This is a genomic window from Paenibacillus sp. GCM10027630 (genome assembly GCF_042676305.1).
Classification (GTDB): Bacteria; Bacillota; Bacilli; order Paenibacillales; family NBRC-103111; genus Paenibacillus_S.
The window spans coordinates 1-57,671 of record NZ_JBHTGY010000040.1 but is presented as its reverse complement, the minus strand read 5'-3'; the positions used below and the strand labels follow the sequence as shown (position 1 = coordinate 57,671).

The 57,671-nt window shown below is 42.4% G+C and carries 51 protein-coding genes, 4 pseudogenes and 1 riboswitch (1 of these 56 running past the window's edge); of the genes and pseudogenes, 49 read left to right on the top strand and 6 right to left on the bottom strand.

The window, feature by feature from the left end; all coding sequences use genetic code 11:
• The 8 genes and pseudogenes from ACFQ0C_RS21730 to ACFQ0C_RS21695 form a co-directional block, all read left to right on the top strand.
• A pseudogene (locus ACFQ0C_RS21730) lies at positions 1–520 on the top strand (NADP-dependent oxidoreductase); it begins 481 nt to the left of the window's first position.
• 285 nt (positions 521–805) lie between these two features.
• The gene (locus ACFQ0C_RS21725) at positions 806–1,300 is read left to right on the top strand and encodes a VOC family protein (protein WP_379369502.1); all 495 of its coding nucleotides are present in this window, start codon (positions 806–808) and stop codon (positions 1,298–1,300) included.
• 184 nt (positions 1,301–1,484) lie between these two features.
• Entirely contained in the window at positions 1,485–1,703 is a 219-nt protein-coding gene (locus ACFQ0C_RS21720) for a hypothetical protein (RefSeq protein ID WP_379369500.1), read from the top strand.
• 366 nt (positions 1,704–2,069) lie between these two features.
• Positions 2,070–3,755, top strand: a complete 1,686-nt coding sequence (locus ACFQ0C_RS21715) for a cache domain-containing sensor histidine kinase (RefSeq protein ID WP_379369498.1) — start codon at positions 2,070–2,072, stop codon at positions 3,753–3,755.
• A complete protein-coding gene (locus ACFQ0C_RS21710; protein WP_379369496.1) occupies positions 3,752–5,299 on the top strand; it encodes a response regulator transcription factor in 1,548 nt (515 codons plus the stop codon). The genes ACFQ0C_RS21715 and ACFQ0C_RS21710 overlap by 4 nt, the downstream gene beginning before the upstream one ends.
• Positions 5,300–5,458: 159 nt before the next feature.
• Positions 5,459–6,805 carry an ABC transporter substrate-binding protein gene (locus tag ACFQ0C_RS21705; RefSeq protein WP_379369493.1) on the top strand — a complete coding sequence of 449 codons (1,347 nt, stop codon included), beginning with the start codon at positions 5,459–5,461 and terminating at the stop codon, positions 6,803–6,805.
• A 98-nt stretch (positions 6,806–6,903) separates the two neighbouring features.
• Entirely contained in the window at positions 6,904–7,770 is an 867-nt protein-coding gene (locus tag ACFQ0C_RS21700) for a helix-turn-helix transcriptional regulator (RefSeq protein WP_379369491.1), read from the top strand.
• A gap of 118 nt (positions 7,771–7,888) precedes the next feature.
• Positions 7,889–8,071 carry a hypothetical protein gene (locus ACFQ0C_RS21695; RefSeq protein WP_379369489.1) on the top strand — a complete coding sequence of 61 codons (183 nt, stop codon included), beginning with the start codon at positions 7,889–7,891 and terminating at the stop codon, positions 8,069–8,071.
• 136 nt (positions 8,072–8,207) lie between these two features.
• Here the strand turns inward: ACFQ0C_RS21695 and ACFQ0C_RS21690 are convergent, their stop codons facing one another.
• Positions 8,208–9,794 carry a DUF5050 domain-containing protein gene (locus ACFQ0C_RS21690; RefSeq protein ID WP_379369487.1) on the bottom strand — a complete coding sequence of 529 codons (1,587 nt, stop codon included), beginning with the start codon at positions 9,792–9,794 and terminating at the stop codon, positions 8,208–8,210.
• Positions 9,795–9,936: 142 nt separating this feature from the next.
• Here ACFQ0C_RS21690 and ACFQ0C_RS21685 point away from each other — a divergent pair, with 142 nt between their 5' ends.
• The 13 genes and pseudogenes from ACFQ0C_RS21685 to ACFQ0C_RS21625 all read left to right on the top strand — a co-directional run bounded on the left by ACFQ0C_RS21685 (position 9,937) and on the right by ACFQ0C_RS21625 (position 23,104).
• Positions 9,937–10,770 (top strand): PPK2 family polyphosphate kinase, encoded by an 834-nt coding sequence (locus ACFQ0C_RS21685; RefSeq protein ID WP_379369485.1) that lies wholly within the window; start codon positions 9,937–9,939, stop codon positions 10,768–10,770.
• A 256-nt stretch (positions 10,771–11,026) separates the two neighbouring features.
• Positions 11,027–11,761, top strand: a complete 735-nt coding sequence (locus ACFQ0C_RS21680) for a Bax inhibitor-1/YccA family protein (protein WP_379369483.1) — start codon at positions 11,027–11,029, stop codon at positions 11,759–11,761.
• Positions 11,762–12,002: 241 nt separating this feature from the next.
• Complete coding sequence (locus tag ACFQ0C_RS21675) at positions 12,003–12,440, top strand: NUDIX hydrolase (protein WP_379369481.1); 438 nt, start codon at positions 12,003–12,005, stop codon at positions 12,438–12,440.
• A gap of 156 nt (positions 12,441–12,596) precedes the next feature.
• On the top strand, positions 12,597–13,757 hold the full coding sequence (locus ACFQ0C_RS21670) for a stalk domain-containing protein (protein WP_379369479.1): 1,161 nt from the start codon (positions 12,597–12,599) through the stop codon (positions 13,755–13,757).
• Positions 13,758–13,765: 8 nt separating this feature from the next.
• Positions 13,766–13,960: pseudogene (locus tag ACFQ0C_RS21665) on the top strand (hydrolase); the annotation flags it as partial.
• A 29-nt stretch (positions 13,961–13,989) separates the two neighbouring features.
• Positions 13,990–14,784, top strand: a complete 795-nt coding sequence (locus tag ACFQ0C_RS21660; protein ID WP_379369477.1) for a Nif3-like dinuclear metal center hexameric protein — start codon at positions 13,990–13,992, stop codon at positions 14,782–14,784.
• Positions 14,785–14,867: 83 nt separating this feature from the next.
• Positions 14,868–15,833, top strand: coding sequence for a phosphotransferase (locus ACFQ0C_RS21655; RefSeq protein ID WP_379369475.1), 966 nt, complete (start codon positions 14,868–14,870; stop codon positions 15,831–15,833).
• Between the two features lie 23 nt (positions 15,834–15,856).
• Positions 15,857–16,258 carry a hypothetical protein gene (locus tag ACFQ0C_RS21650; RefSeq protein ID WP_379369473.1) on the top strand — a complete coding sequence of 134 codons (402 nt, stop codon included), beginning with the start codon at positions 15,857–15,859 and terminating at the stop codon, positions 16,256–16,258.
• Positions 16,259–16,533: 275 nt separating this feature from the next.
• A complete protein-coding gene (locus ACFQ0C_RS21645) occupies positions 16,534–17,310 on the top strand; it encodes an alpha/beta fold hydrolase (RefSeq protein WP_379369471.1) in 777 nt (258 codons plus the stop codon).
• Between the two features lie 252 nt (positions 17,311–17,562).
• Positions 17,563–19,851 carry a 5-methyltetrahydropteroyltriglutamate--homocysteine S-methyltransferase gene (gene metE, locus ACFQ0C_RS21640; RefSeq protein ID WP_379369469.1) on the top strand — a complete coding sequence of 763 codons (2,289 nt, stop codon included), beginning with the start codon at positions 17,563–17,565 and terminating at the stop codon, positions 19,849–19,851.
• 39 nt (positions 19,852–19,890) lie between these two features.
• Positions 19,891–21,138, top strand: a complete 1,248-nt coding sequence (gene glyA, locus ACFQ0C_RS21635) for a serine hydroxymethyltransferase (protein WP_379369467.1) — start codon at positions 19,891–19,893, stop codon at positions 21,136–21,138.
• Between the two features lie 65 nt (positions 21,139–21,203).
• Positions 21,204–21,282, top strand: a riboswitch (ZMP/ZTP riboswitch).
• Positions 21,283–21,471: 189 nt separating this feature from the next.
• Entirely contained in the window at positions 21,472–22,626 is a 1,155-nt protein-coding gene (gene pabB / locus ACFQ0C_RS21630) for an aminodeoxychorismate synthase component I (RefSeq protein WP_379369465.1), read from the top strand.
• The gene (locus tag ACFQ0C_RS21625) at positions 22,616–23,104 is read left to right on the top strand and encodes an NUDIX domain-containing protein (protein ID WP_379369463.1); all 489 of its coding nucleotides are present in this window, start codon (positions 22,616–22,618) and stop codon (positions 23,102–23,104) included. The genes pabB and ACFQ0C_RS21625 overlap by 11 nt, the downstream gene beginning before the upstream one ends.
• A gap of 30 nt (positions 23,105–23,134) precedes the next feature.
• Here ACFQ0C_RS21625 and ACFQ0C_RS21620 read toward each other — a convergent pair whose 3' ends face one another.
• On the bottom strand, positions 23,135–23,314 hold the full coding sequence (locus ACFQ0C_RS21620; protein WP_379369461.1) for a hypothetical protein: 180 nt from the start codon (positions 23,312–23,314) through the stop codon (positions 23,135–23,137).
• A gap of 307 nt (positions 23,315–23,621) precedes the next feature.
• Between ACFQ0C_RS21620 and ACFQ0C_RS21615 the strand changes: the two genes are divergently transcribed.
• The 5 genes from ACFQ0C_RS21615 to ACFQ0C_RS21595 are packed head-to-tail and all read left to right on the top strand — an operon-like array spanning position 23,622 to position 28,590.
• Positions 23,622–25,232 (top strand): ABC transporter substrate-binding protein, encoded by a 1,611-nt coding sequence (locus tag ACFQ0C_RS21615; protein WP_379369459.1) that lies wholly within the window; start codon positions 23,622–23,624, stop codon positions 25,230–25,232.
• Between the two features lies 1 nt (position 25,233).
• Positions 25,234–26,271 (top strand): ABC transporter permease, encoded by a 1,038-nt coding sequence (locus ACFQ0C_RS21610; protein ID WP_379369457.1) that lies wholly within the window; start codon positions 25,234–25,236, stop codon positions 26,269–26,271.
• Positions 26,261–27,139: an ABC transporter permease gene (locus tag ACFQ0C_RS21605; RefSeq protein ID WP_379369455.1), complete on the top strand. Its 879-nt coding sequence runs from the start codon at positions 26,261–26,263 to the stop codon at positions 27,137–27,139. The genes ACFQ0C_RS21610 and ACFQ0C_RS21605 overlap by 11 nt, the downstream gene beginning before the upstream one ends.
• 9 nt (positions 27,140–27,148) lie before the next feature.
• The gene (locus ACFQ0C_RS21600; RefSeq protein WP_379369453.1) at positions 27,149–27,994 is read left to right on the top strand and encodes an ATP-binding cassette domain-containing protein; all 846 of its coding nucleotides are present in this window, start codon (positions 27,149–27,151) and stop codon (positions 27,992–27,994) included.
• Complete coding sequence (locus ACFQ0C_RS21595) at positions 27,991–28,590, top strand: ABC transporter ATP-binding protein (protein ID WP_379369451.1); 600 nt, start codon at positions 27,991–27,993, stop codon at positions 28,588–28,590. The genes ACFQ0C_RS21600 and ACFQ0C_RS21595 overlap by 4 nt, the downstream gene beginning before the upstream one ends.
• 5 nt (positions 28,591–28,595) lie before the next feature.
• Here ACFQ0C_RS21595 and ACFQ0C_RS21590 read toward each other — a convergent pair whose 3' ends face one another.
• From ACFQ0C_RS21590 to ACFQ0C_RS21580, 3 genes and pseudogenes are all read right to left on the bottom strand, one after another.
• A complete protein-coding gene (locus ACFQ0C_RS21590; RefSeq protein WP_379369449.1) occupies positions 28,596–28,853 on the bottom strand; it encodes an EamA family transporter in 258 nt (85 codons plus the stop codon).
• A complete protein-coding gene (locus ACFQ0C_RS21585; RefSeq protein ID WP_379369514.1) occupies positions 28,748–29,371 on the bottom strand; it encodes a DMT family transporter in 624 nt (207 codons plus the stop codon). Before ACFQ0C_RS21585 ends, ACFQ0C_RS21590 begins: the two co-directional genes overlap by 106 nt.
• A 15-nt stretch (positions 29,372–29,386) precedes the next feature.
• Positions 29,387–29,458, bottom strand: a pseudogene (locus tag ACFQ0C_RS21580) (hypothetical protein); the annotation flags it as partial.
• Positions 29,459–29,606: 148 nt separating this feature from the next.
• Here ACFQ0C_RS21580 and ACFQ0C_RS21575 point away from each other — a divergent pair.
• Positions 29,607–30,983, top strand: a complete 1,377-nt coding sequence (locus tag ACFQ0C_RS21575) for an aminotransferase-like domain-containing protein (protein WP_379369447.1) — start codon at positions 29,607–29,609, stop codon at positions 30,981–30,983.
• A 348-nt stretch (positions 30,984–31,331) separates the two neighbouring features.
• Here ACFQ0C_RS21575 and ACFQ0C_RS21570 read toward each other — a convergent pair whose 3' ends face one another.
• Entirely contained in the window at positions 31,332–32,744 is a 1,413-nt protein-coding gene (locus ACFQ0C_RS21570; RefSeq protein ID WP_379369445.1) for an S-layer homology domain-containing protein, read from the bottom strand.
• A 364-nt stretch (positions 32,745–33,108) separates the two neighbouring features.
• Here ACFQ0C_RS21570 and ACFQ0C_RS21565 point away from each other — a divergent pair.
• The 22 genes and pseudogenes from ACFQ0C_RS21565 to ACFQ0C_RS21460 all read left to right on the top strand — a co-directional run.
• Positions 33,109–33,270: pseudogene (locus ACFQ0C_RS21565) on the top strand (transcriptional regulator); the annotation flags it as partial.
• Entirely contained in the window at positions 33,267–33,662 is a 396-nt protein-coding gene (locus ACFQ0C_RS21560) for an SRPBCC family protein (RefSeq protein ID WP_379369443.1), read from the top strand. The pseudogene ACFQ0C_RS21565 and the gene ACFQ0C_RS21560, both read left to right, overlap by 4 nt.
• Positions 33,663–33,834: 172 nt before the next feature.
• Positions 33,835–36,084: an ATP-binding cassette domain-containing protein gene (locus ACFQ0C_RS21555; RefSeq protein ID WP_379369441.1), complete on the top strand. Its 2,250-nt coding sequence runs from the start codon at positions 33,835–33,837 to the stop codon at positions 36,082–36,084.
• Between the two features lie 264 nt (positions 36,085–36,348).
• On the top strand, positions 36,349–36,876 hold the full coding sequence (locus ACFQ0C_RS21550) for a histidine phosphatase family protein (protein WP_379369439.1): 528 nt from the start codon (positions 36,349–36,351) through the stop codon (positions 36,874–36,876).
• 153 nt (positions 36,877–37,029) lie between these two features.
• On the top strand, positions 37,030–37,896 hold the full coding sequence (locus ACFQ0C_RS21545) for a DUF6454 family protein (protein ID WP_379369437.1): 867 nt from the start codon (positions 37,030–37,032) through the stop codon (positions 37,894–37,896).
• Between the two features lie 368 nt (positions 37,897–38,264).
• Complete coding sequence (locus ACFQ0C_RS21540) at positions 38,265–40,385, top strand: sensor histidine kinase (protein ID WP_379369435.1); 2,121 nt, start codon at positions 38,265–38,267, stop codon at positions 40,383–40,385.
• Positions 40,382–41,083 (top strand): response regulator transcription factor, encoded by a 702-nt coding sequence (locus tag ACFQ0C_RS21535; RefSeq protein ID WP_379369433.1) that lies wholly within the window; start codon positions 40,382–40,384, stop codon positions 41,081–41,083. Before ACFQ0C_RS21540 ends, ACFQ0C_RS21535 begins: the two co-directional genes overlap by 4 nt.
• Before the next feature lie 138 nt (positions 41,084–41,221).
• Entirely contained in the window at positions 41,222–41,902 is a 681-nt protein-coding gene (locus ACFQ0C_RS21530; protein WP_379369431.1) for a lysoplasmalogenase, read from the top strand.
• A 2,323-nt stretch (positions 41,903–44,225) separates the two neighbouring features.
• The gene (locus ACFQ0C_RS21525) at positions 44,226–45,950 is read left to right on the top strand and encodes an S-layer homology domain-containing protein (RefSeq protein WP_379369429.1); all 1,725 of its coding nucleotides are present in this window, start codon (positions 44,226–44,228) and stop codon (positions 45,948–45,950) included.
• 393 nt (positions 45,951–46,343) lie between these two features.
• Positions 46,344–47,207, top strand: coding sequence for a class I SAM-dependent methyltransferase (locus ACFQ0C_RS21520; RefSeq protein ID WP_379369427.1), 864 nt, complete (start codon positions 46,344–46,346; stop codon positions 47,205–47,207).
• Between the two features lie 78 nt (positions 47,208–47,285).
• Positions 47,286–47,714 carry a GNAT family N-acetyltransferase gene (locus tag ACFQ0C_RS21515; RefSeq protein ID WP_379369425.1) on the top strand — a complete coding sequence of 143 codons (429 nt, stop codon included), beginning with the start codon at positions 47,286–47,288 and terminating at the stop codon, positions 47,712–47,714.
• Between the two features lie 265 nt (positions 47,715–47,979).
• Positions 47,980–48,819, top strand: coding sequence for a 3-methyl-2-oxobutanoate hydroxymethyltransferase (panB, locus tag ACFQ0C_RS21510; protein ID WP_379369423.1), 840 nt, complete (start codon positions 47,980–47,982; stop codon positions 48,817–48,819).
• Between the two features lie 165 nt (positions 48,820–48,984).
• Entirely contained in the window at positions 48,985–49,353 is a 369-nt protein-coding gene (locus ACFQ0C_RS21505) for a YrdB family protein (protein WP_379369421.1), read from the top strand.
• A gap of 592 nt (positions 49,354–49,945) precedes the next feature.
• Positions 49,946–50,179 (top strand): hypothetical protein, encoded by a 234-nt coding sequence (locus tag ACFQ0C_RS21500; protein ID WP_379369419.1) that lies wholly within the window; start codon positions 49,946–49,948, stop codon positions 50,177–50,179.
• 414 nt (positions 50,180–50,593) lie between these two features.
• Positions 50,594–51,508, top strand: coding sequence for an acetamidase/formamidase family protein (locus ACFQ0C_RS21495; protein WP_379369417.1), 915 nt, complete (start codon positions 50,594–50,596; stop codon positions 51,506–51,508).
• 35 nt (positions 51,509–51,543) lie between these two features.
• A complete protein-coding gene (locus ACFQ0C_RS21490) occupies positions 51,544–51,750 on the top strand; it encodes a hypothetical protein (protein WP_379369415.1) in 207 nt (68 codons plus the stop codon).
• Positions 51,751–51,865: 115 nt separating this feature from the next.
• On the top strand, positions 51,866–52,993 hold the full coding sequence (gene solA / locus ACFQ0C_RS21485) for an N-methyl-L-tryptophan oxidase (protein ID WP_379369413.1): 1,128 nt from the start codon (positions 51,866–51,868) through the stop codon (positions 52,991–52,993).
• Positions 52,994–53,103: 110 nt separating this feature from the next.
• Positions 53,104–53,637 carry a GrpB family protein gene (locus ACFQ0C_RS21480; protein ID WP_379369411.1) on the top strand — a complete coding sequence of 178 codons (534 nt, stop codon included), beginning with the start codon at positions 53,104–53,106 and terminating at the stop codon, positions 53,635–53,637.
• A gap of 193 nt (positions 53,638–53,830) precedes the next feature.
• Positions 53,831–54,514, top strand: coding sequence for a hypothetical protein (locus tag ACFQ0C_RS21475; RefSeq protein ID WP_379369409.1), 684 nt, complete (start codon positions 53,831–53,833; stop codon positions 54,512–54,514).
• 195 nt (positions 54,515–54,709) lie between these two features.
• The gene (locus ACFQ0C_RS21470) at positions 54,710–55,597 is read left to right on the top strand and encodes a fructose bisphosphate aldolase (protein WP_379369407.1); all 888 of its coding nucleotides are present in this window, start codon (positions 54,710–54,712) and stop codon (positions 55,595–55,597) included.
• Between the two features lie 275 nt (positions 55,598–55,872).
• Positions 55,873–56,898 carry a hypothetical protein gene (locus tag ACFQ0C_RS21465; protein ID WP_379369405.1) on the top strand — a complete coding sequence of 342 codons (1,026 nt, stop codon included), beginning with the start codon at positions 55,873–55,875 and terminating at the stop codon, positions 56,896–56,898.
• Between the two features lie 186 nt (positions 56,899–57,084).
• Positions 57,085–57,387, top strand: coding sequence for a GNAT family N-acetyltransferase (locus ACFQ0C_RS21460; protein ID WP_379369403.1), 303 nt, complete (start codon positions 57,085–57,087; stop codon positions 57,385–57,387).
• The last annotated feature ends 284 nt before the right edge of the window (positions 57,388–57,671 follow it).

The window sequence follows — 57,671 nt, the reverse complement described above, 5'->3', positions numbered from 1 at the left end:
CATCCAATTGGCCAAATTGATGGGAGCTTTTGTCACTACAACAGCAAGCGATAAAGGTTATGAATTGGTCAAGGCGCTGGGTGCCGATCTGATCATTAATTATAGAAAAGAGAATTTTGAAGAACTGTTAACAGGGTATGACGCCGTTTATGATACTTTAGGAGGAGCTGTCTTGGAAAAATCATTCCAAATACTGAAGCCAAACGGACAAATAGTATCAATCTCCGGCGTACCAAACGCAGCATTTGGAAAAGAAGCACAATTGGGTTGGATGAAAACGGCAGTTTTGTCCATCGTGAGCCGAAAGATCACAGCTCTTGAGAAGAAGAGCCAAACGAGATATCATTACCTTTTTATGAAACCGAGCGGAGCGCAATTGAAGATTTTTAAAGAATTTATTGAGGGAGGTCACATTAAGCCCGTTATTGATAAGGTGTATAATTTGAAAGATGCCGGGCAAGCGTTTCATTACCTTGAAGACGGAAGCGCCAAAGGAAAGGTCGTCATTAGAATAAAGTAATTTTCAAGGGGAAACATCCTATAGAACAACATTTTTTGATTTTGATTTTTAAGCTTGACGGGACATGAGAGTTAAAAAACAACAGATTGTAAAGGAGCTTGCCTCGCGGCAGCTCCTCTTTTGGTTTACTCAACTACAATGAAAGAACGGATTAACCTTCATGCTCTTGAAAATTTCAACAGAGTACTTCCTAATTATGGTAATATAAGATTACATCTCAAATACAGTTAATTAGCCCTTATTAAATTGATTCCGAAATTTATCACCATAAACGGGGAGGGGAAGATGAAACTACAGGTCGAAGGTGTTTCTGAATTAGTATTAGAGGTTCAATCAATGGAAAGAGCAGTAAGCTTCTGGTCTGAAAAATTGGGATTTCCCATTGTAGATCAGTGGGGTTATAACAATGGACAATTTGACACGAGCGGTACAGGAAGGATTTGGGCTACTTGGTTATACATCGGCGGAAATACCAGACTTGGATTATGGCTTCCAAGAAATTTTTCTGAAGAACAACTGCAAATAAAACAAACCTCTGTTAGTCAGTGGAGGAATGGATTGTATGATGAAGGTGGTATCCATGTTCATTTTGCATTATATATTAAACCAGAATTATTTGAAGATACCATTTCAATACTGAAATCAATGGATATTGATTTTTTAGCCTTTAGAAAAGAAAACCCAGAACCAAGTAATTTATATTTCAAAGATACAGAAGGCAATATTGTTGAACTTTATACAAAGAACATGAAAAAAGTATATACGGAAAACTATAGTTGAAAAGCAGCTAAAAGAGCAGGTGCCACGGCAGTCTGCTTTTTTTTGTTAAACTAAAGGCAGGAATGTTGAATATAGCTATAAATTATCATGCAAATTAAATAAGTATGATGTAAGTTAAAAGACATAATACCTGTTACAGATGCATCGAATCGATTATTAGATCATCTGCAAAGGAGGCGGCAGCATGACTAAATCCAATATGGCACTAAGAATTGCCTGGATAATTCCAAATGTCTTAATGTATATTTTTTTCGTGGGTCTTACTGTATTTGTGTTTGTTAATGCAGAAGGGTTAAATAAAATTAATCGGCTCGGTATATGGCTTATTGCCCTTTTGTTGTTGTTTATTGCCCTATTCGGTTCTTATCGGATTTGGACTTGGATAAAGCAAGGCAAGCTGTAAATAATCGTCTAAGACGAAAGCCACTATTTCACTTTCTCCCCATAAGTAGACCGGTCCATTAGCAAGAAAGGATTTCGGTCTATTTTAGTTGCATGACGTAACGAAAGTGGCGAATAACGTACTTCTCGAGGATGTTGAGGAAGAAGGAATAATAGGACTCAGGAAAAAATATACGAATTTCTATAGCAACATTATCGGAGAAGATTTATTATAGAACAAAATAAAGCAAAATTGGGTGATTGAATGCTAGGTTTTAAGAAACCTAAAATAAACTATAAAAATAAGTTGATTATTACTTTTGTGCTGGCCGCTTTTTTGCCATCCATTTTTATGCATTACATAACTTATTGGAATTCGACAAATGCAATGAAAACAAAAATAAATGAACTAGTCACCTATAATTTGATTCAAACGAATAAAAACCTCGACGCGAGCTTATCCGAATATGATGATACTTTATATCAATTAATTGTTGACAAAGATTTTATCAGACCGATCGAAAAACTGCTGCATGGCACGGATTTCGATAAACTTTTTTACTCAGAAGCACTTCAAAAGTTATTCTCTGGTTATTCCAACTCTAAGGAGGGTATTCGAGGTATAACCTTTTTAGATAATAATGGAGATTCTTTAGTGTCTTATGATAAAATAATAGGTTCACCATGGAATTCAAAGAAGGATGCTGCGCCGTATCTATTGAAGTTGAACAATTTGCAGCAGGGGCCTCTCATTACCGTAACAGAAAGAGTGAAAATTGACGGTGGTAAAGATGATAATGTATTTCATATCGCTAGAAAGGTGTTCGGCATTTCGTCGGGTCAACTGGAAATAATGGGTTACCTCATAATGGATTTGGATGAGTCCATACTTTCCAAGGCATCGAGCATTTCGTTAATGGATAACCAAGCAGACGGAATTACCAGCGTCAACTTTTTAATAGATGCCACTAGAAATATTGTGTCTTTCCCGGAGAAAAAAAAGATCGGGACCAGCTTTCTCAACCTATTGAACACAAAAGTTTCACCTTTAGAAAATCTTCCCCAGCAGGCAGTAGTTATGGGACAGTCATCTATCATTAATTACTACCCGAATGAGCAGACAGGTTGGACTATTGTTAATGTAACAAGTGAAGATAAAATGTTTTCGGAGATATACTCCATGCAGAAAATTAATATTTGGACGGCTATTGCCGTGTTCTCATTTTCGATTCTACTCATTATTTATTTCTCAGGCCTACTCACCCAATCCATACGTAAAATTGTGAATGCGATGCAACTAGCCGAACAAGGTAATCTGAACGTAAAGCTGGAGGATAATGCAGGCGATGAAATTTCAATTATAGCTTCAAGTTACAATAAGATGATGACGACTATTAATGAGTTAATGGAAGAGACGAAGATAGCCGTACAAAAACAAAAGGAGTCGGAAATCCGATCTTTAGAAGCTCAGATCAACCCGCATTTTTTATATAATACATTGGATTCAATCAACTGGATGGCCATCGATAAAGATGAGCATGAAATCAGCCGGATGCTAAAGGGGCTTGCCCTTATTCTACGTTATAGCGTGAGCTACAGTAATCAAATGGTGTTACTGGCTCAAGAGCTCGAGTGGCTGGAGCAATATTTGTTTTTACAAAAAAACCGATTTAACGACGCGTTTCAATACTATATACATATCGATCCGGAACTAAAAGAGGCCAAAATTTATAAACTGCTGCTTCAGCCTTTCGTTGAAAATACGATCATACATGGCTTTGCAGGAATGAAAACCGGTGCCGAGCTGCACATTCGCTTTTTTATTTGGAACGAAAGCTTCTTATGCGTGGAAATAGAAGATAACGGCTGCGGCATGGATGAAACCGTCCTAAAAGGCATGATGGAAAGCGAAACAAAGGGTACAGCTACAAGCTTCGGAATTGGAGTACGGAATGTGATGGAGAGATTGCAATTGTATTACGGAGATCAAGCTCATTGCTCAATTGAAAGCACTTGGGGGCAAGGCACCAAAGTTAGTATCATTGTACCACTGCTCAAGGGGGGAAATGCATGAGAATCGTAGTAGTTGAAGATGAAGAAAGAATCCGTAAAGGCATAGTTCGACTGATCCATAAATTAAGTGACTTGTACCAAGTTGTCGGCGAATGTGAGAATGGCCTGGAAGGTATAGCCTCCATTAAACAAATGAAGCCAGATCTGGTCATTACGGATATTAGAATGCCTTTTATGGGCGGAATTGAAATGCTGGAAGCTCTGAAGGAAGAGGGCATCACTCCGAGAACGGTCATTTTAAGCGGTTATTCCGAGTTTGAATTCGCCCGAAAAGCTTTGCAGATCGGTTTCGTCATGGAGTATTTATTGAAACCGATTACAGCAGATGATCTAAAACAAGTGCTCCTGCATGCGGAGAATGATAGAACAAACGAACAGCAAAATGGAATACCGGTCACGGATAGCAGCGAGGATCATGAGCAAATAATCAAACGCTTCCTCACACAATCCGACATTGAGGTTGAACGTATGTCTGAGCACGTCAAACAATGGATTGGAGAGGAACATGCTTCGAACCGCTTTATTGCATCCGTCTATATCGGCAAATGTTACGAGGAATGTTCTCACAACGTAAAAAGCACGCTTCATCACACGTTAGGGCAGGACAGCAGGATCAATGATTTTACGTTAGTTGAATATCCGGACCTATACGAAATCGACATTGTACTCCATATGAAATCATCAAGTCCTTGTATGGGCAGCCTGTGGGAGCATTTGATTACCAAGCTTCAATCTCTGCCGTTGGACGATTTCGTCATTACCTGGGCGATCCTTCCTCATATCAAAAATTTAAAAATCGAAATGCTCAATATCAGGTCCATGCGTAAGTGGACTCTTGTTGTCGATACTGGTAAAGCTTTGGATAAACAATCGATTAGCAACGTGACAAGAGGAGCTTTTCATTACTCAACCGAGTGGGAGCAGAGAATTAAAGAAGCGGTATCAAACCATGATCAGGCAAGGCTTAGATCTGAAGCGGATCTCTTTGTACAGCATTGCATGAGAGAGGCTGCCGAGCCGCAGCATGTCATTGATGCTTGCATTCAGTTTACAGCTGCGATTCTTTACGTGGCAGGAGTTATCCTTGGGGAAGTCAAAATAGCCAAAGAACAGAAAGATATATATCATCGGCTTTCGCTTGTGCAGACACCATATGAACTGAAGGAAGTATTCCGTGATATCACTGCAAAGATCGCCGAAAGCTTTATAACACTTCCTAAATCGCATAGTCTTGTAATTAATAAATCGGTGAAAATGATACAGGAAAAATATCAAAGCGGGATTTCACTGGAGGAGCTTGCAAACTTATTTTGCATAACGCCAGAATATTTAAGCTCTTTATTTCAAAAGGAGCTGGGCATTTCTTTCACTTCATTTGTCAAAGAAATGAGAGTTCGGAAGGCAAAAGAGCTGCTGATTTCAAATAAGTTAAAAGCGTTTGAAGTTGCAGAACAAGTGGGGTACTCGGATGCAAAATATTTTTCGCGTGTGTTTAAAGAGGCTACAGGACATACGCCAGGAGAATTTCAAAGGCTTTACCGTTAGTAGGAAGGTTTATATCACCTATTGAAAGTTCAATCAGACTATACCTAGAAGACAATTAATATTAAAACTGTCCACTTTTCTTAAAATATTAGAATTATCACATTACGTACTAGAGTTTATGATGAATATGCTTTCAATTACAGGAGGTCAGGTCCAAAATTGAAGAAGGTTATAAGGAAATCATGTTTAATCGGCTCCGTATTATTGGTCTTGGCGGGATGTTTTGACGGGACAAATACGGAATCGATTAGGACTACGGAGGGCACTCCTCCTTCTGAAACTGTAGCCCAAACACCAGATAAGGAATTGTTCATCTTCACGGCGTGGCCTTCGTATTTCGCAAAGGAAGAAATTTTTGAACAGCAGATAGGTCAATTTATTAAAAAAAAGTTCCCGGATATTAAACTAAAGCATGTCGCTTGGGATAGTCCAGGCAAACGATATGAGGACTTAATTGCACTCGGCACCATTCCGGATATCGTTTTCGATGATGTTCGCCGTAATACGTACAGACAGGTACGAAGGTTCAAGATGGAATATGATATGACAGATCTGATCAAAAAGTATAATTTCGATACGAGTAAGTTGAATTCAGCTGATATGCAGCATTCCATTAACTCATCGGACGGTAAACTATACTCGTTGCCCTATAACTCTAACGAATATATCTTGGTATACAATAAAGATATGTTTGATAAGTTAGATGTAGCTTATCCCAAAGACGGGATGACTTGGGATGATGCGTACGAGATTGCCAAAAAGTTAACCCTACAAGAGGGGGACATTCCATACAGAGGCTTCCAAATGAATCCAGCCATTTATTTGCGATTCAATCAGTTGTCGGAGCCAGGGCTTGATCCGAATGAAAATCAGGCTTCGATGGTTTCTGATAGATGGGTTAAAATTGTTGATAATCTTAGACGTTTCTACGAAATTCCAGGCAATCCCTTGGTTAATCCGAATGAATTTGCCAGAGGCCAAGTTGCAATGATCATAGATTCTATGGAAAATGTAACGAAATTTGTGGCAGCGAACAAAAACTTGAACTTCGACTTTGCTTCGGTTCCGATTTTCCCGGAGGCGCCGAAGTCCAAATTTCAGCCTAATAATTACGGCATGTTTATAACAAATCAATCCAACAAAAAGGATTTAGCATTCCAAGTTATCTCTTATCTGCTATCTCCAGAGGTTCAACTTGAGATTGCCAAGCAAGGAGTCATGGTTCCGCGCAGGGATGCTGCAGTTCAACAAGCTTTTGGCCAAACCGTACCGCAATGGCAAGGAAAGCATATTCAATCATTATTTGCTTTGAATAGTGCTAAACCGCCTTCTCGTAAGCCAGGCCTTACCTTTATAAACGAAGATACATTTTTGATGTGGAGGCTAATTTCTACGGATCCTATTGATACCCTAGCAGCATTAAGGAAAACAAATGAATCCATGAATAAAGGCATTGAGGAGACGATAAAAATTCAGCAGGAAGGCGGGATTAGTGACTACGAGTAATTTTAATATCCTGAAAATCTCTAAAATGAAAATAAAGGCCAGCAGGTTATTATAGAGAAACTTACTGGCCAGCTGTACGAGGGTGAGGTGTGTAGAACTTGTTAGAAAAAATAGAGCATATGACTGAGGTTTCCTCCGCTGAAGGGGGACACATCACTATTAGTTTAAACAGTTATGAGAAAGCGTTTACATCCGTGCAGCAAATACTTGAGTTTACTAGTATCAACTTGGTAGGGGAAGGGTCAGGTCATTTACATATTGAGGATCAAGTGATTCCTGTTAAGCATGGGGATATGTTTATCATTCCAAGTGGGATTCCTCACACGTATCTGCCTCTTTCCCGCAGGCAGGACCATACGCTCGTTATATACAAATGTCTATTCAACGTTGAAATTCTTCGTGATTGGAAAGCGCTTTTACCTATTGGCTCTAAAATGTTTGAAATCGTTTACGAACCGGATAAATGCGCTGATCGCTGGCTTCATTTTGAGGATAGGCACAATATTTTTTTTGAGATGATTCAGAAGATGTATTCAGAATATTTGAAGCGTTACACTGGTTATGAAGCTTTGCTTGTCTCGAGTCTCGTTCAGATACTAGTTATGCTTCAACGTGCTGCACTGAATTCAGATAATCCCACGACAATCAACAAGATGGAAGAAATTATCCAATTCATCAAGTGCAACTCTACCCAAAACATTACCGTACAGGACGTCGCCGAAAATTTCTATTTAAGCTCTAGTCATTTCCAACGGTTGTTCAAGAGAACGACAGATTCAACCTTTACCCAATATTTGCAAAATATAAGGGTTCAAAAGAGCTGCGAGCTTCTGATATCTACGGATATACCGATTTATCAGGTTGCCAATCAAGTAGGCTATTTGGATATGAAATTTTTCCATGCTCTATTTCGTAAAAAAATGGGGATTACACCAAGCCAATATCGCAAAAACCAAAGTAGATAATAAATAATACATACCCTTCATTGGAGTCAAATAGCGAAATATCAGCAAGCATTAATTTCCAAGGATCAGGACATACTAACATTGTTTTATCAATATAAAAATTAGGAGGTATTATAGAATGGCTACTAGCAGGGGACATCAAGGCGCACATGGAATTGGACAGACAGAGGAGCAGTTGAACAAACAAGCACAAGCAGCAGCTGAGATTCAAGGCCATAACGAACAGGATCAAGAAATACTTGCTGCAGCTAATCAACAAGAAACTGAGCTGGATGAAATTATCCAATCCAACCAAGAATAAACACAGTAATTCCTTAAGAACCGTAGGTTTGCTGATGTACAAGTAAACCTGCAAGGTACATTCTCGCCCTGATATAATCAGAAAGCAGCTGACCGCGTTGGGTCAAGCTGCTTTTTTGTATCTTTAGAATTTTCGTTCAACGAATGAGTTCGATCGAGGAATCCTTTGAGGTTTGGAGTAAAATCCCATCGTCGGATGTAAGTACGTGTGAGATCGGATCGGCCGCGCTCAGTAGCCGGTGGGCTGAACCGTTCAGCAGTACGATGCCGTAGTCTTCGTTACCACCAAGACGGCAGACGAGCTGATTGTTCAACACTTGTACTTCGGCGACTGGCGTAGTCCATACGCGTGGGTCTTCTCCGTTCGGATCGGCTTGGTATAGCTCGAATTGGTTCGCCTCCTTCTTGGTTGTGTAATAGACGTTGCCATCGATGCTGTCAAACCATGACACAGCATGGTCGGACTGTTTCAATTCGCCCGTCCCGTCTAACGCGGACGAATATAACGCATTATCCTCGTCTTTTACATAATACATCTTGTTATCTATAACTCGGAACCAGCTGACACTTGAGTTGACGATTTTATCGCTTTTATTCGTCTTCAGATTAATTTTGTAAATTTTGTTTGCGTCAGAGTAGCTCATGCGTGAAGCAAGCACGTACACATCGTCTCGGATGACGGAGATATAGGAAGCAGCGTCACGCCCGGCTCCTACCGAGATGCCGCTGGAAGTAACGGCATACATCAGATCCGGGTCGCCTATACTCTTGAGGTTTGTCTCTTCCTGACCCGAAGGTGACAAATACAAGTTGCCACCTTCGAACGCCGATGCGCCCAGTTTGACGATTAATGTTCCGTAAGACGTATTGTGGAAATCGAGATACCCTTTATGTAACAGCTCCGCTTTCCCGTCGTCACCAATTTTCACGAACTCGTCGTGACCCATAATATTTCCCCCGAGGTGATAGGTAAACCACAAAGTGTTGTCACGGATTTGAAAGGATAAATGCTTTTGCAGCCCTTGATAGGTTTCGATGTTATAGGAATAAATCTCTTCCTTGTCGGATGGTTGTTGCATGGGAGCCCGATATACATGGTTCGTTGTGTCCGTAGTCTTGACGAAATAATAATACCCCTTGAATAGGGCGACGTCGTTCTCCCCGGCATATACAGGAAGGCCGACCGTTTGTAGCTGCGGGTTACGGGACGTGATGCTGAGGCCGCCGGTATCGCTCCACCGGTAATCCCATCCGAATTCGTCATGTACGAAGCGCCATGTCAGAGGGAAATAAGTGATATCCCGGAAGCTTAACAACGGATATTCTTCTTTAGTGTTGTCGATCGTCTTGCCGTTGATCGTAACGGCCGAGGCGGGAACCTCCGCCGTGTAGGCGGCCGCATTGCGACTCTCGGACTTGTATGGAATATACGAAGAGGTCACACGGCTTTGCTTAATATTCAAGCCGTCTTCCGGCGACCAATTCGCCTCCAACCCGAGCAGCCTGGTATCATTCCACGTCATCGGAAAATAGGTGATATCGTGATAAACTAACAGCGGGTATTCGCGGTACTGATTTTCCACCGAATGACCGTTCAGATTCACCGCAAAATCCGGGAGCTTAACCCTCACGCTTATATCCGCGGCTAGACTGTGTCCTGAAGGAGCTAAGAAGCTCATGCATAGTGATAAAACGACCGTATACATAACCCATTTTATTCTCATTATTGCGTCATCTCCTTTCCTTGATTTAAACGCGGGTTCATGGTAAAAAGTTACAGGTTGACTTCGCAAGCCAAATCTATTATAGGTTAAATTTCCGGATCGAAGTGATATAATACATTAAAAAGCGTTTGGAGGTTTTCTCATGCTGAAATCCTATCGGTTGAACAAAAAAGAAGAGATCGTGCTTCGCCGCTTTGATCCGAATGACAAAGGCGGCTTCAAGAGCAAGGAAGAGATTCATGAAGAGTTTGAACACATGGAGAAGAAACTTCTCGAGCTACAGGATAAGCTGTTCGCTTCCAAAACGAACGGCGTGCTCATTTTGTTTCAAGGCATGGACTGCAGCGGCAAAGACGGCGTTATCAAGAAAGTATTGTCCAACCTGAATCCACAAGGCTTTCGAGCGGAGAGCTTTAAGAAGCCGACCCCAGAGGAGTCTTCCCACGATTTTTTGTGGCGGACCCACAAGGTTGTCCCGGCCAAAGGTTACATCGCCGCCTTTAATCGGTCTTACTACGAGGATGTATTAATTACCCGGGTGCACGGCATGATTCAGGACGATGAAGCGGCGGTTCGCCTGAATCATATTCGAGATTTCGAGAAGCTGCTTACGGACAGCGGAGTGCTGCTGATCAAAATTTTCCTGCATATTTCCCCCGAATTTCAACTAGAGAAAATCCGCCAACGGCTGGAAAACCCTGAGAAACTCTGGAAATTCGATCCGAGTGATCTAGAGGAGCGGCGCTATTGGGACCAATACACTGCCGCTTACGAAGATGTCTTCCGGCATACAGCAACTAAGCATTGCCCTTGGTATGTCGTCCCGGCCAATGAGCGCTGGTTCCGCGACTATTTGGTGCTCCGGATTATTCTTCGCTCCATGGAGAAGCTGGACCTTTCTTATCCGATGGCGAATATCGAAGTGCAGACGCTTCTGAAACAGCATAACGAGGAAAGCAAAAAAAGCCTGTTGTAACCAACGGACGATAAGTTCAAGAGACGTAAAGTTAATAAGAATTTAAGTTTCATTTAACGTTAGGTTAATCGGAGAGGTATACTATTAACTCATACCCCTTAACATATAAATGAAATGCCCGCCACTCGTTTGCCATCGACGTAGGCGGGCATTTCTGCATATTTCAGAAAATTATTCCACCTGAAATAGCGTTGATAAGATGGAAGTTGTGTTATATTAAAAATTGTAGTGAACAACAAATATGAGGTGATTAAAATTGAGTTATGACCGAAGCGGTAATCCTGTTTTACAAGAAAATACTTTCAAACGGGCATCCGAATTTGGAGCCGACACCATGACGATTGGCGGGACAGTGAATAAAGCCTTTATTTCACTGGCCATATTACTTGGCTCTGCCTTTTATGTTTGGAATCTTCACTTCCAATCTCAAAACGTACAGCCTTTTTTGATCACCGGGATCATAGGGGCATTATTATTAAGCCTGCTCATTTCTTTTATTCCCAGGATTTCGCCCGTTGCGGTTCCTGTCTATGCATTACTGGAAGGGCTTGCTTTAGGCAGCATATCAGCGATCTATGAAGCTAAATATCATGGTATTGCGCTGCAGGCAGTCATGATCACCCTTGGAGTTTTTGTTGGTTTATTGGTGGCTTACAAATTACATATAATTAGGGCAACTGAAACATTTAAGCGGGTTATCATTATCTCTACAATAGGAATAATGGTTGTTTACTTGGTAAGTTGGCTATTAGGTTTTTTTGGAGTCAGAATGCCGTATCTACATGACAATGGGATAATTGGAATTGGAATCTCGTTGTTCATCGTTATCATTGCCGCGCTGAATTTAATTTTGGATTTTGATTTTATAGAACGAGGTTCCCAAAACCGGGCTCCCAAATATATGGAGTGGTACGGGGCGTTTGGCCTGCTTATAACTGTAGTCTGGTTGTATATCGAAGTTCTTAGACTGCTTTCAAAGCTAAGAAAATAAGTCATAAGTCATATTTCAAGGTTTAGTGTATGAGATTTTGAAGCTCCGTACAGGCGTGTTACTGTGCGGAGTTTTTTTTATACGTAAGTATTTGTTTGGTTTCTTGGCCAGAACCGAGGGACCGATATTTTAATCGAAATAATTGTCTCAAAATCGTCACTGAATTCCATTAAATACCATTAAATTCCATGGGATAATTAAGCAGGAAAGCATTTATATATTTCTAAAAGGAGGCGGAAAAATGGCTCATAATCTTGCCGCTGGAATCGTGGTTTTAAAAGATGATGCGGTTCTATTAGTAAAAGATAAATCTGGCTGGAGTTTGCCTAAAGGTTCGACAGAAATCGGTGAAACTTTCTTACAAGCTGCAAAACGAGAATTGTATGAGGAAACAGGGATAAAAATAGCTGCTGAAGCTGTTGCTTTCGTTACGGAGTATTCTTCAGAAAAATATGGGCAGTATCTCCAAGTTTATTATGCAGGCAGCTTGCATTCAGAACAAAACGAAATTGAAGAATCTGACCCAGATATTCTTGAGATGCAGTTTGTGAATATAAGGGATTTGCGCAATTTTATCAAATTTCGCCCGTGGGTTATACCCTTGGAAATGTGGATTCAAAATAGAGAGGTGAAATACCATTCTTTTGATTTGGATGTTGAAGGGTTTTACATTTCATAAATTATCCGTCACCGAGGGATGGGACACGAGAGTGTGCAATCATATTCTAGGCTGCCAGCAAACTTGGCAGCCTATTCAAATAATGGGCGGTACTTTTCAATGTTCCTGCGAAACTTTTACCATGATCTGGAAGTATAAGGATGTGGGGTGAGGGAATTGAACATTAGACGATTTGTAGTGACTCTGCTGGTTGGGCTACTTGTTTCGCTGGTTATGTCAGGAGCGACCTGTTATGCCTGTAGTTGTATGCCGTTAACTTTCGAGCAAAAGATCGAGCATGCCGAGCAGATTTTTACCGGCAAGGTGGTAGGGATCTGGCACAATAAAAAGTTGGATCAAGCTAAAGTGGAATTTGAGGTTTCGAGCGTTTATAAAGGGGATGTTCCTTCGGTAACGCATGTTCTTTCCAGCACTATCAGTACGAAGTGTGGAATTTCTTTTCAGTTTGGCAATTCGTATCTTGTTTTCAAAAATTCGGATGGAACAACTTCATTCTGTTCGGGCACCGGAGCCATAAATGATGAGAAGCCGCTGGACGAACGTCTGAGTGAACCTTTACAGACGTATGATAATGTCTCCTCGTTGGCCGTCAATGACGTCAAACTGCGTTATTATTACGAAGAAATCGGTTCTGTCCGTATTGATCCAAAAGACATGGCGCTGATGCCCATTCAGGATCACTTGTTTAAAGAAATGGGGATACAACGACTGAGTAATCCGGACGATCACGAGCAATTCCGTTTAACGAAAGGGAATAAGGAGGTAACCGTCTTTACGGGAAGCAACATCCTAATGCTGAAAAATGGACCCAAATATATGAATTCGATAAGCATTCGGGACAGTGGTATCGTTTACGTGCCACTTCGTGACCTTATGGAGGAATTGGATTTTAGCGTAGTCTGGAATGAACAGGATCGCTCCATTACACTCAATGATAACAATGCCATTGTCAGCCGGCCGCTTAAAAAAGAAAATTTCAGCAAGCTGGAAGCTTTCCAGAAAAATGTTAGCATGCATGAGCCTGATAACATACGCATTGTTCGTTATTCCAAAGATTCAGGCCCCATCTATATTGACTTGGACTATCGGGATGATAGCGATAGCATCTGGGTACAATTCGATCCCTCACGTGACAATATGACGGTTGAGAAAGCCTATAAGGTCTCCTGCAAATCCATGACATGGGAGGAAGGATCATGGAGTGGAAAGCTGCTTTCTCTAGATGGATGCAGCGACGGCCAGAAGCATTATTTACTCAAAGTCCTCCCTGATTTTAAACCAACTGAAGAAACGTTGAAAGAAATTATTAAAGAATGAGGGGAATTATGGGTTCAAGAATAATGAATTTGATTATTGCTAATAGAATAGCAGAGTGTCTGTCGATTGAAGATAAAACATCATTTTTGATTGGAGGTGTTGCTCCCGATGCCGTTTCACCTAAAGAGGTATCACATTTCTTTAAAGGTGAAGTACAAGACTATTCTAGACATATTGACTATAAAGGATTTCTGGATAAATATAGCTAATAAAGAAATTGGAGGTCCCAAACATGATCATTACTGTGCAGATGGTGCTAAATCGTCTCATCGAACCGGTTGGCCCTTTGGAAACGACCGTCGATACGTTGAAGAGCGGACGCCTGAATGCAGAGGTCCGGAAAGTGGCTGTTGTGTTCATGACAACTTATGCTGCAATCAAGCAAGCGGTTGATTCAGGTGTCGATCTGATCATCACACACGAGCCTACTTACTACAATCACAAGGATGAAGTTGAGTGGCTAGCAGGGGACCCGGTATATGAAAGGAAGCAGATGCTTATCGAGGAGTCAGGTATTTCGATCTTCCGACTGCATGATTATGTCCATAAATACAAGCCGGACGGCATTCTAATAGGCATGCTCAAGAAGCTGGAATGGGAAGCTTACGCAGATCCAGAGAGGATAAGCCTGCTTACGCTCCCCCATGATGAGCAGCATACCGTCCGCACCATAGTCACCCATCTGAAAGACAAGCTCAATATCGATAGCATGCTGGTGGCCGGAGATCCGGAGATGCCTGTGAGGTGTTTCGGATTGATGCCTGGCGCGTCAGGCGGTCGTTCGCATATCAAATACTTTGAGAACAGAAATATCGATCTCCTAATCGTTGGCGAAACGAATGAATGGGAGACGAACGAATATGTGAGAGATGCCATGGATATGGGACTTCAAAAGGCGCTGATTATTACAGGGCATCAGAATAGCGAGGAAGCAGGGATGCTAACAGTCGTGGAGATAGTGCGCGAAGCGTTCCCTGAGCTTCAAGTGGATTTTATCGCGAGCCCTCTCGCGGTAAAGCGCATTTAAGTGTCGACGGTTTCAACCAGGATTCTCCTTCAGATCCGCGAAAATCACAAACCGGTAAATCGATGTGACAAGGGGGAGCGGTATTGACCTTTACAAATGAAATGACGGATGAAGAGCGAATTCTTTGTGCCTTAGAGGATATTTATAATCTTTCAAGGCCAATAAAATGTAAATTTCTGCGTGGAAGTTTTAATGATCATTACTCCATTCATTCAAATGGGAAAAAATTCATTTTAAGGATTTACAGGAACAAAAAAAGTTACATTCAAGATACTACTGATCTTCGTTTTGAGTTGGATTTCCTTGAATTTCTGCATAAAAATGGTCTCCCTGTTGCATCCCCGATTCTAAGTATAAAAAATGAGAATCTAAACACTATACTTTACAGTAATGAGCTTCGATATATTGCTTTATTTCATTATGCGGAAGGGAATCAAATTGGCAATATGAACATTAGGGAGGCAACAATCTTTGGGAATGTAATAGCGAATCTCCACAAGAGAGCTAATCATTTTAAAAGTGAATACACTCGGTATAAAATTAGCCCAACCTATCTTATAAAAGAGCCGCTGAAAAGTTTAGAAAAGTATAGCCAAACCCTAGACTTACCAGAAATATCCTTTTTTAATATACGTGCAAACCTATTGTTTGAACATTTTAATCAACTCCCTTTAGCGAATGAGGCATTTGGATTAATTCACGGAGACCTGAATCCCTCTAACGTTCACTACAGTCAAGAACACGGATTTACAATATTCGATTTCGACCATTGTGCGTATGGATGGAGGATACATGATTTAGCAGTAACAAAAAATTGTTTTGATGACAACACCTACAAAGCAATCTTGGAGGGATACCAATCAATACGGCCTCTTAGCTTGAATGAAAAGATAAACATCGATCTATACTCTGATGTGCTATTACTTAGAAAGAGCAAGGATATATTAGACATGTTAGAAACAAATGAAAGTTCCGAGGAAGACAAGAGAAAGGTTGTTCTTTACACAATACAAACATTGCGAGTTCTAATGGACAGATATTTGAACTAATCGGCTTTAGAAAATATCGCAGTGTGATTTTGTGCTGGATATGTGTAGAGTTATCCGCTACCAAATGTATGGAGGGAGGGGCTGCATTTACAAAAGATATCGCTCAAAAGCTATTTTATAGCCATTATCTGGAATCGCAAGATATAGGTCTTCCTCTTTATAAGGATTATGAAGGTAAGCTTTATGTAAACACAAGGAGTGGAGGCCACGGATGGGCAGAAAAATTTTTAATTGATACCGCCAAGATAAAAAGTCAAGAAAATAATATTGTAGAAATTACGATAGATACTATAGTACTTGACGAGCCCTTTGGTACATTGACAATAAAAATTGAATATGTAAATAGGAAATGGCTGATGGCATCAGGGCTTGATGATTATGAGTCTATAATAAATGGATCTGTAAAAAATGGATCTGTAAAATAAATGGTTTAACCATTCAAACAAATCGACTAGATATGATACGTGCGTGATAGAACATAGTCCGAATATAATAAAGTCCGTGCAAATAGCGGGCTTTTTTAAATTCTAAGGGGAAACGAGAGTTCAAATAACGAGGCTACCGTGGAATCGATACGGACAACTCCTAATATGAAAGGGCAGGACACTTCAATAGAAATCATTTACACAAGAACATATGTTTGTTAATATGGAAACAATAGGGACTCTAATTGTAAGAAAATAGGAGGGTTTTAATACAGATGCCACATTTAGAATGTAATAACATGGAAATGTTCTATGAACAAATGGGTGTTGGTGACCCTGTGATATTTTTACATAGTGGGTTTTCGCGAGGGATATTAGCTTTTGCAAGTCAAATGCTTGACTTCCAAAGTAAGTACACATGTTTTTTTCCAGATTTCCGAGGACATGGTCGAACGAGGAGCAACAGCCTTGAATGGAGTACTCCTCAGCATTCTAAAGACATTTTTGCATTTATGGATCAACTACAGATTCCTACGGCACATGTTATCGGATATGGTATGGGAGGAGGTGTTGCACTACATTGTGCTGTAGCACAACCTCATAGAATTGCATCTTTGACTTCAATTGGTCAGAGTGGCTTTGTAGCCTCTATGGGATCCGAGGAATTTGAACCGGAATGGCTTTTACAAAACGGTCGTTATGACTTTATCAATTTGATGAAAGAAAGGCATCTGGAGGCACATCGTGGAAATTGGCAAGAGTTCTTACGGCAAAAAGTATATGATTGGAGAATGTTCCCCCAACTTAGCAACGAAGAATTACGCAGCATAAACTGCCCAACATTGTTTTTAGCTGGACAATATGACCCGTTTGCACCTGAAGAGGATTTAAAACGGGTTACTGACCTTATTCCTAACTCTAGATATGTAATAGTACCTAGTTGCAGCCATAGACCTCATATGATTAGAGAAAACCCCGTTTTTGTGAATGATACAATCTTACAATTCATTGATGAGGAACGGCTTCAAGTCTCATCCAACCGCCCAAAATAGATGAATAAATCAAGATTAGTCACCTGATCTTTAGACTAGGAGCCCACATAGAAAAAGACCTTCAAGTTACACATTAGTGAAGGAGTTGCCACGAGGCAGCTCTTTTTTTTGCTTACTCAAGTAAAGGGCTGCATACTAATAAAACTTAGATATAGCTATTAACTATATCTAGATATAGTTTAATCCAGTTACACTATATCGGCTGATCTATGATATCTTTCTTTATAACAAATTGTAGAGGAGTTTTTGTAGATGGCAGTAAGTAGTGTATTGGGTTATCCACGTATAGGTGCTGATAGAGAATGGAAGAAAGCGTTAGAAGCGTACTGGTCAGGCAAGCTTGGAGAATCGGAGTTTCAGCTTCAGCTCCAGGAGATCCGTCTTAATCATTTGCGCAAGCAGCAAGAGAAGGGCATCGATCTTATACCAGTCAATGATTTCAGTTATTATGATCATATTCTTGATACAGCTGCGATGTTCGGTATAATACCAGAACGTTTTGCTTTTGAGGGAGGCGTCGTGCCCTTATCTGTCTATTACGGTGTCGCCCGGGGAACGAAGGATGCTGCCGCAAGCGAAATGACCAAGTGGTTTAACACCAATTATCACTATATCGTGCCTGAACTAGCCCTCGTAACACCGTCCATTACCGAGAACAAGCCTCTTACAGCATATCGGGAAGCTAAAGAAAAGCTCGGGATCGAAGGAAAGCCGGTTATCGTCGGACCTTTGACCTTTCTAAAATTATCCAAAGGATACAGTGCATCAGAGACAGATGCTTGGTTGAGTCGACTGCTCCCACTTTATGTACAGATCCTTCAAGAGCTTGCAGAGGAAGGGGTTCAATGGGTACAAATAGATGAGCCAATTCTCGTAACGAAGCTAAGCGATGCTGACATTGAGAGATTAAAAACCATTTATACAACATTTGCGGCATCAGTGCCAACACTGAACATTATGCTGCAAACCTATTTTGAATCCTTAGAGCACTATTCTGACGTGGTTTCACTACCAGTCAAAGGAATCGGACTGGATTTCGTTCATGGCCTCTCAGGTAATTTACAGTTGATTAAAGAACTCGGATTTCCTGCGGACAAGGTTTTAGGTGCCGGAGTGATCGATGGTCGCGGTATCTGGAAGGCGTCCCTTCAGGAGAAACTCGGACTGCTTGAAGAACTCACTGAACTAGTGACGGCCAAAAATCTAATTGTTCAATCATCATGCAGCTTGCTTCATGTTCCGGTAACTACAGAACGGGAGACTAAGCTCACAGCTGAACTAAAAAATGCGCTTGCCTATGCGGATGAAAAGCTTGATGAGCTTGTGCTTATTACGAAAGCAATAGCATCAGGCAGTGAGGGGATCATAGAAGAGCTGGAAAAATGTGATCGTGACTTGCAGGCACTTCAGCAGTCGGAAGAGCGCAATCGCAGCAGTATCCAGCAAGCTGTCGCTTCACTTAGTAATCAGCAGCCGGAACGTTCCCGTCCCTTTGCCGAGCGTTATGCTGCTCAACAATCCAAATGGGAATTGCCGCTTTTTCCTACAACGACCATTGGCAGCTTCCCGCAATCTGCGGAAGTTCGTAAGGCGCGTCAATTGTGGCGCAAGGGCGAGTGGAACAATGAGCAGTATGCTGCGTTCATCCGGGAGCAAATCGATATCTGGATCAAGCTCCAGGAGGAAATCGGATTAGACGTTCTCGTTCATGGGGAATTTGAGCGAACCGATATGGTCGAGTTTTTCGGCGAAAAGCTCGCAGGTTTTGCATTCACACAAAACGGATGGGTGCAATCGTACGGTTCCCGTTGTGTGAAGCCTCCGGTTATATTCGGGGATGTAGCTTTTACAGGGGAAATGACTGTCGAAGAAACCAAGTATGCCCAGTCTCGCACCAATCGTCCTGTTAAAGGCATGCTGACTGGACCGATTACCATTATGAACTGGTCGTTTGTCCGCGATGACATCCCTCGTGAACAAATCGCTTACCAATTGGCCTATGCGCTTAGACAAGAAGTGGAGGCACTTGAGTCGGCAGGCATTGGTATGATTCAGGTGGATGAGCCTGCAGTTCGCGAAGGACTGCCGCTTAAGGAAGAGGAGCAAGCCGGTTATCTGGCATGGGCGGTCAAGGCTTTCCGCATCGCCACCTGTACCGTACAGGAAACAACACAAATTCATACGCATATGTGCTATTGCGAATTTCATGACATGATTGATTCGATCGAAGCGATGGATGCCGATGTCATTTCTATTGAAACATCCCGTAGCCATGGTGAATTGATTCATAGCTTCGAGTTGAATACCTACAAGCTGGGCATCGGCTTAGGCGTATACGATATACACAGTCCACGCGTTCCGAGTGTGGAGGAGATGACGAGCATGATTGAACGCGCCTTGCGTGTGTTGGATCCCAAGCTATTCTGGATTAATCCGGATTGCGGGCTAAAAACACGCGGACTCGAAGAGACTGCTGCTTCTTTACGCAATATGGTGGAAGCGACAAAAATTGCTCGTTCGAAGCATGCTGCTTTAATATAGACCCAAAACTAACCAACCTATTCTAAGGAGAACGTTATTGTGGAGCAATTACGAAAACAAGATCCCAAAATTGTTGAGGCTATGAATCTGGAGATTGGCCGTCAACGCGACAAAATCGAATTGATCGCTTCTGAGAACTTCGTTAGCGAAGCTGTGCTGCAAGCGATGGGAACGGTTCTAACCAATAAATATGCAGAAGGCTACCCAAGTAAACGTTACTATGGTGGTTGCGAATACGTAGATATCGTAGAGGACATCGCGCGTGACCGTGCAAAAGAATTATTTGGTGCTGAGCATGCTAACGTACAGCCCCATTCAGGCGCACAAGCCAACATGGCAGTATATCTTGCAGCGCTGCAGGCTGGTGATACGGTTCTAGGCATGAACCTGGCGCATGGCGGTCACTTGACTCATGGCAGCCCTGTTAATTCTTCTGGAATTTTGTACAACTTTGTTCCTTATGGCGTAAGAGAAAGCGATTCGCATATTGATTATAACGAGGTTCGCAAACTGGCATTCAAGCATAAGCCTCGTATGATCGTGGCTGGTGCCAGTGCATATCCGCGCATCATCGATTTTGAAGCGTTGGCTGCTATCGCCAATGATGTAGGCGCGTTATTCTTTGTAGACATGGCTCATATCGCTGGGCTTGTTGCAGCAGGCTTGCACCCGAATCCAGTGCCACATGCGCATTTTGTAACAACAACTACTCATAAAACGCTTCGCGGTCCTCGCGGCGGTATGATCCTTTGCCGTAAGCCATGGGCAGCTGCGATAGATAAAGCAGTATTTCCTGGTACTCAAGGCGGGCCTTTAATGCATATCATTGCTGCTAAAGCTGTTGCTTTCGGCGAGGCGCTTCAACCGTCCTTTAAAACATATGCTCAAAACGTTGTTAATAATGCAAAAGTCTTGTCTGAAGCACTGCTGGCTGAAGGCGTCGATCTTGTATCAGGAGGCACAGATAACCATCTGATGCTGATTGACCTTCGCAGCCTCCAGATCAGTGGTAAAGATGCTGAACACTTGTTGGATGAAGTAGGGGTAACGGTGAACAAAAATGCAATTCCTTTTGACCCTGCTAAACCGATGATTACAAGTGGAGTTCGAATTGGTACAGCGGCTGCTACTGCCCGTGGAATGGATCAGGAAGCTATGAGAAGCATTGCGAAAATCGTTGCTTTGACATTAAAAAATCCATCAGACGAAGCAGTACATGAAAAAGTAAGAAGCATGGTAAAAGATTTAACAGCACAATTTCCGCTTTATCCGGGCTTAAGCTACTAAATCTGCCAATACTTTTTTCTGGAAGCAAAGCGAGACCTTTAAATAAAATATCCGATTCGGATAAATTTAATATGTGTAACTGGCGTAAACGTGGTGAACCACGAGGGAGCACATAATATATGGCCGTACGCCTGGGCAAAGTATTTGATCTGTGGATCAAATGCTTTTTTTTAATTCTGGGAGGGATGTATACATGGACTATTTCAAAGATTTTTCTTCAGCTGTGAACTGGATTGAGGAAATCGTACCCTTTGGTATTAACCTTGGAGTTTATACAAAACAGACTCCTATAAAGGTTTGTAAGACCAATTGAATAAGAGCGGAGTGTAGCATGTGAAACACGAATCCAACATTATCATTGATTTTAATCAGAAGAGATTGAAATTTGAGAAACCTCTGCAGGTTTGGCAAACTCACAAATTGGAAAACGTTAAGGGGATATTCGAGAAGGTACAGGAAGCTATCGATGGGCAGTTCTATGTGGCTGGTTATGTTTCTTATGAATGCGCGCCCGCTTTCGAGAGAAATCTCAGCATTTGTGAGCCTGCTGCAGAATTTCCTTTAGTGTGGTTCGGTGTCTACGAAAAACCAATAGAAGAAGATATAAATGAGAAGGGGTTGTATTTCGTATCAGATTGGTGTGAAAGCACTAGTCGTGTGGAATATGAAAACAACATTGAAACGATTCATGAGGCGATTGCTCGAGGAGAGACATATCAAGTCAACTATTCGACGCGACTGCATGCTAAACTTACTGGAGATGATTTTGCCTATTACGAAGATTTGCGAGATGTCCAGCAAACTAATTATTCCGCGTATTTAAATGTAGGGCGTTATCGGATCCTGTCTGTTTCACCCGAGCTTTTCTTTCATTGGGATAGGGATGTCATTCGTACAAAGCCTATGAAAGGCACTATTCCCAAATCGGAGAGCAGAAAGGCTTTGTTCGAATCCGAGAAGAACCGGACAGAGAATGTGATGATCGTAGATCTACTTCGAAATGATTTAGGCCGAATTGCTAAGACAGGCACTATAAAGGTTCCGAAGCTGTTTGAAATCGAGGAATATCCTACCCTGTTCCAAATGACCTCAACCGTAGAAGCGAATACAAAAGCTGGGAGCAGCTTATTCGATGTATTTCAGGCTATGTTCCCTTGCGGATCTATAACCGGGGCTCCCAAAATATCTACTATGAAAATCATCTCATCCTTGGAAAAGGAGCCACGACACATCTATTGCGGTGCTATTGGGCTTGCGGTACCAGGTGAAGGCATCACGTTTAACGTAGCAATTCGCACAGTTCTTGTGGATACGCATACGCAGCTGGCGGTCTATGGTGTAGGTGGAGGGGTTATTTGGGACTCAACCGCAGAGGGTGAATATGATGAGATGAGAACGAAATCCAGAGTGTTGACTTATCGTAAGGAGCAGAATGGGAAAGAACATATAAACAACAAAAAACAAGTTGGTGGTAATAATGAATTATGAGTTTCCAGGTGCGTTGCCCGATCAAAATATAATCCTATCAAAGGAACCTCTAGTTGAAGAAGCTAATTGTGTGCTGATATTCGCCTTCTACCGAGGTAAATTGGTACTTGTTCGACATCATTCTCGCGGTTGGGAATTACCTGGAGGGAATAGGGAAGAAGGCGAGTCTATTATACAAACTGTTATCAGGGAGATGTATGAAGAGACTGGAGGAGAACTCGATTCGATTGAAAGAATTGGCCAATATTTAATTTATGAAAAGACCCGTCTTGTATTTGTGAAAAATATATATATATCAAAGGTTCGTATTCTTAGGGAGTTACCGGATGGATTTGAAACCAATGCTGTTATGCTGGTACATACGATTCCGAAGCAGCTTGAGATAATGAATGACCCAACGTTTAGTCCATTTATGAAAGACCATGTATATTTGATTGCCTCTGAATGGATTAAGGATCATCGCTTTACTCATTGCTAAATATTTCGTATGAGAAGTCGAGGTCGTGACTTACTCCAAGCGAAGAATTTTGTTACACAACTCCAACCAACGCTCCCGTACATCAGGCTTCGTATAATCAAGGTAGCAAACGAATGTTTCGAAGTCTTCGGTATTTAAGCTTTGGATAATGGACGCCATGATTTGTTCGTCTTCCAGATGAGACAATAAATGAATCAGCTCATATCTCATTTTCAGCTCCCCTTTTATGTAACTGTGTTTTAAAAAGGTGTCTTTTCCCCTATTTACAAAGGGAAAGACACCTTAATTTTTATTGGTTTAACTCCAATATCTTTGTTTCTAATATTATTTAAAAACCGCGGATTTAATGAATAATAATAAATCTCCCTGGTGAATTAAAAAGTAATTGTTGACAAATTAAATAGTAATAATTACTATTTAAACAGGACCTTTAACGTTTACATGTATCCGAATCATGGACTACATGGTTGGCAGCCTAGTCGCTGCAACGGTACTATTTCATTACAGGAGGAAACAGATGAAAAGAAAATTAGGTTTAACAGCAGTTCTGGCGCTTGCGGTTCTTTCCGCTGGCTGCACAAATGTAACAGCCCCAATAAGGGAGGAGGCAACAAAGGCTGGTTTTTCCGACGAGATCGTGGTGTCAATCAAAGGGGAGCCGGCTAAAGGCTTTGATCCTGCTTTCGACTGGCCGGGAATGGGTGAGGCCTTGTTTCAAAGCAAGTTGGTTATGTTTGATAAAGATATGAACATTGTCAACGACTTGGCTACTAAAAGGACTATAAGTGCTGACGGAAAGAAACTAACGCTCAATCTACGGCAGGATGTCCTATATTCCGATGGTAAGAAGTTTACGGCAGGCGATGTGGTATTTACGTTTGAAAAGGTCAGAGAAACCACCTCATACATAGATCTCTCCAACATAGAGAAGGTAATAGCGGAAGACGACTATACGGTATCCTTCCAATTAAAGAATCCGGATTCTACCTTCGAGTACACATTAACGCGAATTGCAATAATTCCTAAACACGCCTATAACGACAATTATGGACAGCATCCAATAGGCTCTGGGCCCTATAAGTTTGTTGAATGGCAAAAAGGGCAAAAGCTGATTATCGAAGCCAATCCATCTTACTACGGAAAAAAGCCGAATATTAAAAAGGTGACATTTTTGTATTTGGATATGGATGCGAGCTTTGCGGGAGCCAAAAGAGGGGAAATTGACCTGGCACGTGTAAGTATGGATTATATCGGCAAACCCATCCCTGGGTATAGTCAACGAAGTATCGAAACGATGGATATTGTATCAATTAGCATGCCTACTGTAAAAAGAGGTGCCTATGTGATGGATGGAATACCGCTTGGCAATGATGTGACCTCCGATCCAGCGATTAGAAGAGCGATATCCTATGGAATGGATCGGGCGGGTATTGCGGCAATTGCATTAAATGGTGGAGCACGCCCCGTTTATTCCCATAATCCGGGGATGCCATGGGACAATGAGGCGAATAATCTCAAGAATGCCGATGTAGATGCGGCCAAGAAAATTCTTAAGGAGGGCGGATGGGCCGATACAGATCAGGACGGTATTGTCGAGAAAAACGGTAAGAAGGCGGAGTTTACTCTGCTGTATACTCCGGGTGAAGTCGAGAGGCAGGCGGTTGTTTTGGGAGCACAGGAAAGCGCCAAGAAAATCGGCATTAAAATAAATCTGGAAGCCAAAGTTTGGGATGAAATCAGCAATCAAAAGCTACTCTACAAGGAAGCTTATCTCTTCGGCAAAGGAGCGGACAGCCCGTTTGAAATCTATACCAATTTCAGTTCAGATCGAATTACAAAGGGCACAACAAATTCACCAAGCTACAAAAATGAACAGGTCGATGAATATTTGAGAAAAGCAATTCAAACAACCAACCAGAAGGAAGCTATGGAATTATGGAAAAAAGCGCAATGGGATGGTAAATATGGTGTAAATTCATTGGGGGATAGCCCGTTCATTCCTATGGTCGCGTTTCATCATACCTTTTATATCAAAAACGGTGTAGAAATCGGTGATTTCAGGCCTGCTCCGCATCGTGGCGCCTATTGGATAACGGTGGATAACATCAAGGACTGGGTGAAAAAGTAATATGTCAATAGTGCTTAGAAATGAAAGACTTAACCAACACACCAAGGTGTTACATATCATCACATTTTTGTTAAAAAAGATAGTTCGCTTACTCCTGCTTTTTTTTGCTGTTACGGTTATTTGCTTTATCTTAATGAAGTTTTCCCCGATTGATCCGATTGAAGCATATATTGGTGGAGAGCATGCTTCGTTGCCGCAGGAGCAAATAAATAAGTTGCGTGAATATTGGGGACTGAATGACAGCTTTACTGTGAGGTATATCAAATGGATAAAGGGGCTTCTTAGCGGCAACATGGGAACCAGTATCGTTTACAATCAACCGGTTAAGACTGTTATTGTGGAAAAATTTTCTGCATCTCTGCTTCTAATGGGAATCGCATGGGCATTATCCGGTGTTCTTGGTTTTGTGATGGGAATTATTAGTGCTGTGTACAAGGGCAAGCTTGTAGACAAGGTGATTAAACTATATTGCTTGACTTTGGCTTCAGCACCCATCTTCTGGGTAGGGATTTTACTTCTGATAGTTTTCTCCGTTAAGCTGGGATGGTTTCCGATAGGACTGAGTGCTCCGATTCATGTGTATGCCGGTGATATAAGTTGGGGAGACAGGTTATACCATCTCATTTTGCCTGCGCTGACCTTGAGCTTGACAGGGGTTGCGAGCATAGCCATGCATACAAGGCGCAAATTTATCGATGTATTGGATAGCGATTATACGCTCTTTGCTAAAGCAAGAGGAGAAAGCACATGGATGATTGTAAGAAGGCATGGCCTTCGAAATATTCTATTACCGGCTATTACGTTACAATTTGCTTCAATCGCAGAATTGTTCGGGGGTTCTACTTTGGCGGAGGGAATCTTTTCTTATCCGGGGCTTGGCAATGCGGTTGTGCATGCAGGTATTAGAGGGGACCTTCCGCTTCTTGTAGGAATCAGCTTATTTGCAGCCGCATTTGTGTTCATTGGAAACTTTATAGCCAATATCTTATATGCTTTAGTAGATCCACGCATAAGAGAGGGGAATCAACGTGGATATTAATACATCTGTTTACTCTGAAAAAGCTGCAAACAAGCTTTTAAGCAAAAGGCTTTTTAATAGGAGGCAGCAAACCTTACTTTATATCGCTCTCTGCGTAGTATTGCTAAGTACCATTCTCCTAACAGGGAATCTGATAACGGAAGAGACGCTTCGTGTAAGCTTTACTGAAAAAAATCTTCAACCATCACTCAGTCATATTTATGGAACCGATTGGTTTGGACGCGATATGTTCCTGCGAACGGTTAAAGGATTATCGCTTAGCATTATCATCGGAGTAGTAGCTACTGCAGCGAGCGGTATTATCGCTCTTATATTGGGAGTTGCAGCAGCGATAGGCGGTAAGAAGTTGGATACGTTCATCAATTGGCTTATCGATGTAGTCATGGGTTTGCCTCACTTGATCTTTCTTATCTTGATTTCTTTTGTACTGGGAAAGGGACCGCAAGGTATCATTATTGGCATCATTCTAACCCACTGGACATATATTGCACGTGTCATTCGAGCGGAGGTTTTGCAGCTAAAATCCAGTCAATATGTTCTGGCATCAAGAAGCTTTGGAAAAAGTAACTGGTATATCGCTAGACATCATATTTTGCCTCATGTGCTTCCACAATTTTTGGTCGGACTGATTTTAATGTTTCCGCATGCAATACTTCATGAAGCCTCACTTACCTTCTTGGGATTTGGGCTGTCCCCGCATCAGCCGGGAATCGGAGTTATCTTGTCGGAATCACTCAAATATTTGAGTACCGGACAATGGTGGATTGCTTTAATGCCAGGCTTGTCTTTACTTATCATTGTTATTTTGTTTGATCTGCTAGGCGAGAAGGTTGAAGCTCTAATTAATCCCTATAAGGCGCATGAATAGGAGACTGTTATGGAACTAAAGAAGCCAATACTGGAAGTACGGGATTTTGCGGTCAATTTTAAACAATACGGAAAAGGGCTGCACCACAAAGATGTTCAAGTGATATCGAACTTTACGCTTGATTTGTACCCTGGAGAAATATTAGCAATTGTGGGGGCTAGCGGTTCAGGAAAAAGTCTTCTTGCACATGCGATTCTGGGCATTCTTCCGGCAAATGCTTACACTAGCGGGAGTATCAAATACAAAGGTGAAGAACTTACGCCCAAGAAAAAAGAAGCGCTTAGAGGAAGGGAAATATCCCTTATTCCTCAATCTATCAGCTATTTAGACCCACTGATGAAAACGGGACACCAGATCGCTAGCCCGCTGCATACCGCCAAAAACAGTGTGAAAAATATTATGAAAAGATTCCAGTTGGCCGAGTCCGTTGAACATAAGTATCCCTTCCAGCTATCAGGAGGCATGGCTAGAAGGGTTCTCATAGGAACCGCTCTAACCTCTGGAGCACAGTTAATTATTGCAGATGAACCTACACCCGGATTGCACAAATCAATGGTTGAAGAATCGTTGAGTTCATTAAAAGAGTTGGCAAACACTGGTTGTGGAGTACTGATGATCACCCATGATATTGATTTGGCTTTTATTATTGCGGATAAGATTGCTGTATTTAACAAGGGAGTATCGGTAGAGATTGCTGACGCCAGGTTATTTGAAGCTTCTCCTGACAATGTTGTGCACCCTTACAGTAAAGCTTTATGGCATGCCTTGCCACAAAACGGCTTTCATTCCATTAGAGGTAAGGACTATGGTAATTACATCGATGTTGTGCAGCATATGGAGGATAGTGAGCGATGATATTAGAAGCAAAAAATATTTATTATAAATATGATGGCGGCAAAGACTGGGTGCTTGAGAATATTTCGCTTGATATCATTGCAGGTGAGGTAGTAGGTCTTATTGGAAGCAGCGGACGTGGCAAAAGCACCTTGGGGAAAATCATGGCTGGGCAAATCCAAGCAGATAAGGGAGAAGTGCTTATAGATGGATCGCCTGTTTCCAAAGGCAGCTATTCTCCAGTTCAGCTTATTTACCAGCATCCGGAACTTGCGGTAAATCCAAAGTGGAAGCTAGGTAAAACGCTTAGTGAATCGGGTGACTACGACGATGATCTAAGAAAGGAAATGGGGATTCGTAAGGAGTTTCTAAATCGATGGCCTAATGAATTATCAGGCGGAGAGCTTCAAAGGATTTGTGTCATGAGAGTGCTCAAGCCACAAACCCGATTCATTATTGCAGATGAAATCAGTACTATGCTGGACGTTATCACTCAATCGCAAATCTGGGATATTGTACTTGATTATGCTAAAAAAGAGCAGATAGGTATTCTGGCGATTACTCATAACGAACATTTGGCAAAAGCCATTTGCACAAGAACTGTACATTTGATGTAGGAACACTATTTTGCTGCAAATTGCCGTGCGATCGCAACGCACAGTACAACACCGATATTTACTATAAAGATAGGCCAGCCAATTGACTCGTGCAGAACGAGAGCCGAAAGCAGCAGACCGAAGAAAGGCTGCAGGAGTTGTAGCTGCCCAACTGCTGCTATGCCTCCCTGGGCAAGACCACGATACCAGAACACAAAGCCGATGAGCATGCCAGGGAGACATAAGCAAGGCTCAAGAGAGCGGAACCACGGATACCCCCCCACGAAACTGGCATGTAATAAAACGAGAGCAGTGACATAACAGGAAAAGACAGAACAAGCGCCCAAGAGATCACCTGCCAACCCCCTAGCCTCCGAGAGAGTCGTGCCCCTTCCGCATAACCGTAACCGCATACGATGATAGAAGCCAGCATTAACGTATCACCGACCGGGGAAGATGTAGCCCCTTGTGTTAGGGCGAATCCTGCAACTAGGCAGCTGCCTAGAGCTGATAAGATCCAAAAGGCCGTTCGTGGTCGTTCACCGCCCCGCAGTACGCCGAAGATCGCTGTCGAAAGCGGCAGAAGCCCAATGTAAATTATTGCATGCGCGGAAGTGACATACTGAAGCGCCAAGGCTGTCAGCAGCGGGAAGCCTACTACCACGCAGAGTGCTACTAACAATAGCGGAACGATGTCGCTTCGGACAGGCCGTTGTTGCCGGAAGAAGAGTAGAAGCACTCCCGCTAATATCCCGGCAATTGCGGCACGGCATACGGTGAGAAATAACGGATCAAAATCCATCACAGCCAACCGTGTTGCGGGTAGCGAGCCACTGAAGATGAGCACGCCAATGAAACCATTGATCCAGCCGCTTGTTGTTTTGTTCATTACAATCACCTCAAAAAAATTTTATGCAAAATCACTTCTGTATGATTATTTGTATTATAGTAGATACAAAATACTATGTATATTGACCTTTTATTCATCTGTAAGGGTACAGATAGAAGATCTAGTTATTCAAGTTGGAGGCATAGTTATGACAAATAAAAAGGAATCCATTCAGCAAATCATCCGTTCGGACATAGTCAATGGTCTCATCAAACCCGGGCAGAAGCTGCCTTCCATCCGTATGCAGAGCCAAAGATTCGGTTGCAGTCTCAACACAATTATTGGAGTTTATCAGGAACTCGAAAATCAATATCTCATATATTCCCGTCCAAAGAGTGGTTATTTTGTGGTAGCCAAAGAAGCGCTTCTTCCCCTGCTGCAAACAAAACGAATCGATTTTGCATCAGCGGCTCCTGATCCGGCATCGATACCGCAAATCGATTTTCGTCAATGCTTGAATAAAGCGATGGAATTATTTGAGACCTCCATATTCACTTATCCCGATCCACAGGGTCTGCTTTCTCTTCGCCAGGAGATCGTGAAGCTTTTCCAGCAGCAACAGGTTTTTCCTTCGGCTGAGCAAGTTTTTATATTTTCTGGCGCCCAACAAGCTCTTCATCTTCTAGCCGGAATGCCTTTTCCAAACGGAAAAACAAACATTCTGGTCGAGCAGCCAACGTACTGGGGAATGCTGGCTGCGCTTCATACACAAAGACAAACCGTAATCGGCATCGAAAGAACTTCTGACGGGATGGATTGGGTAACTTTGGAGCGCTATTTTCAAACCAATATGATCAAGTTTTTTTATACAATCCCGCGCTTCCATAATCCGTTAGGCACTTCTTACACAGCGGAAGACAAGCAGCGACTTGCAGAACTCGCCAAAGCCAATGACGTTTACATCGTTGAGGATGATTACCTTGCTGATTTGGAAACAGATAGTAAAGCAGATCCTATTCACGCTTATAATGGAGCCAGTCATGTCATTTATCTCAGAAGTTTTTCCAAAGTGATGCTGCCCGGATTAAGGCTTGCCGCAGCCGCAGTACCAGCTTCGTTACTTCCTTTGCTCCAATGGCATAAACATGCTGCGGATCTGAGCACCTCCGTGCTTTCTCAAGGTGTGCTCGAGATTTATATGAAGTCCGGGATGTATGCTCATCACGCGAAGCAAATGAAATCGATGTACAATCATCGCATAAAGCATCTTAGGGATATTTCCCTGCGAATATTGCCCAAAGAGTGCTTATATACCACCCGAAATTGCGGGGGGCTTTTCGCTTCAATACGCCTGCCGGAATCCATTCATACTGAAGATTTGATCAAGCAATTGGAGAATCGTGGCGTTGATGTGCTAGCTACCGATAGGCAGTTCCTTTCATCCTTTCCCAAGCTTAATTTGCTGCGTCTTAGCATCATTCGAACCGATGAGCAAGAAATAGAAGAGGGCATCCGCATCATTGCCGAAGAACTGGAGCGTGCCCAATATACAAGCAGCTCACCTAAGCCATTCTTTCGGTTATGAGCAGAAAAATGGTTTCCCCATAGGGAGTGCTCATCAACTGAATCTGGCACTTAATTCACTAGAATGAATAATTTTTCCAGCATAGTGGGAAAGTAGGTGTACATAGCGAAAAAACAAATGGGATGAGCTTCCTTATGCATGTATTAATTTCTACCAACTTTAATCGTAATAGAAAGGCTCGATAGAGAACCGTATTAAATTAAGCCAAGGAAAATCGCTTTAACCTCAGTTTGGTTGAATTCATCATTTATCCTGACTCAGCCCATGTTATACGATGCTGTAACAAGAAAAGGAGAGAGGACTGATTTGTCCTCTCTCTTATTTGGGTAAATAGTTATATATTTATTACTATTCCGTTAATCCTTTTACGGTTTTAACAGCGTTATTAATATATTCAGTAGCATCTGCGAGGCTAATTTCAGCTTTTGCATTGAATTTGCCTTCCTGATTTAACTTAACCACACCTAATGCAAGTGCAGTTTGAATGGCTCCTGAGTTCAAGGTATCGATTTGATCATTATCTTTAATCTCAACTGGTACTAAATTAATCATAGGTAGTTTCCCGCTTGTTTGAAGAGTATGAATAAGCAGATACGTGAACGATTCACGAGTCATTTTAGAGTTCGGGTCAATTTTGAAATTGATATCCGCACCAATGCTTCCCAAAGCATCGGTGATCAACTGAACGGCACGCGTTGCAGTAAGGGAGTCATTGGATTCGTTTTGAGAAGGATGAAGTTTCAAATACACAACAGCGTTCTGAATATATTCAAGGGCATCCACACGGAGAATTTCATCTTTGGGATTGAATTTACCCTCTGAATTTAAATTTACAAAACCAAGGGCAATCGCTGTTTGAATAGAACCAGAATTTAAGATTTCGATCTGGTCATTATCTGTTATTTGAACCGGAGATAACTTGATCATTGGCAGTTTTTCGCTTGATTGAAGAGTATGAATGAGCGCATAGGTGAACGACTCTCTAGTCAACTTAGAGTTCGGGTCAATCTTGAATTTCAAGTCAGTATCGACCGTCCCAAGTACCTCTTGAATAAGTAGTACTCCTTGATCCGCTGTCAAGGCTTCATTGCTGGAAGCTGGTGCTGTGTGAGCCTTCATGTACGCAATCGCATTGAATAATTCTTCAGCTGCGTCAGCACGTGTAATTTCATCATTCGGATTAAACTTACCTTCTGCACTCAGCTTAATCACACCATAGTGAATTGCGCGCTGAATGGAACCAGAGTAATCGGGATTAATTTGGTCCTGATCCTTGATATCAACAACAACTGGTTTAATCATCGGCAGTTTCCCAGTTACTTCAATAGCACGAATAAGCTGATGTGTGAACTGTTCACGAGTTAACTTTTTATCTGGGTCAAGATCAGCCGGCAGCTCAACCCCGTTAACTGCAGCGATAATGAGTGCATTTGCATACCAAGCATCATTATTTGCTTTTGCAAAATAGTTGTTAGCTTTTGGCTCCTTAAGAAATCTTACCAGATCAAGATTGAGTTCAAGTGCATTAACAATAAGTTGAACGCTTTGAGCCTCTGAAATCGTAGTTCGAGGAGCAAACAACTCGGGAGTGATTCCTGATACTATGCCACTTTGTTGTAAAGCAATAATTTTATCTTTGGCAACAATATTATCCAAATCAGTAAAGGTAGAAGCTGTAGTAGCTGCAAAGCTCTGGGTAGCAAGAGTAAAAGATAATAAAGCAGTAGTAGAAAGAGTGATTATTTTAAATGTTTTTTTCATAACTGTTCACCTCGTGTTGTATTTTTGTGAATCGTTAACCTAGACGGATGTCAAAATATATTGTTGCAGCTTTATTATTAATAATTTGTAAATTACATTTTGTTAGTAATGAATCAATAGTTGACTGACTGAGAGTTTTCATGTGGGGCTTAAAAATATTGTTGACACGACAGCAAATGGTGACCTATTATTAAAATGACACTAAATGGTGTCTGAATATGAACTCTCAACTCGAAGGTGCTACTGCCTAAGAGCCGCATACTTTAAGGAGGCTGTGAATAATTAATCGGCAGTCCCTAGGTAATAATATTTAGGAGAGGGTGTTGTGAGCGAGAACAACCAGTTGCGTGATGTGTATGACGCAGATGCCGGACTGGTACTTGACCGAAAAGTCGGCAGAGAAACGCGCTTTAGGCTAAACGCCTCTCCACTCCGAGAAATTCAAGATTGGGTGGCTTTCTACAGCAAATTCTGGAGTACGAATATGTTGCGCTTGAACCAATTATTAGAGGAGGAAGAAGAATGAGTTTAACATTATCTTTGGATTTTCAGTTCACGACATCGATCGAGAATATTTGGTCCGCTTTAACCGATTCAAGCAAGCTTGCCAAGTGGGTTATGGAAAATGATTTTAAACCCGAAGTAGGACACCGTTTTCAATTTCGCACTCAGCCGACTGAATGGTGGAACGGAATTATTGACGGTGAAGTACTTATCGTAGACGCACCAAACCGATTGTCCTATACTATGGAAAGCGGAGAAAAGCACACGGTCACTTGGACGCTGCAAGATTTAGGGGACGGAAAGGTTAATGTACATCTCGAACAAACCGGAATCTCAAATGATCAAGCACTCGCAGGAGCTAAGTATGGCTGGATTAAATGGGGCGGCGAGCTTGAAAAGCTGTTGGAACAATAAATGGGTAAGATAGTGAAATAGTCCTGCATCACAAAACAGATTACTTCATGGTTTCTATTGCCCATCAAGTGATCTGTTTTTACACGTATGTCGGCTGTATCCGATGTATAAACCGTTCTCGTGAGGCGCTTCATCTGAAAAGGATCTAATTACGAGTAAAGGAAGATGTCTTATGACCCAAGAATATATAGAAATCCGCGGCGCCCGGGAAAATAACCTTAAAGATGTATCTTTGCGTATTCCCAAGCGCCAAATCATCATATTTACCGGCGTATCCGGTTCCGGCAAATCGTCGATCGTTTTCGATACCATCGCTTCTGAATCCCAGCGTCTGCTGAATGAAAACTTCAGTATGTTCGTCCGTAACTTTCTGCCGCGTATTCCGCAACCGGATGCAGACGCAATCGAAAATCTTAGCATGGCGGTTATAGTCGACCAAAAACGGTTAGGCGGAGGCGCCCACTCGACCATGGGCACCATTACCGATATTGCACCTATACTTCGGCTGTTATACTCACGTGTCGGACAACCTTATGCCGGTAAAGCCAATGCCTTTTCCTTCAACGACCAGCAAGGCATGTGCCCGGAATGTAACGGTTTGGGCCGTAAGCTTGGAGTTGACATGGAGAAAGCATTGGACTTATCCAAATCACTCAAAGAAGGCGCTATCTTGCTTCCTGATTATGGTGTTGACAGCTGGGATTGGAACATTTGTACCCAGTCAGGTTTGTTTGATATCGACAAAAAGCTTGCCGATTATACCGAGGCAGAAATGGAACAGCTTCTGTACGGCAAACCGCATAAGGTTGAAATGCACGTCGGAGGGAAGCCTGTAAAATTTACTTTAGAGGGAATCATTGCAAAGTTCAGCGGCAAGTACATCAAGCAAGATGTCAAAACGAAGTCGGAGCGTACCCAGAAAATAGTGGCGCCGTTTATTACAGAAGGCCCATGCTACCTTTGCCGCGGCGCTCGTCTCAGCCAAGCGGCTCTCAGCTGTAAAATCAACGGCAGCAATATTGCCGAACTATCTTCCATGGAGGTAGGCCGGCTGATTGAGGTCATAAAGGAAATAAAAGATCCGATAGCGGCACCTATGGTTAAAGCATTAACGGAAAGACTGCAGCATCTGGTTGATATTGGCCTCGAATATCTCAGCCTCGACCGCGAAACCGACACTTTATCCGGTGGAGAATCACAGCGTGTCAAAATGGTCAAACATCTGAGCGGCAGCCTAGTAGATGTGGTATACATTTTTGATGAGCCGAGCGTTGGATTGCATCCCCGCGATGTGCACCGTCTCAATGAATTGCTGCAAAAACTGCGCGATAAAGGCAATACTGTCATTGTTGTCGAACACGATCCCGATGTGATTCAAGTAGCCGATCATATAGTCGATGTCGGTCCTTTTGCCGGCAGCCGCGGCGGCACCATTGTTTACGAAGGCAGCTTTTCCGGCCTGCTGCAGGCCGATACTCTAACGGGTAATCATATGAAAAAATCGATGCCGCTTAAGGACCATTTTCGTTCGGCAACGGGTAAACTATCCGTCAAAGACGCCAATCTGCACAACTTAAACAATGTTAACGTCGATATTCCAACGGGTGTATTAACCGTAGTGACAGGCGTTGCCGGTTCCGGCAAAAGCACATTGATCAACGAGGTGTTTTTGCAAAAGCATCCCGATGCGATAGTGATCGACCAGGCGGCTGTAGGTACCTCTACCCGTTCGAATCCGGCCACCTACACGGGCATCATGGACGATGTGCGCAAGGCCTTTGCATCAGCCAACAAAGTGAACCCAGGTTTGTTCAGCTTTAATTCCAAGGGAGCCTGTGAAAACTGCCAAGGCCTTGGTGTCGTTTATACCGACTTGGCATTCTTGGACAGTGTTAAAACAACGTGCGAAATATGCGGCGGCAAAAGGTTCAAAGAAGAGGTGCTAGCCTACAAACTAGACGATAAATCGATTGCCGATGTGCTGGAGATGACCGTTGAACAAGCTCTATCTTTCTTTGATATAAAAGAAGTTGTGCGCAAGCTGCAGGCTATGAGTGACGTGGGACTGGATTATCTGAAACTCGGACAGCCGCTCAGCACACTGTCGGGCGGTGAGTGCCAACGCATCAAGCTGGCCAGCGAATTGCATAAAAAGGGAAGTATTTACGTTATGGACGAGCCTACGACCGGACTGCATATGTCGGATATCGCCCATTTGCTGGCTATCATGAATCGTCTTGTAGATTCAGGAAATACAGTCATTGTGATCGAGCATAACCTTGATGTCATCAGAAACGCCGATTGGATCATAGATATGGGTCCGGAAGGCGGTATCAATGGTGGTAAAGTCATATTCGAAGGCACTCCAAAACAGCTTTTAAGTGCAAAACATTCACTTACAAGCAAGTATTTGAGCAGGTGATTGATATGGCATTCGTAGGAAGCAGCCAGATGATACATCGCGTTTGGCAAGAAGCTGGCGACATTAAGCACCACCTACAAACGTCCTAACTCAATGACACATCGTGGCAACTCGGTTCATTGTTATAAGAGTATCTCTATGAAGCTGTCGGTTCGATCTGGCAGCTTTTTCAGCATGAAGAAACCGTTTGATTGAGACTCCTTCTCTTTCCAATATGTGGTATATTGGGTGTAATAAATTGCAATATCAAGGAGGGGTTATTGCTTGATTTATGTGGTACGGCACGGTCAAACCGATTTAAACAGAGAAGGGAAGCTTCAGGGGAGAATGGGGTTTCCCTTAAATGACATTGGAATAGAGCAGGCCAAGCTATTAAGGGATAGACTTAATAGTGTAGATTTTGACTATGTGTACACCTCACCCCAAGAAAGAGCCATTCAAACAGCAGAGATCGCAACAGGTATGAAAGCAATCATCGATGAAAGGCTCAATGTGTTTGATCTAGGCGAAGCTGACTTATTAAAAAAAGGCGAAGTCAAAATGAATGGAGTAGTTCCAGATTCTAGGTTCTATCAAGGTGTTGAGGATGTACCTAATTTTATAAAAAGAGTCTTCTCCTTTATGCATGAACTTAAGGCCAAGCATGCTGATAACGAGGTCAATATCTTAATATCTGGACATAGATGCACGACAGGTTGTATTGGTGCCTATTTTGAAGGTGTACCTAATGATGGTAACCTATTGAGATTCTCATCAGATAACGGTGAATATAAAGTATACTCACTCAAATAATTAATCTTCATAATAGCCGTGCACACCGAATACTTGCTGAACAGCAATGAGACTGTTTGTGCTCAGTGGAGTCTCCAATTTTTCATTGAGCTAACGGAAACGATGGCTGGGAAGCAACCAAAAGAGCGGGTGCCACTGAAAGGAGAAGCATATATGGATAGTCTGAAACTCATCACTCAGTTCCGAAATCTTACACGCAATACGAAATGGGAGCGAAAAGCTAAGATTGATCTGCAATTTAACATCTACCACTCACAAGGAATGGTTCGAATCGGGGATCTCTTTTATTTATCCTCGGTTGAACTTATCGAAATGCCAGTAAAATATGACCTGCCCCAGAACGGTTATGACCGTACTTCTGGAAAGGGAATCGGTCACCTATTTGTCTTTGATCAAGAGGGGAAACTTATGAATGATGTGACTTTGGGCGAAGGGAACATCTATCACCCAGGCGGCATTGATTTTGATGGAAAAAATATTTGGGTACCTGTCGCCGAATATCGACCCCATAGTGAATCTATTGTTTACAAAGTTGATCCAAAGACTATGAAAGCTGAAGAATCGTTCCGAGTCCATGATCATATTGGAGGAGTGGTCCGTGAAGGTCAAAATGGAAAGCTAATAGGTCATAGCTGGGGTTCACGCAAGTTTTATGAATGGAACCAAATGGGGCAGATACTGCTTATGAAAGAAAACACGAGTCATTATGTGGATTATCAAGACGGTCATTATGTAGGCGAAGGGAAAATGATCTTGAGTGGTATCTCTGAGCTATTCAATCCTTCAAGTCTCAATTCCAAGCCGTACGAGCTAGGTGGATTGGCCCTGATAGACATGAAAACATTGGATATGCTTCATGAAGCACCCATCACTGAGTTTTCTCCTCAAGGACACGTGATTACCCGCAATCCTGTGTTCATTGAGAACGCCGGTCAAGAGCTGCGGCTCTATGCTGTACCGGATGACGATCATGGGTCTATGCTGGTTTATGAAACAAGCAATTTGAATAATAAACTATAATCTTGCAGCGGCATATCTCATAAACTCAGTCCCGCAACAGAAAAATATAACGCAGCCGTTAAGCTGCGTTATTTGCGTGTGAACGGAGCTTGCTCTCGATCAGAAAAGTCCACTGAGGCTTTTAAATAAGCGAAATTTTGTACTTTTGGTTGCAAGATGGAATTCCATTCTTTCAATAAAACGGGATCGTGTCGCGAACTTGAATCCGTTAATCGACATGTTATGCCAATTTGTGACTTAAAAACAACAGTGTTTTTTCCAAATGTATCGTAACAGTTGCATGAGTATTATATAATGAGCTATAGAAAGCGAGGCAGCGGAATGAAAAAATATTTGGGAATTCTCTCTGATTTTGAAAGAGTGGGTGTATGAGCAGACCAGCGTACAAATTATATTTTCTGTTACTAGCATTCCTATTATTTCTACTACTCCCCAGCCCATCTGCTTTTGGAAAAAGCACTCAGACAGAGGCAGTGAAAGGTATTCTCGATTTAGAAGCATGGAATTGGGAGCGAGATGGGCTGCAAAATCTGGATGGCGAATGGGAATTTTATTGGAATCATTTGTTAACTCCCGATGATTTTACGGTCGGTCTGAATAGCAATGCTCCATCTTATGCCCTAGTGCCGAAGGTGTGGGAGGGACAGGAGTCGGGAGGACAAGCATTGTCGAATCAAGGCTATGCGACCTACCGGCTGCGGATTCGTACAGCAGCTGCGGACAACGGTACCAATATGGCACTCTATGTTCCAAGCGTTGCGACAGCGTATCAAATATGGATTAACGGAGAGCTGGCTGCAGCGAACGGGAAGGTAGGAACGAGTAAAGAAACGATGATTCCGGCGAATTTCCCTAAACCTGTTTTTTTTCATTTACAGGGCACCCAGACCGAAATAGTCATTCAGGTGTCTAATTTCGTCCAACGTAAAGGCGGCTTGTGGGAATCTTTCCGCATAGGTGTTTCAAAAGATGTGATCATTAGCAGGGAAAAAGAGATAGCGTTTCAACTACTTATGATAGGCAGCTTGTTTACGATGGGTTTATATCATATCGGCCTCTTTCTGGCGCGCAGAAAGGATAGATCGCCGCTATTTTTTGGATGCTTCTCATTGGCGATGGGACTTCGAGCGATAGTCACCGGGCCTACGTTAATCACTTATCTGTTTCCGCATATCGCTTGGGAATTTCAAGTTCATTTGGAATATTTGTCAGTCGTTGTTGCCCTATGGATGCTGATTATGTTTTCCTACTCACGATACCCCGGCGAAATGCATCGCAAAGTGAGAAATTTGTTTGTTATAGCAATTGTGGCCTACAGTTTATTTATCCTCTTGACGCCAGCGTTGATATACACGTATAGTATGTTAGCTTTTCAAGCTGTTTCTGTGTTGATAATTTGTTATATCATCTATGTTTCTATTCGGGCTTTTCTGCGCAAAAGAGAAGGGGCTTCACTAAACATAGCGGCGGTACTCGTCCTCTTGGTATTAGTGCTCAATGATATTCTATTTTACAATCATTTTGTTGCAACCGGAGATTTGATGCAGCTCGGCATGCTGTTTTATGTATTTATGGAGTCCGTTAATTTATCGCATCAATTTTCAAAATCTTTTGCTCGTGTTGAGAGCATGTCGGGGCAATTGCAAGAGTGGAACGAATTATTAGAACAAAAAGTACAAGAAAGAACCGAAGAGCTGGAATTATCCAATGCAAGTATTAAGAAGATCAATCAGGAATTGGTTAAAATGGAACTGTCACGTCGTCATCTCTTATCCAACATTTCGCATGAACTGGGCACTCCGCTTACGCTCATTCAAGGTTATGTGAAGGCAGTTTTGGACCGAATGGATGAAGATAACCGTGATCGATATTTGCGGTTGACCTATGAAAAAACATTGATTTTGGATCGTATTATCAGCGACTTGTTCGAGTTGTCGAAGTTCGATACGGGGAAAATTCGCTTTGATTATCAAGCGGTTGACTCAGTGGCGTTTTGTCGCTCGTTATTTGAAAAATTGGAGCTGCCTATAAAGCAAGAAGGCCATAGCTTTGCGTTTATCGATAATACCGGTTCCCAAGCAGATAAACCGCTGATCGTTTGGATAGACGTTGTGAGAATCGAGCAAGTTGTGATGAATCTGTTGTTCAACGCTCAAAAATTCACGCCGACTAGCGGCTCCATTCATCTTATCGTTGAAAAGTACGGATCTCTTGAGAAGGGAGACTTAGGTTTAAAGGTTAAAGTTCGGGATACAGGAAATGGCATTGACGATGAAGATATACCGTTTGTTTTTGACCGTTTCTATCGGGGAAGAGAGTCACACAAGAGTCGTTCAGCTGGAACAGGTCTCGGACTGGCGATTTGCAAAGAAATTATTGAGTATCATGGGGGGACGATTAATGTGGAAAGTAAAACTGGCAAAGGAAGTACGTTTACCTTTACGCTTCCAGTAATGATCGATATGGAGGAGGGGGAAGAAGACGTATGACAGAGAGCGCTAAAATATTAATCGTCGATGACGAAAAAGAAATTCGGGACCTGATCAGCCTCTACCTGCGGAATCACGGGTTGCAGGTAGTCATGGCGAAAGACGGGAGTCAGACGTTGGGGCTTTTGAAGCAGGAAAAGCCCGATTTGATGGTTCTCGATATTGTGCTTCCCGATATGGATGGCGTAGAGTTATGCAGGCGCATTCGCGAGCACTCAGATATACCAATCGTTTTTCTAAGCTGTAAAAGGGAGGCGGATGATATTATCTGGGGACTCGATACCGGCGGCGATGACTACATGACCAAGCCATTCGATCCGATGGTGCTCGTCTCTCGAGTGAAAGCGAATCTCAGACGGGCCGCAGCCGTTCACAAACGTAACAAGGAGAGTATGCTTATCACGTGCGGCGATTTGCAGGTAAATTTGCAAAGCTTGGAAGTTATGGTGAAGGGAGAGCTAATCGATTTGTTCGCCAAAGAGCGGCAGCTATTGCTTTTTCTGCTGCAAAATCCGAACCAAGTGTTTAGCGCGGAACAACTGCACAGACAGGTGTGGGGCTGGGACAGCTTCAGTGACGAGCGGACGGTTATGGTGCATATTAGCAATTTACGCAAGAAGATTGAAACTGATCAATCAGCGACCAAGTACTTTCATACAGTGAGGGGTTTCGGATATAAATTTTGCTGGGATAAATAAATTAGTTTAAAACAATGCGATTATTCCTTATGTGGAATGTCGCTTTTTTTAACCGTTTTTTAACTTGGTCTGCTATCATCTATCGTAAATATGGAGATAGAAAGCAGAGGGCGCAGCCCCTTAACTGGAGGTATTGACATGTATCGAAAGCTATTAATAGCCGCCATTATTTTTTCAGGTTTAGGTTATCTTTGTGCCTTAGCAGGTGAAAATATGACGATGCGCTGGATTTTAAAGCCAGGAACTATCATACTGATGATACTACTGGCAGCAGCAACACGAAATGTTTCTAAGCCCTACAAACATTTAATCATTACAGGGTTATTCCTCTCTGCCATTGGCGATAGTTTTTTATTGTTAGCAGGAAAACAATGGTTTTTGTTTGGATTGGTCGCATTTTTATTCGCTCATATCGCATATGTCGTTGCTTTTGTAACTCGTTGGCGCTTTTCCTCCGTTCATTTACTTGCTCTAATTCCGATTGCGGCATACTCCTATTTACTCTTACACAGACTCCATGCAAGCATTCTTGCAGGTGGAAATGCCGGATTATGGATTCCGGTGTTGGTTTATGTCGTCGTGATTTCTATCATGATTTGGAGCGCTGTTATTAGTAGAAGCTGGATTGCCATAGCAGGGGCAATTTTGTTCTTCATGTCCGATTCGCTGCTTGCCTGGAATATGTTTGTCATGCCGGTTTCATGGGCGGGATACGGGGTGATGATCTCCTACTACCTTGCTCAATTTTTACTTGCTAGCAGCATTGTAAGATCAAAGGGGGGCGCGATCGCATATGCAAACCACAATTCATCTATATGAACAATCCGATAAGGCAGGAGTTTGTTAACTGCTCAATCAAACGCGTAACACGCCGATTGGCGAAGATAGGTTTGGCGATGCAGGAGGCGAGGGTGCAAACATATCCGTGTTGTAAAAGGATCATAGTAAAGAGATCGTTCGATAGAGCTTGAGATCAAATTAACCGGTTTTCCTGACTTCAGGAAATCGGTTTTTGTCGTTTCCGTCGAAAAATGTTTTTTTATAAATGTTTTTTAACCAGTTTTTAACTTCTGCTGATAGATTGATAGAAAACAAAGAAAGAGATGAGGGAGATTACTTATGTTTTCAGCTTGTCTGCATCACAACAGGATGCGCGTTCATCGCATCGCCATCATTTATATGCTTTTGTCCATACTGCTCATTCTTTCCTGGGGCGCGCCCATACAGGTGAAGGGAGCGGGTGCCGCATTCACGAATTTCAGTGTCGAGCCTGAAACAACGGTATTGTACAGCGGCTATTCGTCAGGCGGAACTTATACGAAGGAAACGCCGGCATATCATTTTAAGATGACATCAACGGACGCCTTGCAGGAGGGAGATACGATTGAAATCCTTCTGCCGTATGGTTTTAATTTTGTTGGAAACCCGCATTTCTATGGGATGTGGACAACTGATGTCAGTGTGCCTTCGAGCAGTTTCGAGGTCAGAGTGAACGGTTTAACGCTCTCTATATTCGATTCCGTTACAACGCAAAGATCGGATGATGGGCAGCCAATGTTATTCTTTCATATGAACCAGCCGATACCTGCCGGGGGGGACGTCGACATTAAGCTGTCGAATTTCCTGATTACGCCGGATTATCATTATGTAGAACCAAAAGCTTCGCAATTTGCGGTTAGTACCCGTTCAAATTCGGTTCAGCGGACTACGTCTAGCAATATTTACTTTCGCAGTATAGTGAACTTTCGTCCGGATATGTGCACGTATGCGGCTGCGGCGAATACGTCTTACCAATTCAAGTTTACGGTGATGCAGCAGATTAAGCCTACGGATTTGATCACCTTGAAATTCCCCGCTGGCATTACCTTACCTTCTGCAATCGACGTCTCGAAGGTACAGATTGGCGGGGTACCTGTTACAATGGCGAATGTCGTTGGCGACAAGCTGCAGCTGCAACCTAGTCAGCTGCTGACAAGCTATTCGGCTGCGCTTATCACAATCGACGCTTCGGCTTTGATTGCCAATCCGGCTGTACACGGCTATTATACGTTTGAAATATCCACCAGCGTTGATCTAGAGGCTGCGTCAGGACGTTTCGGAATTATTCCGCAAGGAGGAGCTTCATTAGCCGATAACCCGTATTCGGATGAGGGCTATGTTGAGATCAATAGAGACGGCAATTTGCGATTTCGGTTCACCAGCCCGACGATTCTGAAGGGGGGCGACACAGTTACGGTGACCAGTCCTGTGGGCACCGTATTAAGTGATACAACCATCGCTGCCACTGATATACATATCGAATCGGGCATGGGTCTGGAAATGGACGGTTATTCGCCGGCTTCTGTCACCCGTTTGGCGGGCAACCAGCTGCAATTCGTACTTCCTCCGGAATATTATTTGATTCCTGATTATTCACTAGTGTTTTCCATGCCAAACCTGTTTGTTCAATATGGAGTATACGATATGCAGGTGACGACCTCCCAGACGGTGAAGCCAAACACAGTGCCGCTCACTATCACTCCGGACACAGTACAGGAATTTAACGTCATACCTGCTATACCGTGGGCTGGTGAGATCAATGTGCCGTATACGTTCAGCCTGCAGCCGAACGAGCCGTTGGTTGCTGCCAATGACGATTACATCACGCTGAGCCTCCCTCCACAGCTGAAGGTACCCGTTGTTTTGGATCCAAGTACGCATTCGGGGACAATCGATCCGAACCTGGTTCAGGTGAACGGAGTTCCAGCCAAGGAAGCGATCTATAGCAGCTATTTTGGCATGTCCATCTTAAAGGTAATCGTACCTCAAGATATCCCACTGCTCGGAAGAGTGGAGATTGCTGTTAGCGGTAATGCCAGCTGGATGAATCCAGATGAGGGAACGTACGCATTCAGTGTATATCCGAAATACTCCAGCTCCAGCTCGGCAACGGTATCGATTCATTATCAAAAGATTACCGGAATCCGCGCTGCTCCCCAGACCGTACAGCTTCAGCTGGGCGGAAAAGTCAGCCAGCAGTTGAAGGTGACGGCGCAGCAGCCGAACAACAACGTGATGGATGTCACGAATGCTGTGTATGGGACGGCTTACCGGAGCAGCAATAGCACTGTGGTTACNGGCTTACCGGAGCAGCAATAGCACTGTGGTTACTGTTACAGCCGATGGATTAATTGAAGCCAAGCAGCAAGGCACTTCGATCATCACGGTTACGAGCGGCGTATACAGCGACACGGTGAGCGTGACTGTAGCGAAAGCAGACGTGCCGCCGCCAGTGAACGAGATCACAAGTATCACGGCAGCACCGAGGACCGTACAGCTTCAACTGGGAGGAAAAGTTAGCCAACAGCTGAAGGTAACGGCGCAGCAGTCGAACAACAGCATGATGGATGTGACGAATGCTGTGTATGGGACGGCGTACCGGAGCAGTAACAGCACTGTGGCTACCGTTACAGCCGATGGATTAATTGAGGCCAAGCAGTCGGGCACGTCGATCATCACGGTTACGAGCGGCGTATACAGCGACACGGTGAGCGTGACTGTAGCGAAAGCGGATGTGCCGCCGCCAGTAAATGAGATCACAAGTATCATGGCAGCACCGAAGAACGTAGAGCTTCAGCTGGGCGGAAAAGTCAGCCAGCAGCTGAGTGTAACGGCGCAGCAGTCGAATAACAGCGTGACGGATGTGACGAATGCTGTGTATGGGACGGCGTATCGGAGCAGTAACAGTACTGTGGCTACTATTACAGTCGATGGTTTAATCGAGGCCAAGCAGGCAGGTACTGCAGTAATTACGGTGACAAAAAGCGTATATAGCGACACGGTTAATGTTACGGTTAATCCGGTCTATAGCAGACCGAGAACGTCGTCGTCTTCTTCCATGGAAACAACCTCTTCTGGTAGCGGTGCAGCTGAAGAGCAGTTAAGTGTGGAGAAGGAGATCATTGCTGTGTTAGGAGGGGAGGTTACGCTTCCGAGTGCAGATTCGGTCATGATTCCACCAGAAGCACTGCTGGTCAACGGTAAAGTTAAGGTCAGCGTCCAAGCTAATCCTTCTCCTAATATAATGGGGCGAGCGAATATCAGCCGGGTTGTAGATTTTACGAGCAGTACCGGAGCGAATTTGAACAAACCGATCCAGATCAGCTTGAAGTACGATGGATCGTCAATTGCACACGGATTAAAGCCTGCTGTGTATGTGTTCAATCGGACGCAAGGCAAATGGTTATATGTCGGAGGCGTTGTTACCGGCAATGACACGGTGGCTACTGAAGTGAATTATTGGGGTACATTCGCGGTGTTCTCTGCGGAGGTGCACGTTTTCAACGATATGAATGGTCACTGGGCAGCACAATATGTAGATCGTTTAACTGGCAGAAATGTCGTTGACGGCTTCGAGGATAATACATTCCGGCCGGATCAGTCGGTGACCCGGGCACAGCTGGTCAAAATGATAGCTGATGCGTTGGCATTGAAAGCCTCCGGAACATCGACCTATTTCGCCGACAGCGAACTTTTGCCGGACTGGGCCAAGGATGCCGTTGCCCAAACGGCCCAAGAGGGTTTGATACAAGGCTACGAAGAGAAAGGGAGAGCATGGTTCAAGCCGAATCAGCCGCTGACGCGGGCTGAACTCGCAGTCATTCTCTCCAGAGTACTGGATCGCAATGCCGTCCATTCTAATAAGGAAGTATCGGCTTTCACGGATCAAAAGGACATTCCCGAATGGGCTCAGTCAGCCGTGATAGCGGTCTCCGGTGCAAACATCATAAGCGGCTACCCCGATGGAGCTTTCCGCCATGGAAGTTATGTGACGAGAGCCGAAGCGGCAAAAATGATTTATATGCTGCTCGAGACGCTTCATATCTAGATACGATGCTCAAGCAGTAAACTGGCATAAGCATAAGCAAGCTGGTGGGGGAATTAAGCTAACCGTGTAGGGATAGTTACAACAAAAAATCAAAAAAAGTGTTGCTCCAGATGATTAGTCTGTGGTAATATTTCAACAATTACCAATAAATTCCTCTAAAATTTGCTTTTACATAGAGCCCTTCTATATGCTGACACTTCGAAACCCTTTGGGGAGTAGGCTGTGACGGTTGCACCCGTTAAAGTGCTAGGGTAAATGTGACATTCATTGTTAGCGCACGCAAAATGAGGTCAATGCGCTAGGCATGGATGAACTTGGGTGGTAACACGGAGTATTTACTCTCGTCCCTTTTTAAGGGGCGGGAGTTTTTATTTTTTCGGGGAGCTGATAGGAATGATTGTAATGCCAGCCAACTTACTTTATTCACAAGGAACAGCTGTTTCGTATTCAAATATTGAATGGGGTGTTGCAATGGAACTGAAAAATACGTTTAACGAAGTTGCCGGTGAATATGACAAATACAGACCTAGCTACCCGTATCAGCTGTTTCACGATATCTTGGAATATGCGCAACTAAAGCCATCCGATCCCATACTCGAAATCGGTTGCGGTACAGGTCAGGCAACAAAAGGATTTGTGGACCTCGGGTACGATAGTGTGACTTGCATTGAATTAGGACAAAAACTTGCAGAATTTACTCGTGAAAAATTCAAAAATAACACCAACGTCAGCATCATTAATTCATCCTTTGAACAATGGCAAAGTGGAAAGGGTATTTTCGATTTAGCAATATCCGCAACAGCATTACATTTCATTCAGCCACAACAATTTGGGTATCGGAAGGTGTTTGACTTACTCCGTGACCGAGGATCAATTGCATTCTTTTGGACCGTTCACGTACCATCATTTAATTATGTTTTTAAACAAATTCGAGAAAGTTATAGAAAATATGCGCCAAATCTCGATGACGCAGATGCACCATCAGTTGAGAAAATCATTGACGAAAGGTCAGTTTTAACTATAAAGGACGGGTTGTTTGAAGATTTAATAGTAAAGCAATACAGATGGAATGACACCTACACAGCGGATGAATATATTTCATTATTAAACACGCACTCTCGACATAGAATACTTCCCGACGATGTAAGAGTTAAGCTATTCGAAAACATCAAAAATGCAATTGATGAAAATGGCGGAACGATAATAAAACCTCAAGCTGTTGCCCTGTTCCTTGCTAAAAAGAAGCTTGTTGTGTAAGCGGAACACTATAGTTGAGGGGCTTGTTTCGCGGCAACTCCCTTTTTGTAATAAAACTATAAAGGAGTCGAATTCAATATGATTCGTGAAGCCGAAATAACAGATAAAGATCAATTATTTGAACTCTATAGAATGTTAGTACCCAATAGTAAGAAAATGAATGTCCTTGAAGAACAAATTGATAAAATTAAAAGGGATCCTAACAATTTCTTGCTTGTATTTGATGAAAAAGAAAAAATATTAGGGACACTAACACTAAACATTTGTTTACAAGCTCTGCATGGCATAAGACCGTATGGAGTAGTAGAGAACATAATTGTCCATGAGAACCATCGAAGCAAGAATATTGGACGGAAACTTTTGCAATATGTTGAGGATTATTGTAAATCAATAGATTGTCATAGGATTATGCTTCTAAGTAATTCAACCCGTGAAAGAGCACATCAGTTCTTCGAAAGGGAAGGATATAACGGATCAATAAGTAAGGGATTCAAAAAATATTTTTAAACGATTGCTCAACTATCGGAGAACTATTGTCCTATTGGGAATGCGAGGTGGTGGAACCGTATTCGAATATAAAATGAATGTTTTGTAGACTATAGAATTTTTTTCTTGGCTGATGTTCTCTTGTTGTATAGCTTCTTATATTGTGATAAGTTTTTAGTGTTAGGATGGCATCCTTGATAGGAGCTCATACCTGGCTGCTTGTTAATTGTTTCACCATTACCTGTGCTCTGATTCCAAAGGCGAACAGAGACTAAGGAGGATTCACATGAAAAAGAATATGGACTATCTGCATTGGAAAAAACGGGATGATAAAAAGCTTACGATGTTAACTTGTTATGACTATCCCACAGCCGTATTACAAGATAAAGCGGGGCTGGATGTGATTTTTGTTGGTGATTCATTAGGAACAAACGAATTGGGTTATGAACATGAAATTTCCGTCACTCTCGGTGATATTATACACCATTTGAAAGCAGTGCGGCGGGGAGTGAAAGAAGCCTATTTGCTGGCAGATATGCCGTATAAAACGTACGAGGACCCGGGAATGGCTTTGGTTACTGCTAAAGAACTAGTTCTCAACGGGGCAGATGGTGTTAAGCTAGAAGGAATGCGAGAAGATGTTATATCACATTTATATAGTAATGGCATTGAGGTCTGGGGTCACCTCGGATATACCCCTCAGCTCCATAATAAGGCAGTTGTACAAGGAAAGACATTTGATTCAGCTAAATTTCTGTTAAACGGTGCTATTGCTTTACAAGCTGCTGGTGCAAGCATGATTGTATTGGAACTTATACCAGAAGAACTCGGGAAAGTAATTACAGAGAAGCTTAGTATTCCCACGATCGGGATTGGTGCTGGAAGATTTACAGATGGACAAGTACTTATAGTTCAAGATATGTTGGGCATTAATCCATTTGACCTTCGTCATTCAAAAAACTATGGTAATGTAGGTCAGATAATGCTTAAAGCATTTCAGTCGTACGCAAATGAAGTTGAAAATGGCGAATTTCCACAACTAAGGAATGTTCGAAACATGAATGATGAAGAACGTGAAAAACTATTAAATTGTTGCTTATATACAAATTCATCGAATGAGGAGTAACAGATGCATTGAGATAGACAATTTTTAAGGCAATGAATAGTTTCCAACTAATGGAAACTATAGCTTAATAAATAACAAGTACGCGGCTGCCGGCACTAGTGGGCAGCCGCGTTAACATTTTCCATAGAGTTTTTTTAAAAATTCATATTCAAAGGAGTAGTAATTATGTTCATTTCAATCAATCTTATGATCCGGTTCCTCCTAGAATTGATTCTTCTCGCTTCATTGGGCGTCTGGGGTTATCATTTTGCTGGTGGAACTTTTTCGAGAATCGTCCTCACCGCAGGGCTTCCGCTAACAGCCGCAATCATATGGGGACTTTTTATCTCCCCAAAAGCCAGGATCTCTCTACCAATAGCCGCAGTAGTCTTCATCGAGTTTTCGCTGGTCGGAATGGCAGCCTACGGTTTAATAGGGTCAGGCTACCTTGTTACCGCCATCGTCTATACGATACTTCATATCGGAAATCGGCTTCTGCTGCTTTTCGTCAACGGGAAAAATGAGGATCTGCTAAAGCCTTTTATCCGGAAATGACATTGGGCGCTGTATACATAACTAACGGAAAACGAAACGATTGTTCTAAAAAGTGTGATATTGCTGGATACAACTGAATTAATGAAATTCATGATTGAGAAGAAGCCGTTTGAGAAAGCTGTAGATGGGTTTTGAGGTTGGATAAAGTCGTGGAAAGAAGATGGCCCAGAAGATTATTTAGACGTATTCGGAAACGATGATAATTCAACAATAGAACGGATTGCTTTGGATATCAAACGGAGAACGATAGCGCAGGAGCTGGCATAAAAGCCGCTCCTTTTTGATTTTCTATACTTAGCGAACCAATCTGATCGATTAAAGACAAGTAGTTTTTAGGGCATCGTATCCGTTTTGTTAGATCTTTCAGCAACTGAGACTTGTTATCAAAGGGTAACCTATGTCGGAGTTAATATTTTGTTAATAGTTTATTTATAGAGAATCAATAAGCTTGAATTAAAATAAAAGGTAGGATGTTTCCTCAGTTTATGATAGAGAAGAGGAGATCTTTGAAATGAAACTTATCTAAAAAAATCTACTTTTCCAATTGTGAACAATGAAAATAATAATAGATCCTTTAAAAAAGGAGGAGATTATGGATACAGCTAAACGTGTAGCAATTTTAAAGAATTATGAAACAGAATGCTTTAGCCTTTGTATGTATATCCTTCGATGTGAATCAATGGCACTTCAAGCTTCCAAAGAGGTATTATTTTATCTTTTTAAGTGTCAAACCTTTTTCAATCAAACAGATGATGATCGGTATTCTTATCTAAGAAAAGAATCAACAAGAATTGCTTTAAACATCTATAAGCAATCCTTAAACTAGTGTGATAAGTGGTTAGTGTTTTCCTAATTTTATTCCTGAAGGCATAGCGGGGTCGAGAAGGTTGGGGCAAGTTAAATGATTAAAGTTCTTGGCTTATACATAAAAGTAGAGACGATAACTTAAACGGGACACATGTAAGTTATGTAGAAGTAAGTAGTTGAAGCAACGGAGTTAATGCATACATAGTGCCTTGCCAAATTGCGCAATGAGCTGTAAATTTTATTTTAGATGATTGTATAATCTAAAGAATTGAGACGTTTGAATATGAAAGAAAACACCATGCATGAAAGTGGTATTACGTGTTACTACGATGCCCGGCTCTTATTGCGCCCGATTTCTCGTTGGTAAACTCAGCAGGAAATATATAACAGTCGTCGAAACAATAGAATATCCAATCGACAAGGGGGAGTAGCCATGATTCATCAGTTCATACCTCAGCTTTATTTTAATACGATAGGCAAGCATCCACCTGTTTTGATGATTCGCGATGGGGATACGGTCATTACGACGACTGTCGATGCGAGAGGCTGGGACAAAAACGGCGAAAGCGCAGCTACTCGCGGGAATCCGATGACAGGGCCTTTCTATGTAGAAGGAGCGATGCCCAGCGATACACTAGCGGTTCGTTTCGAATCAATAACTCCGAACCGTGATTGGGCTTGGACAACCAACATGCTTGCCCCAGCAGTTATCGATCCATCTGTTGCCGCTACATTACCGGCATCGGACATCGTACGCTGGACGGTGGATGTACCACAGGGGGTTGCTTTTCTTGAGGAGCCAACGCCGGGGCTGGCTGAATTGAAGCTTCCTTTGCGGCCATTTCTAGGTTGTTTTGGTGTAGCGCCTTCCAACGGGCAGTTCATCTCAACTGCAACGAGTGGCGAGTATGGCGGTAACATGGACTATAAAGGACTGGTCACAGGTACTACAGTCTATTTTCCGGTGTCGGCCGAAGGTGCATTGTTATATATTGGTGATGGTCATGCCTTGCAAGGCGATGGAGAAATCATCGGTACAGGTCTCGAAATATCGATGGATGTTCGGTTTACAGTTAGTGTTCAAAAAGGCAAAACGATAAGCTGGCCTCGGGGTGAAACCGACACGCATTGGTTTTGTATCGGCAATGCCCGGCCTCTTGACCAGGCGCTTCAACATGCAACGACTGAGATGTTTCGGTTTCTACAGGAAGATTTCAGCTTAACGTCTTCAGAAGCCAGCTTGTTGCTAGGTCAGGCAGTTGAATATGAAATTGCCAACATGTTCAATCCCGCCTACAGCGTAGTCTGCAAGCTGCCAAAATCTATTTTATCGTCAATGTTCGCATAAAATAATTCTAGTTGTTGGTGCAAAGGGGGCTTGAATTGACATCTGTTTTTAATAAAAATGGCTGCGAATTTTTAGAGTGTATTTCATTAAATGAACATGCACTAATTAATTACAAGCCATTGGCGGGTTCATTTGCCGTTCGAAGCGATGAGTGTCGGGTGACAGAATATTATCTCATTATTGGCCGCGTAAATCGCGGTTTTTGTATTTTATGGGAACTGGTCCAAGCCTTTTTTTGTTAGGCGGGCAGGTTAGCACAATTGTAAAGTGTTAGGATCATTAGTAATATAGGAGAATATTTGTCATACTTAATACTTAAGTTACAGGTAGATTTATTACAAGGAGGGGTAACGTACTATGCATTATGACGTAATTGTAATTGGAGCAGGTTCGATGGGGATGGCGGCAGGTTATTTTTTATCAAAGAGCGGGAAAAAAACGTTATTAGTAGACTCCTTTAACCCGCCCCATAACAAAGGGAGTCATCACGGAGACACGAGAATCATTCGACATGCGTATGGTGAAGGTGAAAAATATGTTCCGTTGGCGCTCAAGGCTCAAGAATTATGGAACGACTTAGAGAAGGTGACGGGAAAACAATTATTTCTCCAAACCGGGGTTTTAAACGTGGGTTACGAAAAATCGGATTTTATCCAAAATATCATCTCAAGTTCAAAAACCTATTCATTGCCACTTGAGATTTTAGATTCAATTGATGTGAATAAGCGTTGGCCGGGCATCATTTTACCTGACGAGTACATTGGTTGCTTCGAACCAACATCTGGTGTGCTAAAATGTGAGGATTGCATTGATGCATATCGAGAGCTTGCTGAGCGAAACGGAGCTACCATTATAACCAATAGTAAAGTGAAAGAAATAATGGTTCATGATAAAAGAGTTACCATCAAAACCGATGAGCATTCTTTTAGTGCTAATGCGTTAGTGGTTTCAGCAGGAGCCTGGTCAGGAAGTCTCCTTTCCATGTTGGATTTAAATCTTCCTCTAAATCCAGTAAGAAAAACATTTGCTTGGTTTGATGTCAATGAAGATTTATATAATCATAAGGGTTTTCCAGCCTTTTCGTTTGAGACATCTCAAGGACATTATTATGGATTTCCAAACATCGATGGTTCCGGATTAAAAGTAGGCCGACATGATGGAGGAGAAACTATCAATCCAGATGAAGCCATCCTGGGATTTGGTGAACTAGAGACAGACGCGGCAGATTTAAGACAATTTTTGCAACGCTATATGCCTTATACACAACAATTGAAGTACGGTAAAACCTGTATGTATACACTGACTCCTGATGAAGATTTCATTATCGATTTGCATCCTACCTATTCAAACGTTGCCATTGCATCAGGCTTCTCAGGACATGGCTTTAAATTTAGCAGTGTAGTTGGGCAGATTTTAAGTGAATTAATTATTTCAGGGAAGACTGAACAAAACATTTCCCCTTTTTCAATCAATCGATTTGAATAAACAATTTAAAACTAAACGGAGAACGATAGCGGAGAGGCTTGCTTTGAGTTCCGTGACTCTGAAAAAATGATATGATTATCTAATATTCATTTTGTATTGGGGTGATCTTATTGGGAATTGATGAAACAATTACTATTGTTGAATATAATGAATTGTGGCCAGATTTATACGAGCAAGAAGAAAACAAACTTTATAAAGTGTTTGGAGATATGGCAATAGAAATACAGCATTTTGGTAGCACATCAGTACCAGGAATGATGGCCAAACCAATAATTGATATATTAGTCGGTGTCAAGAATTTAGACTTAGGAAAATCAATAAATTTAACACTAAATCAGCACGGGTATGAAGGATTTGGAGAAGCTGGTGTTCCAGGGAGAATATATTTTCGAAATCGTGGAAAACAAGCTTTCAATCTTGCTGTTGTCGTTTGGAATGGTGAGCAATGGAGTAATAATATCCTAATCCGAGATTATTTAAGGCGGAATCCAGAAATTGCTGAAGAATACTCCAACAGAAAAATTAATGCAGTATCTAAAGGAATAACCACGTTATTGTCATATTCTGATGAAAAAGCACAATACGTTTACAGCTTACTTGAAAAAGCCAGACACTCAACTAAACGGAACACGACTATTGAATAGCAACAAAAAGAGCAGGGGCCGCGGTTGCCGTGGTTCCTGTTCTTTTTGTTAAGCTAAGAGTAGGATATCGCAATTTAATCAGACTATTGTAAGTAACTTATCATTCACCTATTACTTTCATATCAATAAATGTATGCTACAGTATGGGTATGGATTTACAAAACACGTTTCAAAAAAGAGGTGAGTGAATGAAGTGAGGATTAAATCAATAGGTATACAAATAGGGATCGTTTGTTTCATCTTGGTCGTTGGTATTATGATGAGAACAATTATAAACGACTCTAAAGCAGCTAAAACTTATTTGGATCAAATTCATACATATACTCCTGACTATCCGAAGACTAAGAACGGACAAACCTACGGTTCTCCCACAGATGCCACTTCCATTGAAACGCTACCTGACTTAATTCTTGTCGGAACTGTGGACGGCACTGCAGGATATGTGCTGAAAAAAGATTTTATCGGCGAGCAGCCAAAAATACCCGAGGAAGCCATAACCATACAGAAGAGTAGCTCTCAAGGTGGTCGTAATGTCCAACTTTATGATGTTGATGGGAAAACCATTATTGGTTCTTTTCGTATTGGCGCTATGAATCAAATCCCTACAAAAGCTACTAACTATCCTAAAAATGAAAACGGACAGACATACGGTTTTGCCGCAGACGCCACTTCCTATGAATCGATACCTGATTTAATTAGTGCAGTAGGTGTGGATGGCACCGCAGGATATGTGCGGAAGAAAGATTTAGACGGGGAGCAGCCAAAGACTCCCGAGGAAGCACTTGCCATACAGAAGAATAGACCTGTGGGTGGTCGTGATATCCCATTATATGATGTTGACGGAAAGACCATAATTGGTGTTTTTCATATTGGATGACAATAAAAGGATAATAAACAACTCACATTATTTCTTTTGATTGTCAAACTAACGCAGTATGGTACGACGCTGCCGGTACGGGTCGCCGGTCCTACTTTTGCTAACGGACAGGAAGGCAGATCGATACTTTTTTTCATTGTTAACCGATTTGATGTACAATGAAAGAAAAACACATTATAAGGAGGAATTACCAATATGAACAAGAAGCAGATGGAGCGAATTCGCACTGGTCAAGGATTCATCGCAGCGCTGGACCAAAGCGGAGGGAGTACGCCGAAGGCGCTGCAGCAGTACGGGATCGAGCCGAGTCGCTATTCTGGCGACGAGGAGATGTATGCGCTGGTGCATGAAATGAGGACGCGCATCATCAAGAGCACTGCGTTTGACGCGGAATACATCCTGGGGGCCATCCTGTTCGAGAACACCATGGACCGGAAGATCGATGGGCTGTTTACGGCGGACTACTTGTGGGAGAAGAAAGGTATCGTTCCTTTTTTGAAGGTTGATAAGGGGCTGGCAGAGTCAATCGATGGCGTGCAGATGTTGAAGCCGATTCCCGATCTGGATGGCTTGCTTGAGCGGGCGGTCGAGCGCAACGTCTTCGGAACGAAGATGCGTTCGGTTATTCATGAGGCGAATCCGCAAGGAATTCGCAAGGTAGTGGAGCAGCAGTTCGAGCTCGGTAAGCAAATTTGGTCCGCAGGACTTGTCCCCATCATCGAGCCCGAAGTTGACATTAACAGCTCCGACAAGCGGGAATCGGAACGGATCTTGAAGGACGAAATCTTCAAGCAGTTGTCCACTCTTGCTCCTGATGTGACCGTTATGCTGAAGCTTTCAATTCCAACCGAAGACGATTTCTACCGTGATCTGATGGACGAGCCACACGTCGCTCGAGTTGTCGCACTGTCCGGCGGGTATGACCGGGAGGAAGCCAACGAGCGGCTGGCTCGCCATCACGGCTTGATCGCCAGCTTCTCACGCGCTTTGGCGGAAGGCTTGTCAGATGAACAGTCGGATGAGCAGTTCAACGAGATGCTGACCCGTTCTATTAGATCCATATATGAGGCGTCGATCAACTAACGGAAGCGATAGCGGAGCCTGTGCTTACTATGAGCGCGGGCTTTTTTGTGCGTTCGTTGGCTTTCTTCTGCTGCTTGAGAAATAAATAGCCGCTTCAACGGCGTGAGAGTCCTGGGTTTAAATCACGTACACGGATGAAATACAAACCAATAACCAACTCAAAGCACAATCTACCGGTTCATGAGTAGTATTGAATCAACAGTTTAATACAGGCACCAAACCAAACGCGGCTGACAGACATCCTATTGTTGCGGTGTACGGGCTTATGATCAAGAATGGAAGGTATTTATTTTGTATGCAGGGGGTGTTGTATTATTTTTTTTGAAAAGTATCGTGATGAAACCTATATTAGTCAGTTAAAACAGTTTATTGAAGCAAAATATGGATTGGGAATCCATTATATTGCCGCAGCAAAGCGTGGATACCACGGGGAAACATGGAAAATTGATACAGAATGTGACACCTATTTTGCCAAACTCATTTATTTTGGACCACACAAGTCAAGATATATGAACAGCTTTGCAATAGTGGAACATATGAATCAGAATGGGATTGACTTTATTAGTAAGATTAAAAAGACGATAGATGAGCAATTGTATAGTATTTTTAATGCTGGTGTGGTGGGCCTATTTCATTATGTCGAAGGTGAGCATACAGAGGATTATCCGTTATCGGATTTGTTTCATAAATTGGCGCTCATATACAAAGTTCCAGTTCAAAATGTTCAAATAATAGAGGAAAATTTCAACATCAACTACATGAATGAGTATTACAGGAATCTTACCAAACTTAAAATTGCAACATCACCTTCTGTATTAGAAGCTGTGCGCTTGTTGGAAGGGAATTGCAAGATAATCGAACATTATGCTGACCGATTGATGCAATTTGCTGATAAAAACAAAAATGACTTAACCCATTTTCACATCACAAGCGGCGATGTCGGGGGGAACGTCATTATTCAAGGCGAACAATTTACAATTATCGATTGGGATCATCTGATGCTTGCGCCGATAGAACGGGATATATGGCCTTATCTTCATGATGAGAAGCAAATTATTTTGCTCAATGAAATATTGGAATTAGAGGGCCTTCATTATAAAGTAAGCCAGGATCGGCTGGCATTTTATTGTTATTTGAGCTTTTTCTATTATTTGCACGAATATATGAGCGGTTTGTTGGAGTTTGATGATGAGGCTGTTCGAGAAGCGATTGCAAATGATATAAAAAGCTACTTGAATGTTAATTGTTGGATTTATGGAAATCTTAATAAAGTGGATCAATATCGGTTAGTTTCAAGATAGTTTAGAAATGAGGAGTTTGCTTACAGCATTCTGCTATGTTACAGGTAAAAAGGAAATACATAATAAATTTTTGAATGAGGTCTGAACTAATGATAATTTATAAAAAGCGATGAAACACCATCATTAAAGGAAGTCATAGCACTATACAACAAAGCAGCTTTAAGACGACCTAACGACGAGAGACGAATGGATTTGATGTTAAAGAATGCAAATATTAAACTATCTGCTTGGCATAACGGGAAGTTAGTAGGTTTCCTGAGAGCATTCACAGACTTTTGCTTTGATTGTTACATTAACGATATTGCTGTTGACCCTGAGTATCAGGGAATGGGAATCGGCAAGGGACTAGTCGAGCATTTAATACCACGGTTAGAAAAAGATACATTGATGTTCCTTATTTCCGCCCCTGAATCTAAAAGTTTTTATAAAAAAATCGGATTTAATAATTTCAAAGATATCGAAGATACATGGCACCAAGCTATTGAATAACCCCTTACATTTATAAAGCGCTCACGAATTTATTCGACTTGAAGCCATTACCTGTTCAACGCGCGCGAATCCCGGGCGCGCGTTGAGGCATTGCATGGCGGTCGGTCGAACCCCACTCCCAAAAAACTGCATTTATACAGCCTTTGGCCGGTATATCCGAAGTCTTAATGAATTCATGTAAATGAAGTCAATTTCATAATTCGAACCCCTTGCTACGACTGGTTTTTTTCGCACACAAAAAAGGAGTACCTCCCCACAATCTCGAAGTTTATGGTTCCCCAACC

Coding starts and splice junctions, on each gene's coding strand:
- ACFQ0C_RS21725 (WP_379369502.1), top strand. CDS start 806: ATGAAACTACAGGTCGAAGGTGTTTCTGAATTAGTATTAGAGGTTCAA.
- ACFQ0C_RS21720 (WP_379369500.1), top strand. CDS start 1,485: ATGACTAAATCCAATATGGCACTAAGAATTGCCTGGATAATTCCAAAT.
- ACFQ0C_RS21715 (WP_379369498.1), top strand. CDS start 2,070: ATGAAAACAAAAATAAATGAACTAGTCACCTATAATTTGATTCAAACG.
- ACFQ0C_RS21710 (WP_379369496.1), top strand. CDS start 3,752: ATGAGAATCGTAGTAGTTGAAGATGAAGAAAGAATCCGTAAAGGCATA.
- ACFQ0C_RS21695 (WP_379369489.1), top strand. CDS start 7,889: ATGGCTACTAGCAGGGGACATCAAGGCGCACATGGAATTGGACAGACA.
- ACFQ0C_RS21690 (WP_379369487.1), bottom strand. CDS start 9,794: ATGAGAATAAAATGGGTTATGTATACGGTCGTTTTATCACTATGCATG.
- ACFQ0C_RS21685 (WP_379369485.1), top strand. CDS start 9,937: ATGCTGAAATCCTATCGGTTGAACAAAAAAGAAGAGATCGTGCTTCGC.
- ACFQ0C_RS21675 (WP_379369481.1), top strand. CDS start 12,003: ATGGCTCATAATCTTGCCGCTGGAATCGTGGTTTTAAAAGATGATGCG.
- ACFQ0C_RS21660 (WP_379369477.1), top strand. CDS start 13,990: ATGATCATTACTGTGCAGATGGTGCTAAATCGTCTCATCGAACCGGTT.
- ACFQ0C_RS21645 (WP_379369471.1), top strand. CDS start 16,534: ATGCCACATTTAGAATGTAATAACATGGAAATGTTCTATGAACAAATG.
- metE (WP_379369469.1), top strand. CDS start 17,563: ATGGCAGTAAGTAGTGTATTGGGTTATCCACGTATAGGTGCTGATAGA.
- ACFQ0C_RS21625 (WP_379369463.1), top strand. CDS start 22,616: ATGAATTATGAGTTTCCAGGTGCGTTGCCCGATCAAAATATAATCCTA.
- ACFQ0C_RS21620 (WP_379369461.1), bottom strand. CDS start 23,314: ATGAGATATGAGCTGATTCATTTATTGTCTCATCTGGAAGACGAACAA.
- ACFQ0C_RS21615 (WP_379369459.1), top strand. CDS start 23,622: ATGAAAAGAAAATTAGGTTTAACAGCAGTTCTGGCGCTTGCGGTTCTT.
- ACFQ0C_RS21610 (WP_379369457.1), top strand. CDS start 25,234: ATGTCAATAGTGCTTAGAAATGAAAGACTTAACCAACACACCAAGGTG.
- ACFQ0C_RS21600 (WP_379369453.1), top strand. CDS start 27,149: ATGGAACTAAAGAAGCCAATACTGGAAGTACGGGATTTTGCGGTCAAT.
- ACFQ0C_RS21595 (WP_379369451.1), top strand. CDS start 27,991: ATGATATTAGAAGCAAAAAATATTTATTATAAATATGATGGCGGCAAA.
- ACFQ0C_RS21585 (WP_379369514.1), bottom strand. CDS start 29,371: ATGGATTTTGATCCGTTATTTCTCACCGTATGCCGTGCCGCAATTGCC.
- ACFQ0C_RS21575 (WP_379369447.1), top strand. CDS start 29,607: ATGACAAATAAAAAGGAATCCATTCAGCAAATCATCCGTTCGGACATA.
- ACFQ0C_RS21570 (WP_379369445.1), bottom strand. CDS start 32,744: ATGAAAAAAACATTTAAAATAATCACTCTTTCTACTACTGCTTTATTA.
- ACFQ0C_RS21560 (WP_379369443.1), top strand. CDS start 33,267: ATGAGTTTAACATTATCTTTGGATTTTCAGTTCACGACATCGATCGAG.
- ACFQ0C_RS21555 (WP_379369441.1), top strand. CDS start 33,835: ATGACCCAAGAATATATAGAAATCCGCGGCGCCCGGGAAAATAACCTT.
- ACFQ0C_RS21545 (WP_379369437.1), top strand. CDS start 37,030: ATGGATAGTCTGAAACTCATCACTCAGTTCCGAAATCTTACACGCAAT.
- ACFQ0C_RS21540 (WP_379369435.1), top strand. CDS start 38,265: ATGAGCAGACCAGCGTACAAATTATATTTTCTGTTACTAGCATTCCTA.
- ACFQ0C_RS21535 (WP_379369433.1), top strand. CDS start 40,382: ATGACAGAGAGCGCTAAAATATTAATCGTCGATGACGAAAAAGAAATT.
- ACFQ0C_RS21530 (WP_379369431.1), top strand. CDS start 41,222: ATGTATCGAAAGCTATTAATAGCCGCCATTATTTTTTCAGGTTTAGGT.
- ACFQ0C_RS21520 (WP_379369427.1), top strand. CDS start 46,344: ATGATTGTAATGCCAGCCAACTTACTTTATTCACAAGGAACAGCTGTT.
- ACFQ0C_RS21515 (WP_379369425.1), top strand. CDS start 47,286: ATGATTCGTGAAGCCGAAATAACAGATAAAGATCAATTATTTGAACTC.
- panB (WP_379369423.1), top strand. CDS start 47,980: ATGAAAAAGAATATGGACTATCTGCATTGGAAAAAACGGGATGATAAA.
- ACFQ0C_RS21505 (WP_379369421.1), top strand. CDS start 48,985: ATGTTCATTTCAATCAATCTTATGATCCGGTTCCTCCTAGAATTGATT.
- ACFQ0C_RS21500 (WP_379369419.1), top strand. CDS start 49,946: ATGGATACAGCTAAACGTGTAGCAATTTTAAAGAATTATGAAACAGAA.
- ACFQ0C_RS21495 (WP_379369417.1), top strand. CDS start 50,594: ATGATTCATCAGTTCATACCTCAGCTTTATTTTAATACGATAGGCAAG.
- solA (WP_379369413.1), top strand. CDS start 51,866: ATGCATTATGACGTAATTGTAATTGGAGCAGGTTCGATGGGGATGGCG.
- ACFQ0C_RS21470 (WP_379369407.1), top strand. CDS start 54,710: ATGAACAAGAAGCAGATGGAGCGAATTCGCACTGGTCAAGGATTCATC.
- ACFQ0C_RS21465 (WP_379369405.1), top strand. CDS start 55,873: ATGGAAGGTATTTATTTTGTATGCAGGGGGTGTTGTATTATTTTTTTT.
- ACFQ0C_RS21460 (WP_379369403.1), top strand. CDS start 57,085: ATGGATTTGATGTTAAAGAATGCAAATATTAAACTATCTGCTTGGCAT.